Genomic DNA, 57671 nt, shown 5'->3' on the forward strand with positions numbered 1-57671 from the left:
GGCACCATTTCCAAAACAAATTCCAAATATCATTTTTTAATACATAACTTGCTTAGTTAAAAGCAAGCCGTAGGCGTGCTGGTTTTGGAGGCGTCAATTGCCACGATGGCAAATTGATGCCGAACAAATTCGAGGGGTCAGGAGACCCCGAAGAACAAGTCCAGTTCTAGGCACCACTTGTCAAGCTATTCGAACCATTAGAATAGTTTTTAAAAAAGCCAGACTTTGAGTCTGGCTTTTTTATTTTAAGGCCTAAATTTCTCTTATCCACGTTGTAATGAACTACAACAGAATCAACTCCGACCTCAATCTTATGAATTAATCTTTGAATGATCTTAGATTTAGTCGCTGATTTGGCATTAAGCCACAGCTCTCTTAAATCACTTATAAAGCTTTGATAATCATTAAGATTGACCAAAAAATCCATTTCTGGCACATCTGAGAGTCTATCAAGTAACTCTACAGCATCACTTTTTCTTTTTTCAAGATTTCCCATCTGTTTATAAATCGGAGTTGCAGAAACTTCTTTGGGAAGTTCTGAAAGTCTTTCAGCCAAGGCATCTATCTGAGAGTTAAATCCATAGATTTGGGCTTTTAAGGAATTAACTTCACTTACAGATGAACTTTCCTTAACTTTTGCTTTCAGTTTTTCAAAAAGTGCTCTAACAAACTTGTCTTGAAAAAGAATCGCTTCCACTTTCTCAGTTATAAGTGGCTCTAGCTTTTTGGCCAAAACTCGTTTTGGCTCACAATTAAAAATCTTTTTCGTAAGAGTAGAATTTCTTTTTGTAGCCCAAGAATGCTCATAATAACCAATTTTCCCACCATTTCCATGTGCTGATTTGCCACACATAGCATCCCCACAGGTTTTGCAAAAAGTAATACCTGAAAGTAGATAAGGGTATCTTTTCTTTGAGTGTGGTTTCTTTTTACTAAGATTCTTCTTTAATTTAACCTGCACTCGATTGAAAATGTCCTCATCAACTATTGGCTGCCAAACGGCATCAGTTTCACTATGAGTATCACCATCTTTAAAAACCTTAATTCCAATATAGGCCTTATTCACAAGAATTTTATGTAAGTTATCCACGCTAAAATGACCGAGGCGTTTAAACTTACCACCACCTTGTTTCCACCTGCGAATGGTATGACCTTGGTCGTTGAGATACTTTGCAGATTGAGATAGGCTCTCTTTTTCAAGGTAGGTCGAAAAGCAAAGCTTCACGAGTTCGGCCATTTCATGGTCTAGTTCAAGATAGCCTTTCTTTTCACCAAGCTTAAACCCTAAGGGGACACTACCGCCGTTATAAAGCCCGCGTTTAGCACGGGCCTTAATGTTAGCTGAAACTCTTTCACTCACTTGTCTACGCTCAAATTGAGCAATATTAGCAATAGTATAAAGAACCATTTCACCAGCAGCAGTAGTCGTATCAAAGTTTTCTCGTAGGGAATAAAAGCCACAGCTATGCTTTTTCATCAGCTCCCAAATTTCAGAAAAGTCCTTCATATTTCTTGAAATACGAGAGATTTCGCTGACCATAACCAGATCAATTTTTCCCTGACTAATTTCAAAAAGCATCTTTTGAAGTTCAGGTCTATTGGTATCTTTTCCAGATTTAGCTCGATCAATGTAAATTGAAATGACCTCGCCAAAATTTCCTGATAAGTTTTTAAACTTCACAGCTTCAAGCAAACGTTCCTTTTGATTCTTGATGGAACCTTCTAAATTTTTTGCCTGTTCTTCGGTTGATACACGAATATAAAAACATATCTTATGCGACATGATTTCCTCCTTCATTACAGTCGGAGGAATAGAGATCGTTTGGAGACGACTTTATATTGACTAAGTCATCATAAATAATGCTGACTACTTCATCAAGTATTAATTGGTATTCCTCTTGTTTTATTAGGTGTTCTTTTAAATATACTTCGGTGCCTTCCCATTTTTTCCTTCCTGTAACTCTCTTAGACAGAGAAATTATCCCTTATTTTAAAAATCATCTATACCCCACTTTTAACTCAATTTGTTGGCTATCAATTACTATATTTTCAGATACTTGTAGAAAAATGCCCCATCTACGAGAGATAGCTGAGTGGTTAGGCAATTTTCTTTCTTTTAAGCTCAAGTTCATAACCTCCTCTGTCCTTTAAGGTTAAATTTTCAAGATCAATTTTGTCCGAATTGAGTTTAAAAAAGAAAAATTTAGGATTTTTGTTTGGATATTCTTTCTCTTCCTCTTCGATAATAGTTTTTTTGATCCAGTCCTTTTGATAAAAGAAAAAAACAGCGTTTATATAATCTGGGTAATAATAATTATGAACAAGCTCTCTGTATTTATTCTTTGATGCCGCAGAATTTTCGTATTCTATGACAACATTAAATCTTTGGTCGCCTAGCTTCAATTTTAGAAAAGCATCAGAGTTATTTTCAATTACATCAGGGAGGCCAAAATTATCACCAAAGATGCACTGAAGTTCATTTTCGGGATAATAAAAAAGACAGTTTTTAGTCCTCTTCAGACATTCTCCAATTTCAACAAGAACTAGGTCATGGATTACTGAATTACTTTCAAGTTGCTTTCTATGTAACTCAAGACCTTCATTCTCCTGCAAAATGGTCAAAGCCTTCTTTGTAATCGAGAAATATCTTTGTACTTTTTTCTGAAAAACTATGGCCTGAACTTTAACAAGACCTTCGCTTTGAAATTTTCTAAGACGCTTTCTTACGTTGCCAATATCGGTCTCTTCTTTAAATGGATAACGCCATATTTGCTCAACCGTCATAACTTTGTAATTTAATAAATAGCGAAATGTGAGCATATCTCTGGCTGTTAACAATAATTTGGGTGGCCATTTCATAAATCTCCTTTGGTTAATGGTTGGAGATAGGTATTTCATATTGTATACCAACTTGCTTCTCTTCCCTCAGAATGATAATTCAGTTAGTTAAAGCCATTTTGCTAAAAATAAATATTGCATAAAATATCGCAGAAAAAGAAAAATATTGCATTGTTGCGATATTAAATTATTTAACTTGTTGATTTTTTTACATTTAAAAAACTCTTGAGTCTGGACTATACTCTATGGTTTATAATGAATTATGGAGTTAGTGATGAAGAATCTACTTAAAATTGGTGAACTATCTAAGGAGTCAGGAGTTTCTATAGACACAATACGTTTCTATGAAGAGAAAGGCTTGGTCAATCCGACTAATAGAAGTGAAAAAGGTTATCGTTATTATGATTCATATACTTCAAGTGTATTGCAGTTCATAGTAACCTCAAAGGAGCTTGGTTTTACGTTAAATGAAATTAAAGACCTTATTAATATTAAAATAAATAAAAATGGGAAATGCTCACTCGCATTGAATAAAATTAAAGAAAAAGAACTTGATATTGATAGAAAAATTACTGAGTTAAAGAAAATTAAGAGTGCATTGAAAAAGGTTTCTAAAAAGTGTGAATCTTCTAAGAATGATTCAATTTGTCACTTCTTAGAGCTATTAGGATGAATGGTTTATGGAAAACAAGGCTCAAAAAGCAACATTGATTAGTGGTATATTTACATCAATTGCAGCGGTTTCTTGCTGTATTGGCCCAGTTCTTTTTGCTGTATTGGGAGTCTCAAGTGCTGGCGCTTTGTCAAAAATGGAGCCCTATCGTCCATACTTAACAATTATAACAATCATTTTACTCGGGGCTGCTTTTTATTTTACTTATCGAAAGAAAAATACCGAAGAATGTGATTCAGATTCTTATTGTGCGAATCCAAAAGCAGATAAGTGGAATAAAATTATTCTGTGGAGTGCCACAGCCTTAATCTTGGGATTTTTAACGTTTCCATATTGGAGCATATATTTAATTTAGGATTCTTATGAAGAAAATAATATTATTACTTACTTTTTTGATTTCAGTCTCAATTCAAGCTGATAATACCGTTACCAAAGACTACTATGTTAAAGGAATGACTTGTGGTGGTTGTATTTTGGGCGTTAAAGTTGCCTTAAAGAAAGCTGAGGGAGTTCAGTTCTTAGATCAAAATGTATCTGTGGGTATTGCTCGTATTAAGTTTAATGAAAAGCAATACAACGGAGAGGAAACTGACTGCAACGCAAGCAGGGCAATCGAAAAATATACCGAATACAAAGTGTTTCTCGATAAGGCTCATAAAAAATTAGCCTGTAATCAATTGTAGAGGTTTTAATGGGGTGTTGTGACAAAAAACAAAAAATTAACAATGAAATCAATGGTGGTTTAGATGGATTGATTTGTTATTGCTTCAAACACTCGAAACAGTCTCTGTATGATGCTATTCAGTCCAATAATGAGCAAGAAATTGTTAATGACATTAAAAAGAAAATGAAAGACCCAGGTTGCTTTTGTGAAACATCAAATCCATCAGGAAAATGTTGTATGGCCGATGTCATAGGCTTTATAAAGTATCATAAGGGAGGTTCATTATGAGAAGTATCAAATTTATATATTTTGATGGTTGCCCAAATGCTCAGAAAATTATGAATATTCTCTCAGAGCTAAACATTGATTTTGAAAAAATTGAGCAAACATCACTGACAGATGGAAACCAATTTAAAAATTATTCTTCTCCAACTGTCATTGTTGATGAGGAGATTATTTTTGGTTCTCAAGCAGATGGCGGAGGCTGTTCTTTAAATTTGCCTACAACTGAATTCTTTAAGAGCAAATTACTTGGTTAATTCTTGTGTGAATTTCTCAAGTGATGGCAATCCCTTATAAACCTTCAATATTGCCGTCTTTTTCACAACGTAAGCAAATTCATCTCCAAATCCAAAGAAAAATATAGCCGAGATCAAAATAGCGATAACTTTAGTCATAATCGTCCCTCCTTTTTAAGCCTGCCTAAATACCAAGTGATAGTGTTGGCGGGCCTTGAAAAGTGCTCAGAAAGTTGTTTTCTGTTGTAATTTTGCACTGTTTTTAAGTATACAAGCTCATTGAGGTCAATTTGAGGTCGTCTCCAAACAATCTCGTATTCCTCTGATATTGCGCTTGGTTCGACCATTGTCGTATGGAGGGCACCATTTCCAAAACAAATTCCAATTATCATTTTTTAATACATAACTTGCTTAGTTAAAAGCAAGCCGTAGGCGTGCTGGTTTTGGAGGCGTCAATTGCCACGATGGCAAATTGATGCCGAACAAATTCGAGGGGTCAGGAGACCCCGAAGAACAAGTCCAGTTCTAGGCACCATTTCCAAAACAAATTCCAATTATCATTTTTTAATACATAACTTGCTTAGTTAAAAGCAAGCCGTAGGCGTGCTGGTTTTGGAGGCGTCAATTGCCACGATGGCAAATTGATGCCGAACAAATTCGAGTCAGCAGGAGCTGACGAAGAACAAGTCCAGTGCATACCACGAAGTGAGTTACGAGGCAGGAGCCGAGAGCCGGCCAAGTCCTGCGCGTACCTATCAACTAACCGAAAGCCGCACCTTCTTCTATTTAAACTTTTCTTTTAGCAGTCCCAATATCATCAAGATAGAACTTAAGTCTTTGCTCAATTTCTTCAAGGGCCGCAAGGCGAATTTCGATGGCCGTATTACATGAGCGGCGAGTTTTGATTGATTCGATTCCCTCTTTAGAAGGGATATTCATAACTGGTCTTTTTTCTTTTTCTTGTTCTAAGGCCACCTGTTCTTCAAATTCTTCAATAAGCTTATTTAGAGGTGTCGGTGCCTTAGCAGTACGATCTTCTACAGGAAAATGCTTTGATGCTGGAAACATCACTAGAACATCGTTTTCTGATTTTGTGTTTGATTCAATTTGTTTCATTAATTTCAATTCCTCATAATAAGCTTTTATAGCGTTCAATTGTCGTCGCTATTTATAAAGCATAACCTAGGCCAAGATTTTTTGGGATAACCCATGTAAATTTGGAAGGTTACAAAAGTTGAACGTCAATTATTTGGTCAGGCAAGCTGTTCATTAGACAAATTTTTCTCGCAATATCAAACACTTAGTCACATTTTATTTAGTTCCTAACTTGCGAGATATCATGAGCGTGGTACAATATTGGAGTGAAAAGAATCAACTGTATGCAATGCAAATATTATTTTAGTACTTGGGACAAGGATGCTCCTCGCGGATGTCGTAAATTTAATATGAAATCCACAAATATGCCTTACATCCTCGTTCGCCAATCAAGTGGTTCGGATTGCAGCTTCTTTGAACAAAAAGAACACTTAAAGAAGAAAAAGAGTAAATTAGACGATCTTAATGACCCGAGCCTGTGGTAATCGATATATATCAAATTAGTATAAGAACTATTCCATAATACTATTTCTAATATAAATAAAAACATCATATATAAGCCTCATCAATCAAGTATGTGAGGTGCAAAATGAAAAAAGAGATCCTATTAACGTCATTAATTATGATGAACCCTGTAGCAAACCTACAAGCAAAAGAGATTACTGAAGTCAGAACACAAATGCTTTCAAGTTATGAAACCCTGGCCAATTTATCATTTGAATCTAATAGGTCTTTCGATGGCCACTATTGGACATATAATGATGAACTAAATGATGCCACTAAACACTATCGTAAATTCAAATGGGCAATCGAGATTAGAGACAATAGTGATGAAACGATGACTCATACTGATAATGAATTAAAAATGGAGTATTTCTTGGTTCTTCATAAAGTATTTGAAGATGGATATATTGTGAGTTCTGAAAGTGAATTCCGTGTTGATCGTTTAACAAGTAAAAGGTTCAAGCTATATAACTGTGATTCATCACTTAATTGCCAAAGTGATTACGCCAATACAGAAATGATTCTTGAGAATATCGGAGATGAGAAAGTTCTTCTCATTAAGAATCTTAAGTATGTATTTTCACAAGATGATTATGAAGATGTTTTCTTCATTCAAACTAAGAAATAGAAAGAAATTTGTGAATTCAAAAGAAGTTCTAGAATATTTGTTAACTCCCCTTGATCAATCTCAAGGGGATGTTTTTAAAGAAGTAATTCGTGAGATCGAGCAATTAGAGATTCGTTTAATAGCATCGACGAGTCCTAATTGGGCCAAGCTTGCTAAATCTCGCCTGCTCTCTTCTAACACTGCTTCAAGAGCAATTGATGATAGCTTAGCAAGATGGGATGAGGCCAATCGTTACATCAGCGAATGTATACAAGATGAAAAGAAGCTTAGCTTTGAGATCATCACGAAAATTAACTCCATCTACAATGCTAAGAATTCGAAAATCAGAGAAACTCCTATCTACGGGGGTGGTATTGAGTTCATAAGGCCACAATATCTAGAGGAAGCAAAAGTGCTCCTTATAGATAAACTCTTAAGTGATGTCGATATGTGCTTTTATGAGAAGGCCTTTCACCTGTATCAATGGATCGTAAGTCTTCATTTCTTTGATAATGGAAATGGCCGAACTTCAAGATTATGCGCTGATTATATTCTCATGCAAAACGGAAAACTTCCTATATGCTTCCAGTCGAGCGTACGTTCTCATGTGGCGCAAATGCTTGAGGATAGAATGGTGAACAAAGAAGATAAATATCTTAGTTTCTTAAAAGCAATAAAGCGAAGCTATGAAATTGTCTTAGAGATTTGAGTCTGGCAGCTCAATACCTTGTTCATAATAAGTTGGCCCAGCTTCTTTAATCATTCCACCGCCAAGACACACTTCCTCACCTTCTATATTAGTATAGAAGACAATCGATTGGCGTTTTGCAATAGCACGCTGAGGAGTATCAAAGTCAACTCTTACAAAGTCTTCAGAAACTTCAGTGATTGTGCACTCTTGATCTTTTTGACGATAGCGAATCTTGGCCTTTAGCTTCATTCCCACTTGTGGCCTAAATTCTTCATCAACCCATGAGAGATCAGTGGCCGTTAGGTAGTCAGCGTATAAAGCACCATGTTTTTCGCCGCGCTCAACGATAACAACATTACGTTCAGTATCTTTACCAACAACAAACCAAGGCTCACCTGGGCCTCCAAGGCCTAGGCCCTTTCTTTGGCCAATCGTATAGAAGGCACTACCGCTATGGCGGCCAACTTTGGTACCATCAAGAAGTTCGAAATCCCCTTCTTTGATATGAATATAATTTGATAGGAAGTTTTTGAAATTTCTCTCACCAATAAAACAGATTCCAGTTGAGTCCTTCTTATCGTGAGTAATTAGATCATACTTCTTTGCAATCTCTCTTACTTGCGGCTTTTCAATGGCACCGACAGGAAAGAGAACTTTATCAAGAACTTTTGATTTGATTGTATATAGGAAGTAAGTTTGATCCTTATTATTATCAAGGCCTTTGATAAGCTTTGATTTTCCATCAATTTTTTTTGTCTGGCAGTAGTGTCCTGTTGCAAGATAATCTGCACCAAGTTCCATGGCCTTATTAAAGAAGACCTTAAATTTGATTTCACGATTACAAAGAATGTCTGGATTAGGAGTAAAACCTTGTTCGTATTCTTCAAGGAAATTTGCAAAGACGTTATCACGGTACTCTTTAACAAAGTCCACAGAATAGTATGGGATATCAAGCTTTTCACATACGGCCACAACATCTTCAAATTCAAGCGATGCCTTACAATTTCCGTTTTCGTCTTGTTCTTCCCAATTTTTCATGAACATGCCAATGACGTTATAGCCCTGCTCTTTTAATAGAGCAGCACACACAGAAGAATCCACTCCTCCGCTCATTCCGACAATGACTGTTTTTCCGTTACCTACATTTTCCATGAGCCTTATTTAGCACATTTACGTACTAGAGGTCTAGTGCCCATGAAGCAATGGACATGGCAATATTATTGGTGGCGTGATGTAAAGTCTTAATATTGAGTGAGTTCACATGGTCCGCAGGAGTGTGGATGCGAGCTGCATTTGAATCACTCTCCCAATTCTGAGTAAAGACAACACTTGGGATATTAAACTTTTGAAATGACGTATTATCGCCATAGACAAAATCATAAGGACTTACCTTGAATTCCACTCGAAATGTTCCCTCTGATGACTTCGCGTAAAATCGTTGTGCGATAGATTTTTCGGCCTTATGAAGGCCAGAGCTTGCAGGAGAATAGTAGAGCTTCATATTTCCAAGCTGCTGCTCCTTATCTTGAGTCATTGTATCGTAACCAAGCATAACGAGTTCAACATAAGAATAGACGCGAATTCCATTTTCTAGATTAAGGTTCTTTACATAATCATATGAACCTAAGAAACCATTTTCACCATAATCAAAAAAGACCACGCGAACAGTTTTTTCAAGATCAAGTTCTGCAAGGATATTAATTAAGCTTAAGGCGGCAACAACCCCTGAGGCATTATTGTCTGCACCAGGTTGGCGTCCTTTATTGACGACCTTAAAATTCTTTAAGTCATAAGCTGCGGTATCGTAATGAGCACCGACAACGATGACCTCATTTGGATTCTTTATCCCCTTCTTTTCCCAGACGATATTGTAACCATTTGTGGACTTGAGTCCATCGACTAGTTGAATCCTCTCATTAGTAAGCCTTTGCCACTTCTTTAAATTGGCAGCACTCAATTTATCTTTTGATGCGGCCAAGTCCTTCCTAAAAAGTTCTTTTGCATATTCAATATCTGGAACGAATTTAACAGTTTTAAGAGAAGTATTATTTTTTCGTACATTACTTTCGATATAGCTAACAATATAATCCTGTGCCGTTTTGTGTCCACTTGTGCCCACGAAACGATTAGGCCTTGTTTCCTTAACAAAGCTATTGATAAGGGCCCCTATATCTTTTTCAGAATTCTTTGAAACAGCATAATAAAGAGAGCGTAACTTCTTTGGCGATCTCTTACTTTTAGAAAGTTTATATGTGTCTTTAAAATTTTTAAATTCTTTAGCTGTCACAGAAAGTGACATTGATAATGCGATAATTAAATACTTCATTTAAAACCCTAGTTCTCTTTTCTTTGGACGAGATTGTGCTTCTTCGTTTTCTTCTTTTTGTTTCTTATTTAGTGGTAGACGGTAGAATTCACCTTCGATGAATTGCCCTGTTTGAAAAATTTTGGCATGGCCAATGACTTTAGCACTCGGCCCATTCTTTGTTAGGAAGACGAAATGATCACCTCTAAAGTGGACCCCAGAGGCCTTGTCATCAAGATCGAAATAGATATTGCCATTATTTAAAAGATAAAGATTTCCCTTATAAGCATCACCTGTTGAACTAATACGACAGTAACACTCTACCGGCTTTGAAGTGTCCACAACTTCGTAATTGACAAAGTGATTTCCAACAATTCGCTCAAATGTTAATTCTTTTGCCTTTGCGACGTAGATAAAACCGCGAGACATATTAATTGACACAATTTTGCTATCAGGAACCTTCGGTTTGTTATCGAAAGTCTTATACTGCATTTGCCCCAAATAATATTGGTGCTGGCCTTTATGCTCACCGACAACACTGTCATCGTCATGAAGATAGATTGTATTTTCCTTGATAAAGCCTGGTGCAATATAGCGATCAGTTAATTCTATGATTTCTTCGCTTGCATAGGCCTGGGCCCTTAGGCTCGCCTTCTTATCATGTTCGGCCCGACTAATCGTTTTAGAATCAACAAGCTGTCCGATTTTATCAACTTCAGAAGTTTTTAAATCGGCCAAGGGTAGAATTAGATGTGACATTATTTCATCATTCGCTTGAATCAATAAGTGACAGTCGTTTTTAATCGGATCATTTGGTGCACTTAAAACAAAGCGGTTTTGAACAGGGATAACCTTACAGTAATGGCCCGTTGCAATCTTTGTGGCCTTTAAAACAGCAAGCTTTGAATAGAGGGTTTCCAGAACAAGCGTTGCCTTATCAATTGTTGGGTTGGCCCAGACACCTGCAACACGACTTTCAAGTAATTTTGAAATAACTCTTTCCTCAAAAGCGCTAGAAGCACTTGTCACGTAGAAAGGAATGCCGATTAAGCGACAAATATCGCGAATTTTCTCTTCTGATTCACTGGCCCATGGTGCAAAAATATTATTTATTTTTTTTAGCCACGTGATCTTTTCAAAATGCCTATAGGCTTCAAGTTGTTCTTCATCACCACGAAGTTCTTCAGGTAGTTGCCCTTCAGGAGTTAATTTCGCTTTAAATTGCTCCACTAGTGATTCGTCTTCACTCGTTATACGCTCAAAAAATGAGATATTTACGCCAATACATTCGTGTCCCTGCTTCTTTAAAAGCAGTGCAGTAACGGCCGAGTCAATACCGCCATCTATACCGACGATAATCCTCTCTTTCTTCATTTCTTTCTTAGCGAATTGCATAATTAAATTATAAGTGATTTTGAAAATTTAAACAGGGTAAATTTAATTTTATCGATAACTTTATCCCACTAAAAGCCTCATATATTCATTGACATAACTCAACGCAAAATCAGATAATATTCATTCACGACGCAATAACACACGAGGACACAACACAGATTATGAAAACGAGTAAGGGTAATAGTAAAAGAAGCAAGAAGCTAAAATTTATTGATATCTTTTCAGGCGCAGGGGGATTCTCTTGTGGACTTGAGATGGCAGGCTTTGAATGTGTCATGGGAATTGACTTTAACAAGCATGCGATGGATACATTTGCACTTAATCACAAAAAAGCTTTCCCATATTGTGGTGATATCTCAAAGCTTACGAATAAGAAAATTAAAGAAGTCCTTGGTGATACTGAAGTTAACCTAGTTGTTGGAGGCCCTCCATGCCAAGGTTTTTCAACAGTAGGTCCAGGAAACCCTGATGATATTAGAAATAAGTTATTCCTTGAGTTCGTAAGAGTCGTTAAGCTTACAAACCCTGAGTTTGTCGTTATTGAAAACGTAACAGGTCTTCTTGCAAAGAAGAACGAGGCCACTCTTAAGGCAATCTTTAAGAAATTCAACTCTCTAGGTTACAACCTTGATGTAAAGGTCATGAGCTCACAAAATTATGGTGTACCAGAAAAGAGACGCCGTACAATTTTCATTGGTAGCCGCATTAATGAGAAAGTTGAATTTCCAAAAATTACACACGATACAATTATTGCAAAAACTTTTCGTCCACCAGTAACTGTTGGTGAGGCCCTAAGTGATATTGAAACAAAGAAAGGTGAAATTTTAAATCACGATCTTGATAGTGCAAAAATTAAGTCTAAACTAGATCTAAAACGTATTAAGCGTATTCCAGAAGGAAAAGGCATTCGTTACGAAAAAGATGAGAAGATGTACCTTACGCCATCTTTAAAACTAGGCGTCGACTGGAAGACAATGCGAGAAGGTCGCTTTAGACAAACAAAGTATCAGAGACTTGATTCAAAGAGTGTATCTCCGACAATCATGACTCACCGTCATAGCTACTACCACCCTACAGAGCATCGCTACCTTACTCAAAGAGAAGCAGCAAAGATTCAAAGTTTTCCAAATCACTTTGAATTCTGTGGGCCAATCTCTGCTCAGTGGAGACAAATTGGTAATGCCGTTCCACCACTTATGGGGAAGGCCATTGGTAGCGCAATTAAGAAAATGCACAATGCCTACCTAAAAACAGCAGTAGACGGTAAGGTAAAAAAGAAAACAAAAGTTAAGTCAATAATTGATGATGTCCGAGGAGGAGCATTTGTCTATCGCTAGAATCTCGACATTATTTTTACTTCTACTAAGCCTTTCTTGTGCAAGTCATACAGAGTCAGTAAAACTTGAAACAACAAGTTGTCACACAAAGAGAGCGGCCATCGATCTAGGCTCAGGTTCGACTAAGTTAGTTGTCGGACTGGTTGATACATGTCGCGGTATGGTTGAGGGAATTCTTTTTGAGGCGCAAAGAGCTGTTCCTCTTAAAGATCAATTACAAGCTTCAGATGACAATGAATTTAATGAAGAAATGCAAAATCGTCTTAGAGATGTTTTTGACGAATTCAAATACCTAGCAAAGAACGAAGGTGCAAATGATATTAGAGCTGTGGCCACATCTGCATTTCGTACGGCAGATAATGGTGGTGACGTAGCTGATCTATTAAAAGAGCAAACGGGAGTTGACCTTGAAATTATCTCTCAAGAGCAAGAGGCCAAGTTTGCATATTCGGCAGCACTTTCAAAACTTAAGTCAATGAATGTTTCTCAAAAACCACCTATTGCAATTTGGGATATCGGTGGTGGAAGTATGCAAATAACTAAGCCAGTTGATGCAAAAGGTGAAAAGACACAAGTTGCGCTTTTAAAAGTAGCATCAGTTACTTTTAAAAACCTTGTACTTAAAGAGTTTTATCCAAAAGGAACGAAGACACCAAATCCACTAAAAGAAGAACGTGCCCTTAAGGCGATGGACCTTGCAAGAATTACGGCAAAAGACCAACTTAGCGAATTTGGAAATTTAAAAGATTATCAAGTTTACGGCGTTGGTGGTGTTCACTACTTCAGTATTGGTGGACAATTTAAAAAAGCAAATCGCGTCTACAACCAATCAACACTACTAGCAAAGCTTCTTGAAAGAGCAAAGCTTACTGACAAAGAAATTAATAGTAAGTATGCATCAACTGATGTGACAAATATGGCCCTTGTTCTAGGCTTCATGCAAACACTTAAGGTTGATGAAGTTAAGCCTATCAAAGTAAATATGGCCCACGGGCTTCTGATCAATCCAGCTTTCTGGAACTAGATTAATTAGTTTTAAAGATACAAAGGTTACCTTCATCGACAACAGTCGGTGAGGGCCAGCCATTTTCCTCGGCCATGCTACTTAGCCAAATATTCGCGTTTCCCTTTGTCACAATAGTCACTTCTTTATGACGACTTATCTCTAGGATTTGCTCTAAAATATATCCATATGTTTCTTTAGAGAATGGATCATAAAGATAGTAAATATCAGCAATAGGAATTGAAAAAGACTTAAGTGAAAGGTCTTGAACTTTAAAAACTAAATTATCTTCTAAGCCTAACTCCTCACAAGCATTATTAGAAACTTCAACACGGTGAGGAACATATTCATATCCGACAAAGTCAAGATCTGGCCTCATAAGAGAGCAAACTAGGCCTACGCGTCCATAACCAGAGCCAAGGTCTACAATAGAGCTGCCCTTAGCGGCGTCAATTTGATCAAGGGCCAGTAATATCGTGGAATAACCTGACTGAACACCAATGCCGGCCCTTTGATAGAGTCGCTCTTTTGTTTCATGGTCATATTCCATTTCTTGATCCAGTTTATAATTGAGATCGAAAATATCATCCAGATTATCAAAAGTTCGATAAAGATTTGGCCCTTGGTGGCCCATCTCCTGATTACGCCCCTCTTGATCTTTTTCTTCTTTGATAAAGAAATCACTCATTGTATTTAAAGAGTGAATAAGAAATTCTTTCTGATCTGATCCAGCTTTATCAATGATTGACTCTAAGATCTTAGCTTCAATATTTTTAGAGCGCTTCTTTATATCTTTTAATTTACTTGGCCCACTTTCAACAAGGAATTCACTAAGGAATGAGACGGCCTCTAATTCATCATCAAAAAGTGGCGTTATGAAATTCTTATAAGAAGTCACTTGCCCATTTTTCTTATCTTCTTGTTTTTGCAACCAGAGCTCATCTTTAAGAAAGTCCATAACTGTCACTAAGAAAGCAGAGTTTGTGTAGAGAGATGCAAGTTGTATAGGTGAAAACTCAGTCGTGTCACCTTTCTTACCTTCTAGTAAATTTAAGAACATTAATTCAGATATACTCATCTCGCCTCCATGGTGTTTAACTAAAACGATCATGGTTGCAAAGCATGAGCCTCTTAAAGTATTTAGATCATAGCTTTATAATGGCCCTAAGTAAAATTAGAGGCCATTATTAGAATTAGTCGCTTGTGTGAGGTTATAGAAGATCCCCTTTTGAAGCATTAGATTATCTGGAGTATCGAATTCGGCCAGCCTACCATCTTTAAAAACTAGAATTCTATCACACTCTTTAATTGTATCGAGTCTGTGAGCAATGAAGAATGATGTCTTTCCTTCCATCACATTATGAATTCCGTCATGAAGAATCTTTTCAAAATATGGATCAACATGTGCTGTGGCCTCGTCCAAGATGAGAATATTAGGATTTTGTAAACATACGCGTGTAAGAGAGATCACTTGTTTCTCCCCCGCAGATAGGTTTGATCCACCATCTTTTAAGACACTGTCTAAGGTAAGCTTTGAATAGCTCATCACCTTACTCATTCCAGTCTTATCACAAATTGAAAGAATATCTTTATCTGTTAAATCAGGATTTACAGAGAGATTTTCTCTGAGTGTTCCATCGAAGATAATAACATCTTGTGAAACAATTCCAATCTGATCACGGTAGTGATCAATATCTAACTCTTTAAGGTTTTGACCATCGATTAAGACCTCACCTTTTTGATAATCATAAAGACGAGAAAGAACAGCAACCGCCGTCGTTTTCCCTGAACCAGTTGGGCCGACAATCCCAATTTTTTCACCCTTGTGAATTTTAAATGAAATATCATTTAAGGCCGTACTGATTTCATTATAGCCCATGATAACGTTCTTAAACTCAATTTCACCATTGATCTTATGATGTCTATTATCATATTGATCAAAGACTTCTCTTTCTGTTTCAACCTCTATGAAGTTTGCGACACGATTAACACTTGTAAAGGCCGTTATGATATTGGCCATTTCTCTAAAAAGAGAAAGCACGGGCCAGAAAAACCTCTCACAATAGCGCATCAGCGCAATGAATAGAGCAAGAGTAAGTGTGCCACCTAAGTACGCATTCCCCCCAAACCAAACGAGAATGAGAAGTGGAAGCCCACATAGGAAAGACAACATTGGCATAGTTAGGGCGTAATATGAATTTGCACTTAATTGTACAACCTGTTGTTCATTAACTGCTGACTTAAAGTTATCATAAGACCAATCTTCTACTCCAAAAGAGCGAATCACATGGATTCCATCAATATACTCCGAAAGTTTAGAGTTAATATTTGATGAGTACTTACTAATGGCCCTATTAAGAGATCCGATTTTATCACGAGTAACAATTAGAAAGATGACCGCAGGAATCATCCCTGAGATAACCATTAATCCAATTTTAAAATCTGTTATAAGCATTGCTGTTGCCGACGAGATAATCATTAGAACAGAAATGGCCAGGCGTCCAAGAGAGCTTGTAAAGAATTTCTCAATTCCTTCCACATCGTGAGTCATACGCGTAACAATACGTCCCTGAGGCCATGAATCGAAGAACTTTAATGGTAAGTGGGATAGCTTTTGAAAAAGACGATCTCTAATCTTTAAGATGACATAACTCGTTTGTACAATTAAGTAACGACGGCCCACGTAGTGAATAAGTACACCACTCAACTCAAGAGCTAGTACATAGATGGCCCATTTCTTGGCGAGTTCCCAATTTGACTTGGCAAGCCCTTCACCAACTAATACCCCAAGAGCATGACCAGATAGCATCGAAAAAACAGTGAATGTTATAAGCATGAGAATCGACACTAAAATTTTTAGACGATACCCTTTGGCAAACTTAAATAAAAAGGCCGTTGTTTTTAAGGCCGAATGCCCTTGCTCCTTATGCTTCGATTCCTCTTGATCATCTTGTGCTAGAAATTGTTTTGCATCACTCATTACTTGGCCCCTGCTTCAATACGATCTAAATTAATCACCTTCTCGCAATACTTGAGAGTTGATTCTCTATGGGCAACCCAAACAAGAGTTGACTCTGGCAGGTATTTATTAATATTTGATAAAATTGTTTCTTCAGTAACAGTATCAACTGCTGATAAACAGTCATCTAAGAGTAAGATCTCTGGTTTTCTCACAAGAGCACGAGCAAGAGTAAGTCTCTGTTTTTGTCCACCAGATAAGTTAACACCCCACTCTCCAAGTTGTGTATCAAGGCCATCATCAAAGCCTTCAATATCGCTCTTAAGGCCTGCTATTTCTAAAACTTGCCATAGAACTTCATCATCAAAATCTTGATCCATTAAGATATTATTTCGAATAGAGTCTGCAAAGAGAAATGACTTCTGGTGAACCATGGTAATATGGGACCTTAAAAATTTATGGCCATACTCATTAAAAGGACGCCCGAAGAACGTTACTTCTCCGCGAATATCTCGTTCAAGTCCACTTAGAATATTTAAGAGAGTCGTTTTTCCAGTACCAATCTGACCGATAATACCGATACGCATACCACGCTTCACTTCGAGATTAATATTTGAAAGAATATCGTTTCCTTCATCATATTTAAAACTTAAGTTCTTGAGATTAAAAACCGTATCACCAGTTAGCTCATGTTCCACTTTCTTATCTAGTAAGTACTCTTCTTTTAAATGAGTATAGATTTCGGCCAGACGTCTTAGAGAAGTAAAAGACTTTCTCCAGTCTGAAATAATATATCCAAGTTCCATAAGTGGATCTTGTAAAAGGAGAACAAGGCCTTGGATAGCAACAAACTCCCCAACAGTAATTTCACCCTTCATAAGAATGCTAAAACCGTAAGTGAATAGAATAATATAGGTTGCAAATGATGCTAGTCCTGAAGAAGGAATATAGAGCATTGACGTGTTATTGGCATCTAGACGCATTTTACGATACTTCTGAGCACCAGCAAATAAGCGCTTGTACCAGAAAAAGGCCGTATTTCCGAGTTTTTGAAGCCTGACTGTTGAGATGGCCTTTGAAGTTTCATCATTAAAATATGAAAGATAATCTTGGGCCACATCGTAGCGCTCCATTTCAATTGTTGAAATATAGCGAACGAGAATTGGAACGATTAATAATGCCAGTACAGAAATAAACGTAATATGCACATTAATCATAAAAAGAGAAATAACAGTAAATAAACCTAAAAAGAGTACATCCGCAGCACCAACAAGTGTGAAGCCAAAAACAAAACGGGCCTGTCCAACATCACTATTGGCGGCACTCATAAGAATCCCCTTAGGATATTTATTAACGAGAGTGTCCATCGAAAAGTATTGAGCATTTTGCCAGATGTCGTCTTTTAAGAAGCCACCAGCATGATGAGTTTGTCTTCCTAAAAAGATACGCCAACCAACACGGCCAAAGTAGAGCATAACTCTAGAAAATAAAACTACTGAGAATATATAGAAGAATTTATGCCTTAAATCATCACCAGTAATGAAATAGTCAATTGTCCAAGAAGGCATCGTTTTATTCGTAAAGAAGTCAACGACATCTCCCATGGCACGAGAGTAAAATACCTGACAAATATTACAAACTACTATTGATATAATCCCTAAGAAGTAAGCTGATTTTTTGCGGCGTAAGTAATTCAACCAAATTTTATAGTGCATAGTCATTGCAAAATATTATATGATTTAAAAATGAGATTTCATATTCTTTTATTGTTAATATTTTCTGTCACATCACCAATCCACGCCGAGCTTGCAGAGTTTGACTCAGGTCCAGGTAACGCAAAAATATTTAGGATTGATGCTCTTGAAAATTACGTCAAGAAAATCAGAGAAGAAATAAGTCGCGTCGAAACAGGTATGGATGACAAAATGGGCAAAGAGCTTAAGACTCTAAAGTCCCAACTTGAAGAACTTAAGAATAAAGAAACTAATATGGACGGCCTCAAGGTTATCGAAGATCGCCTAAATAAGCTGGAATTAAAACATGCTGATGATGTAAAGAAGATGCAGGCCGACTTTAGAAACCTTCAACAAAATATCGATCAATCACTATTGGACTTATCAAATAAGATCCTACAGCGAATACAGGTTTTCGAAAAGTATCTTCAAAAGCCCTAGTGTGAACAGTGTCGATATTCATTTTCGACTACTTTTAACTTCTTAGCGATCGTTGGCTGAGTTAAATATATTGAAGTTAATCTTCTCTCATTTGAGACGTAAGAAGAGCCCTTTCTTAGCTCTTTATCTAAACAAAGCTCACTTCGTAAATTATCAACAGCAATGCCACTGTGTGCGACGACTTCAGCACTAAACCAGTCTGCAAAGACTTCATCGAGTTGATCTCTTTGCTTTCCAGGAAGTGGATAGAGCGAACGATTACATGTAGGGTTTGCTAAGAGGTTATCTCCAACTTCTTTAGTTAGTACTTTATTTTGAACTAAGAACTTTAGTTGTGAATCATCTCTATACTTGGCACCAGCACTAGTTGAATTCCTTAAACATTTTTGAATGGATTCAAAAGGATTCTTGCTCTTATAATAACCAGAGTAACGACAGCTATCAAAAGAGTGAGCAATCTCGTGTGCCATTAGACTTACTAGAGTTGCACGATACTTGGCAAAAGCAAAATTTAACCCTTCAAGTCCGATATTAATTTCATTAGTCTTAGGATCATAAGCAAGGCCCCATTCTAAAAAGTCACGGGGTGCCTCGGCCACCTTAGTTCCTTTAACTTTCATTGGTATGAAAACTTTTATGGCCTTAACCTTATTTTCGATTTCATTATATGCCTTAGACTTACCAAGCTGAATCTTTAAAACAGAAAGGGCACTTTTCTTGGCCAATTTTAAACTATTTTCTAATAAGGCAATCTTCTTCTTTGTATAAAGCTCAGAAAAAATCTCACTTAACTCTTTATCAAGTAAGTCCTGAATAACTTTCGGACGGTCTTTAAATGTCCCAGAAGAAAGAACGATATTTTCGATATAGTAGAGTCGCCACTGCTTGGCCACATTGACGGGATCGTTAACATCAAGTTTTCGACGCTTAATCCAACTCGTCACAACAGGGCTTTTCTTAGCAATTAAGCTTCCAAGTGCCTCGTCTGCAACAGCGGCAATAGGCTTTGAGTTGGCAAGATCGACCTTAAGCTTTGCAATTTCGTTGTATATCGCCTCATCTTTTTCAAAGCTGACTTTCTTACAATATGAGTTGTAGGTAGGGTTAGCAAAGAGACCTATTGAAATAAAAAAGGGGAATAAAAACTTCATTCCCCTATTATAGCTTAAAAAAATTAAATGGATTGTGTGGACTTATTTACCGGAAACAACCGCTTGATCAAAGTGGTTAGAACGCATTCCACAGTCCACCAAAATCCCCGCAGCATTAACACCACTAGAAGCATTAGATAATAAGAACGCTACCGTATTGGCCACTTCTTGTGTTTTAAGTGCTTCTTTTCTCATCGTAAGCTTTTCAGCAAAGATATAGTTATCAATATAACCAGGGATTCCTGCAGAGGCCGAAGTCTTTAATGGCCCTGAACAAACACTATTAAAACGCACGCGAGAGAACTCACTGAAGCTTTTTGCCAAGTAAGAACAAGTTGTTTCAAGCATTGACTTAATAGGGCCCATATAACCATAAGAAGTTGCCTTTGTATCAGAAATTGAAATCGTCACAACTGATGCATCTTGATTAAAAAGAGATGATAATTCATTTGAAAGCTGCACTAGAGAGAAAGAAGAAATCTGAGTCGCTTGTGCAAAGTCTTCCCAAGAAGTCTCATGAAAAGGTTTTGGATTAGCTAGGTTTGCAAAGGCAATTGAATGAAGCATTCCATCCAATTTTACTTCATCATTTTTCAAATTAACGGCAAGTGCCTTAATTTGATCGGCACTGGTTACATCAACAAGGTAGCTCTTTGACTCTGGAAAGAGCTTTGAAAGTTTGGCCTGGTGATCTTCACTTTGAACAGTGAATATACACTTACCACCATTGTCGATGATTGTTTTTGCACTGAAGTAAGCAACACTTTTCTTATTTGCAACACCAGTGATTAGAAATAACTTATTTTCAAAATTTAAAAAACTCACTTTATACCTTTATACTTTTGCACATGTAAATTCGATAGAAAGAACGGCCTTACCTGCAACCTTTGTTTTCCCTTTGAAGTAGAAAGCATTAGAGATTTGCTCAGTAAGTTCAACTTCCATCACTAGCTCATCACCAGGACGAACCATATTTTTGAATTTTGCATTTGATACTTTTGCAACGACACCTAGTCCACCATCAGCTCCAGCGGCCATCAGACACGCACCAGATTGAAAAAGTGCTTCTTGTAGAAGAACACCAGGCATAATTGGGTTACCAGGAAAGTGACCTTTAAAAAAGTCCTCATCACCAGTAACTTGATAGCTAGTTACAATTTTATTTCCCTCACGCTCAACAATTTTATCAACAAATAAAAAAGGCTCGCGTTGTGGAATTAGATCTTTAACATTTAGTTCGCTCATTACAGTCCACCAGTTACTTCAAGTGATGCACCTGTAATATAGGCAGCTTCTTTAGATGCTAGAAATTGAACAGCATGAGCAACTTCAGAAACCTTTCCAAATCTCTTTAGAGGAACTTGCTTCTTGTATTCCTTAACTTGCTCAGCAGGAAGATCAGCAATTAGTTCAGTTTCAATGAAGCCAGGGCATACATTATTAATCGTAATCCCTTTCTTACCAACTTCTTTAGAAATTGATTTACTCATAGCAATTTGACCTGCTTTAGAAGCAGCATAATTTGCTTGTCCCGGAAGGCCTAGGCTTCCACCAACAGAGCTCATATTAATGATTCGGCCATATCTCTTTGAAAGAAAGTGATTCACTGCTCTCTTTGTCATTAAGAATGTACCAGTTAAGTTGATATCAAGAACACGTGCCCAATCTTCATCTGGCATAATAGGAGATAAATTATCCTTTCTGATACCTGAGTTGTTCACAAGAATATGAATCTGCTCAAACTGCTCATTCATACGATTCCAAAAAGCTTCAACTTCAGAAGCATTTGATACATCAAAGGCCTCAAGAAAGAGATTTTCTCCCAACTCACCTAATTGCGCCTTAAACGCATTGGCCGCATCATGATTTCCAGCATAAGTAGCAACAACGCGTGCACCACTCTTTAAGAAAGCTTCAGTGATTCCACGTCCAATCCCGCGAGTACCACCAGTAACAATTGCAACCTGATCTTTAAAATCAAACATATTTATTCCTTTTATTTTTTATTTTTCGCTAGATTTATCTAAGTAAGTATTTAAGTCATGCCCTACGATAACACCGTAGTTTGCGGCCCCAAGCCAACCAGACATGATAATCCCAACAGAGCCGGCATGAAATAGGCCCTTTACTTCATTTGGAAGATCTTTAGAAACAGCAAGTCCTTCAAACTTTGTTCCAAATGAAGACCCGAAGTGGTGATGTGTATACTTCTCTACAGTACGAGGTGAAGAAACATTCACATGCTCAACCTTGTCCTTGAAACCAGGAACAAGCGTCTCCATCGTATTAAGAGCATTTTGTGCAAGATACTCTTTGCGTTCTTTATACTCTTCATCACTTAAGTGCATCCAATCTTCATAGCGTGCATTGATACTTGAAACAACTGCATATTTTTGCTTCATATGCTTTCTCATATCAGGATAGTAGATTGAGAATGTCTGAGAGTATGCTTTTGGTGATAGAAGAAGGTCTGTATCAAATTTATCTGAGCTTGAGTAAAAGATTAGCTCACCGATATTTGGAATCGACTCTCCTTCTTTAAGGCCCATAAAAACCTGACATGAAGAAGAATTTACTCTTACGGCCTTTGCTTCTTTAGCAAATTTTTCAGAATAATTCGCATTAGGAGTCATCTTAAAGATCGTATTATAAAGGGCAGAGTTAGAAAGTACTGATTTTGATAAAACCCTTTCTTCTCCAATACGCACACCTTTTGCGACATTATCTTCAACTAAGATTTCATCTACTTTTGCATGAAGTTTAATATCCACTCCATTGGCAAGTAGTTCATCTTTCATCATCCCAATAAGCTTATCCGTTCCACCTCTAAAGATATAAGCACCTTTATTCATGAAGTTAGAAAAAACAATTCCGAATGTAATGGCCTCATCTTCTAGAGTTGAACCATTAGCATAAGCGATTGGTTCAAGTAAGAAGCGAACCACATCATTTCGGCCTGGAAAGTATTTTTCAAATAATTGGCCATTAGTCATGGCCTCATCATCATAGAAATTCATGGCACGAAGTTCATTGAAGAACCCCACAACGTATTCACGTTCAAGATTAAATTTCTCCACCATGATATTAATATAGTCTTCTTTGGTGAAATCTGTATCAATCTCAAACTGAGGATTAATAAAACGAATCTTATCAACACGCTCAATGCAGTCAGCGATATCTTTTGACCAATATCGACGACAAGTTTTAATCATCCCAACAGGAAAGCCGTGAAGAGAGATATCAAAAATATGTCTTTCACCTTCATTTGTTGGACGTCTAAACCATGTAGCGAAGCCACCTAATTTATTATGGGCCTCAAGAAGAAGGACGCTTCTTCCATCTTTGGCCAGTTTGTTAGCTGCCGTCATACCTGCAAGCCCTGAGCCTACGATAATAACGTCATAAAATTTAGTAATTGGGTCTTTCTTTTTCAGTAATGTCATTTTTAACTTTTCTTTTTAAATCAAATTATTTTTTTAATACCATTGTTGATAATTTTTGTGTTTTTGGATTAATTACATAAACAATGAATGCAACAGTACCGTTATCATTGATACGTGGAGCATGAACAAATGGAGATGTAGTTGCGTCTACAACTTCATAGTCTACACCATTGATCGAAAGAGCGTCTCCTTCTCCAATAAGCTTTGACCACTGTCCATTAATATATGTAAAGATTGCCGCTACACCGGCCTTATCATAACCGCGAATAATGATGTCCCCATTTGCATTCATTGAAGGAGCAAAACCATCAAATTTAGAAATCTCTTCTCCTAAAGTTAAAATTGGCCTAACAATCCCATTACTTGAAGCAAAGAGTTTCACACCATCACTTGTTTGTGCCCAAACAGCAATGTCACCTTTTTTATTAACAGTGTATTGATTTTGGATCGCTTTAATTTTTGAAGACGGTTGTCCATCTCTATCCTGCATAACAATTTGACGACTCCCCTTTTTAATATTGTAAAGGTAGAGACGATCTGGTTGAGACTCAGCAGTAGACTTCCCCATTCTCACTTTTGTTAGAACATAATTACCGGCCGTTACTGGAGAGAAGATATATCCCATCTCTTTTGTAAAACTTGTGAAAACATCTTTTTGTCCATCAAGATTCTTGATCACAACCTTTGCTTTGCTTGTTCCAAAAGAGTGACGGTAAATTAAAGTGTCTTCACTATTCATGGCCACACCAGAAACACCAGTAAACATCCCTTCAAAGTTTTCATGTTCTAAGCGCTTACCAGTCTCAAGATTAATCGTATAAATACCAGTGTGTTCGTAACCATTATTAGGTGCGAAAACAACGTGATCTTGTCCCGTCGCTCCATCATTGAAAAGATAGAACTCACTAATGGCCTCATCACCGTTTCCAGCAAAGAGCTTCACATTATCACCTTGGTTCCCACAAAGTATTCCGTATTTAGAAATTCCGTTGTCTGCTCCACTAAGAGAGAAGCAAACTTTACCTGAATTTTCTAATCTAAGAGATGTACTGATCCAAAATGTTTGATCAGGAAGATTAAGTTTTAATTCACCACTACTTGCTAATAATTCGTAATTTGCTTGTGCATTGAACATTACGATAGCGGCCAATGCTATTTTAAATAAATTCTTCATAATATTTACCCCGAAATAAGTGAAAGTGTGTGTTATTAAAGGCATTATCATACCTAAGAGGCTCCACTTCGGCTAGAAAATGGACGAGAATTTTTTGGGCCAAATGACTAAAAATAGGTTAGATTTGACACATGTCGATCCTTTGTAACTTAAAAAACATCAATCTTGCCTTTGGGCAGAAAGTCATTTTCAATAACGCACAATTCTATATTGAGCACGGGGACAAAATTGGTCTCATTGGCCTAAATGGAATGGGAAAATCTTCGCTACTAAAAATTATTAACGAAGAATTAGCACCAGACTCCTCAACTCCCCCATTTACATTTGAAAAGGCCACGAAGGCACAGGGCCCGACTCTCGAGTTTAATGTTTTCAAAGTCGATCAAAATTTTACAATACCTAATGACGACATCACGATTGCTGAATATTTTTATTTTCAATATCGTGATTTAAAAAAACTCAATGATGATTTACTAACTCTAGACTTATCAACAGATAAGGGGCTTGAGAAACAAAATGAAATCATGGAAGAGCTTGAGCACAGAAATTACTGGGAGCTCAAAAATAATTACGAAAGTTACATCAAGGCCTTTGGCCTAACTGATCTTCATGTTAAGGTAAAAGGTCTCTCAGGTGGAGAACAGAAAAAGATTCAATTAAGTCTTGGATTAACGGCAAAGCAAAACCTTATCCTATGGGATGAGCCAACAAACCACTTAGACTTTGAAACAATTGAACAATTTGAAGATGAGATCATGAAGTCTAATAAGACTCACGTTATCATCTCCCACGATAGATACTTACTTTCAAAAGTTACGACGAAAATCTTTCACATTCATGCGGGTATTGTATCTCCTTTTAAAGGAACATACGCCGAGTACCTTGAGTTTACAGCTGCCCAGGAAGAACTCAGGTTAAACTCTTTAACAAAACTAAAGAACTCGCTTAGGCGTGAAACGGCCTGGATGCGCCAAGGGATTAAGGCCCGTGGAACTCGCTCCAAAAAGCGTGTCGAAAACTTTAACGACTTATCAAAAGCTGTCCAAAAGTTAAAGGATCAGGCACGCAGTCAACTTGATCTGGCCATGAATGATAGTAATCGAAAAACAAAACAACTTGTCCAATTCAAAGACGTTTCTTTTGGTTTTGAAAATAAAGCTCCGCTATTTAAAGGGCTAAACCTTTCAGTTTTTAAAGGAGACAAGATTGGTGTCTTGGGTGAAAACGGAGTTGGTAAATCAACTCTAATGAAACTAGTCGCAGATCGCTTAACTAATATCAGTGGTACAATCAAAAGAGCAGATGACTTGAAGGTTTGTCTTTTTTCACAAAAGAGAGATGAGTTTGATTTATCAAAGTCACCATATGATCTTCTAGGTGAAGGTGAAGACTTTATTCATTTTAAAAATGGCCGCTCAATTCACGTCGCTAGTTATTTTCAAAATTTCCTCTTTGATCGCGGCGAGCTCTATCGTCCTCTATCTAGCTTTTCAGGTGGAGAGCTAAATCGACTTCAACTTGCACTTAACTTAAAGAATGAAGCTGATATTTGGATCTTTGATGAGCCAACAAATGACCTTGATATTGAGTCGATTGAAATTTTAGAACAGAAACTTTCTGAGTTCCAAGGAACTGTTATTATCATCTCTCACGACAGATCATTCTTAGAAAATATCACAAATCGTGTCTGGTTAATTGAAAATCAATCCGTCACAAAGTTCTCAAGTGGATTTACTTTTGTTCGTCCATACCTTGAGGCCCGTGAGATTGAAAAAAATCTAGAAAACCAACAACAAGAAGACGTTGGCCCTCAAGTTATTGAAGAAGTTAAAGTCGAGATAAAACCAAAAGTAGATACCGATAAAGTTGAAGCTGAAATCATGGATATTGAAGAACAAATTACAAAAATTGATGAACTTCTATCTCGTTTTGATTATTCAAATATGGACGATGAAAAGAATCAATTGATCGCAGGACTAAATCAAAAAAAGAGTGTTCTCAATGAAAAGATTGAAGAGCTTTTTGAGCTGTTATCTTAAATAGTTAGCAACTGCCAAAGAAGAATGGCTATTTCTTATAGGAAATGGCCAAGTTCCCCACCTAAACTACTGAATTCTTTAATATAATAGAAATCTGTTACTATCAAAAAGTACTTAAAAAGTATGTGAATTTACCGATATGAACTTGACGATTATTAGTGGTACGTAAACAGGATAGGAACAAGTTTGAAATTAAAGGCAATATCGGCCCTCGTCATACTCACGCTGGCCCTACTATTGACGAATAGAAATTCGAATGACGATAGTCTAGTTGCTTCAAACACCACAAACTCAATAAATCAAATTGTTGTCGATGACGAAAACAATCAAAAACGTAAACCAGCTTCCAATTCAGCAAATTCAATAAGTTCAGTAAAGAAAAGATTCATTGCAAAGAAGACGACTCCAACTAAAGATTCGGGAGAAAACGTCAACTCGTCACCGGCATATCTTAATAATAATTATCAGAATGATTCTGTTGTCTCGACAGGAGAAATTAGCTCAGGTGAAAGTAGTTATACAGAAACAAGTAACGCAACTCCTGCTTATTCAAATAATCGTGATATGGCCTCTTCTAGCTACTCGCCAACAGAAAGCAACAAGAGTGAAGATAAGAAAATAGCGGGAGCGTCAGGATCATCCGGATCATCTGGAACAAGCTTTTATTACCAACCAACAGTACAATCACAGGAAGAGTCAAATACATCATCAAGCTCGAATTCAAAGAGCTCATCTTCATCTTCATCTTCATCGTCTGATCCATATATCCCTCCGACACCAAGGCTACAGGGTTTAGTACCCCCACTTAACGGAGTGATCACGCATACAAATTTTTTCTCACGCCAGTTCAGCGCGTATGCAGCGACGACTTGCCCTGATCCAAAGGTTGCAATCTTTGATACGGTTACGATGTCTATTCTCGAAGACAATCCAATTGATTTAGAGACGATTGCAACGTCCACTCAATTTGAATTTAATATTAATGAGCTTGATTTAGACCTAACAGCACCAGCACGCTACAAGATCAAGCTTCTAGGTTGCGATATCGAACTAGAAAAAATCGTCACAAGTTTCTATAAGAACCAGAATATTACAGCAGCTTCAACAATACTTGCCCAACTACCCTCAACTAGTATTGATTACTCAACAGATGCAAGCTTCACAAAGAAATTAGAGGAAGCAGAAGAGGCCCTATCAAAAACTCTTGATGAAAATCTGACTAATCTTGAAGATGCCTATACACAAATTGAAAGTGATAACGAAATACAAAACACTTTTAACGAGTTAACAGATGGTGAAAACCTTGAAGTCCTAAAAAGCTCAAAGCCTAAGATTAAAACAATTCTAACAGCAACCTTTATGGATGAAGGGGTTTCGGCTTCGTATTCTGCACTTGCAGATCACTGGGACTCAACTTACCAAGTTGCCTATGAATGGTTTGTTGATGGTGTCTCAACGGGAACAGGGAATGCTTGGAACTACACTCCTCCGTCTAATACTCTTCCAAAGGCAACGATCACACTTAAGGTAGGAAAGAAGCAAAGTGGGAATGATCGTGTCGATACAAATTTTCCTTTCCACGAAAAAAGCTATGAAATCGATATTAATCAAGTAAATGACGCTCCTACTTTGGCCACTCCACAAACAATTAGTGCTACGGAAGACTCAAATTTAGATTTTAGTTTAACACAAGGAGTAGACCCAGATTCATTCTCATTAACTTATTCAATTGAAACACAACCGTCGAATGGAACTCTGACTTGTAGCGCTGGCACGACAGCTTGTACATATACACCTAACCTCAACTTCACAGGTAGCGATAGCTTTACATATAAGGCAAACGACTCAGAGCTGGATTCAAATATTGCGATCGTTAATATTAATGTTGCAAACGTGAATGATAGGCCTACAATCGCAGCAAATGAGACTTTTATTGCAACAGAAGACAATGTTTTAAACTTCACTCTTACTGATTCATCAGACATAGACAATACTAGTGCTGAATTAAGCTATAAGTTAATCACGCCACCTTTAAATGGAACGTTATCAAATTGTTTTACAACAGGTGGTTATACTTCGGATCTAAGTTGTACTTACACACCTAATGCAGACCATAACGGCTCAGACACATTTACCTATATTGTTAACGATGGCCAATACGACTCAATTGGCCAGGCAACAGTTACAATAAATACAACGGCCGTAAATGATGCTCCGATACTTTCTTCAACTCAGACACTAACAACAGCAGAAGATACACTTCTTGCTTTCACGCTAAATACAGGAAGTGATATTGAAGCCGATACTCTAGACTATATTATCGTATCAACGACTTCTAATGGTGTTTTAACTTGTACGGGGGGGACTTCAAGAGATTGTCAGTATATGCCTTCAGCAAACTTCAACGGAGTTGATACTTTTACATATAAAGTTAATGATGGAAATCTTGATTCAAATACTGCAACAGCAACAATCACAATCTCATCAGAAAACGATGCGCCTCTAATTGGTAGTGACCAAAGTGAATCAACAAATGAAGACACTCTTGTAAGTTTCACACTTAATAGTGCGACTGATATTGATGTACCGGCACAAACACTTCAGTACAAGCTTATTACAGCTCCTACGAATGGGACACTATCAAATTGTATTACAAGTGGAAGCTACTCAACTGACGTTACTTGTGACTACACACCGAATTTAAATTTTAACGGGACTGATTCATTTACATATCGAGCTAATGACACGTTAGCGGACTCTCCTACACAGGCAACAGTTACAATTAATATTGCCGCTGTAAACGACGCTCCCGTCCTAACAGCAACACAAAGTGTTTTAACAACAGAAGACAATTCAGTAAGCTTTGACTTAAATGCAGCTTCAGATATTGAAAACGATGCTCTGACTTACACTATCGTTTCGACAACTTCTAGCGGTACTCTTGTCTGTGACGAGGGAAATTCAAGGGCCTGTACTTATACGCCAAATGCTAATTTCAATGGCCAAGATACATTCACTTATAAAGCTAGTGATGCAAGCTTAGACTCGAATACAGCAACTGTAACAATAGATGTGACAGCAATTAATGATGCTCCAGTGATGGCATTGGATCAAAGTTTCTCAACAGATGACAACACTCCACTAAGTATTACTCTATCAAATGCAACAGATGTTGATGGAGATAGCTTAGCTTATAAAATAACATCGATGCCAACAAACGGCTCTCTTACAAATTGTATTACAACAGGAAGTTACGGCACAGACCTTACCTGTACTTATACTTCAAATATAAACTTCAATGGTGTTGATACATTCTCATTTATTGCCAATGACACAACTACAGATGCCCTTAGTTCAGCGACTGTCACAATTACAGTAGCAGACAAGACTCCTTCAGCACCACCGACTATTGCACTTAGCTCTGCTCTTTATACGAATTCAACGAATACTAATCTTACAGTTAGCTCATGTAGTGACATAAGCTTTGTCCTAATTAATGAAGGAACTCAACCTACTCCTGCAGATAGCTCTTGGCAGTCTTGTTCAACAACAGCATCGGCCATTACATATACCTTGGCCAATACAAATCAAGGACTCCATACTCTTAAGGCATGGTCTAAGGATGTAAATGGTAACGTATCGCTAACATCAACAGATATCTCTGTTTACTATGATACGATAGCCCCTACAATCTCGATTGCCACCGTTGCTAATCAAGCAGGATCAAATGGAGTTACACTTTCATGGGATATTACGGAAGATAATATTTCAGCTGCTCAAACACATACAATTGACTATTGGAATGGGAGTGCTTGGGTAAATATCACTTCATCACTAAATGCAAGTGTTGGCCCATTATCAAATACGACTTTTACACAAGCATGGACAGTTCCAGCACTAGATATTGAAGACGCAAAAGTAAGGGTCTCACTTAGTGACCTTGCTGGAAATACTAACACAGTTGAATCGAATACATTCTGGATCGACTCGACAGCGCCACAACTTGCTCACGATACATTTACATCATATGGGCAAAGCACAACAAAGACATTTTCGTGGACACTAACAGAGAAACATATTGATGCTGGTGCAAATGATTTCGCTTTAAGATTCTTTGATGGAAGCTCTTGGCAAAATCTAACGGCAGTAGCAGCTGTTACAAGTGAGAATATTTCAAAGAGCTACTCGACTGATATCACACTAGGAAGTGAAGTTAATAATGCCGTCTTTGAAGTAAGCTTTACAGATGCAGCAGGACATAGCACGACGGTGCAGAAGACTTTTGTCATTGATGGAACAGCACCGACAATTTCTTCAATCTCATTAAATGGTGGTGCAACAACAACTGGAAATAATAATGTTCAAGTTGATCTGACTGCAGCGGACTCTGCTTCAGATATTACGTATATTTGTCTCAAGTATGATGATACAACAGCGCCTTCAAGTATTAATGATGAATGCTTCACAACACTTCCAGAGGCAAAAAGAACGAAGAATTTAACAATCACAAGTGCAGACAATCTCTATGTAAGAATTGGTTTTGTCACTAATAGCTATAGTGTTTATGCATGGGCCGCCGATGCTGCTGGAAATATTTCAACTAATACTCAAGTAGTTGGTGTAGATAAAGAGTCGATTAATTATATGCCAGGAACACCTCCTGAAATTTTTAACATTAGTGCAACGAATACAAATACACCAAGCTCACCGGCCACGCTTGCACAACTTCAGGCCCCTCAAAACAGTGATATCTACGTTAAATGGAAGGCCATTGATAATGAGGGATTAGCAACCAATCCAATTAGTATTTACTATTCTTATATGGATGGCACAGAAGAGAAATATGAGCTTCTAATGGATAGTGTTGCCAATATTCAAGGAAGCGGTTGTACGATTTCTGCCCAAGAAACAGGCTGTATCAAACTAACAGCACTTTCACCTACTAATGCTGTTTATAAGATCAGAGTAGTGGCACTTGATAGCGACGGAAGTGAAACCTTTATGACTTCGGCACCTCTTAATGAATCTAACTTTAGAATTATTGCAGGAAGTACTGAAAAAGGAATTGGCGGAAGTGGACGTTCAGTTATTTTCAAAGACGGAAATTCAACATATGAAATTGACCTATTCTCAACGGTAGTTACTGATCGTGGAGATATATTCTATCGTGACCTAGATGCTGGTCTCTTATGGGTAGATCCTGCCACAGGAATTATTAAAGAATTACTACCAACAACAGGTACACCAAGTGGAGATGGCGGATCAATTGAGAATGCCACAATTGGCTTTGCAAATGCCATTACTCTTGACTACAACAATGGGCTTCTTATTGTTGATAAGGGAAGTATTAGACGTATTGATATGAATACGACTCCTTGGCAAATATCGACTCTAGTCGGTGGAGGTTCGAACTCTAATCCAGGAACAAGTTTCGCACCAAGTGCAATCGACATTGCAAGCTTTCACCGCTTTCATGGTACGCTTATCCCTCTACCAAACGGCGACCTCTACTTTAGAAGTACTTCAAGTAATACTGATCGCAATTGGTTTCACTTTGATGCAAGCGAGAATATAGTCAATCGTATTCAAATCGATGGTGTCGGTATCTACAATGAAGACACTTATAGTTGGTCTGGAAGAAGTGTTACAAATATGGCCATCGCCTATAATGCGGTTAACTCAACGCTTGAGCATATGCATGTATCAGTTCATAAGCCTGTCACAGGAAATACTCATTACCGTGTCGCTAGACTAGACTATGCATCAGGAACACCGACAACAACTTACAATGCTATAGCTCCTTATGATATCTACACAGGTTATCGTTCAATATATAAAACAGGATTAGATGGTAAGATCTACTTTGATTATAATCACGGCAGAAACCTTATGCACTATGACCATGTCACTAATACGTACACAAGAGTTCTAGGTACAGACTCGACTTCAAGTACGCCATGTGCAGATGGGACTGCGGCAACGTCATGCCCTATTGATCTTCAAGGTTATTTTGTTAACCAACAAGGTAAAATCTATTTTAATGACCATGGCCTTATTAGAACATTAGATGATAGTGGTAATGTCGTAACTCTAGCAGGACAATTCTCTTCTTCAGGAGATGGAGAAAGTGCACTATCTGCTCGTATCTCGGCCTCTTGGCAAATTGATTGGGGTAAAGATAACGGCCAAGACAACACAATCGTTGTCGGAGATTACGTTTCAGGAACATACAGAGAATTTACAATTGGTGGAACCATTGAAACTATTGTTGGTGGTTACTCAGCGAGATCATATAGCTTTTCCGTTGATCGAACGACAGGAGATATTTTTGATGATGTTGGTTCAGGTGTAAATCGCTACAGCAGAACAACATTAACGAATACACGTGTTATTGGAAGTGGTGCCACTTGGTACTTTGATGCTGCATCCGATGGACTCGTCGGAACAGATATTAAATTTGACTGGTATAACGAGCAAATCCTTGGGGTGGCAAATGGCGAGCTCATGCTTCACAAGTCACGTTATAACGGATCAACGACTTCTGATGCATTTATTAAACTATATGATATGAGCGATAGCTACCGTCAGTCACACTTTGCGGGGATGCCTGATACAGAAAGAGGAAGTTTCTATAGTGCTGGAACGCCTTTAGCAACATCTCGTGTACCAACTTATGGTGGAATGGTTAATGCACACTACGACTCAACACTAGGCTGGATGTTTAAACAGACAAGCTCTGCGCGAGTTATGGTAAAAGGCGGCGATGGAAATATTGTTGATTACACAATGCTACCAAGAACGACTAACGGCTTCACTCACGTACGCCATAATTCGAAAGAGTATTATTACTATTGTTCAAGTAATAAGCTTTGGCAGTATAATTTTACAGATGATATCGAGACTGAATTAAGTTGGGATGCACAGGTTAGTTGTTATTCATCACAGAGAAAAATTCTCTACAACCCAACTAATCATTCTGTTCACTTCTTAGTTATTCAAAATGGATTATTTGCAGTTGCAGAGTATTTTCTTTAGATATTTTTTTCTTTACGAATCATGGCCATGGCAACTTTAACACCATCAACAGCAGCAGATGTAATTCCACCTGCATAGCCCGCACCTTCTCCACAAGGATATAGGCCTTTGTGAGAATCAGACTCAAATGTTGCCCGACTTCTTTTAATTGTCACAGGTGCAGAAGTACGAGTTTCAGGCGCTAATAAAAGAGCATCATTATTAACAAAGCCCTTCATTTTCTTATCAAAAGACTCTAAACCTTCACGTAAACCTTGTGCAATAAATTCAGGTAAGATCGTTGTTAAGTTATGAGAGAAAATCCCTGAAGGACAAGATGTCTTTGGAAGATCTTTTGAAACTCGTCCATCAAGAAAGTCTTGAACTCTTTGAGAAGGAATCTCTTTTCCTGTAGCATTTGCAACAGAAGCCTCATAGGCCTTCTTTTCAATATCGCGTTGAAAGTAGTGGCCATTTAAAACATCGTCAAGGCCAAAGTCTTTCCCTGCGTTTACAGAGACAACAAGGGCCGAATTCGACCACGGTGAGTTTCTAGCAAAGTTACTCATTCCGTTTACAACAATACCATCCGCATCTGTTCCAGATGACAGAACGTAACCACCAGGACACATACAAAATGAGTATGTTCCTTTATCAACATTTTTATTATGATAAGTAAGCTTGTAGCGTGCGGCACCAAGATTTTCTTGTACAAAACGCCCATACTGAAGGAAGTCGACTTGCGTACGACGGTGCTCAATACGAACACCTACAGCAAAGTCTTTTGCTTCCATAGCAACTTCTTTATCTTTCAAATGATAGTAAATTTCTTTTGCCGAGTGCCCTGTTGCTAGAACAACATTATTACTCTCCAGAATTCTTCCGTCACTAAGCTTTACACCTGCGACTTTCTTATCTTCTTCAAAAAGAACTTCATCAACTTTTACGTTATAGTGAATCTCACAACCTTTGTCTTTTAAGTGATCCGTGATTTTTTTAATCAGTCCTCGAATCTTATTCGAACCTAAGTGTGGGTTAGAAACGTAGGCCGTCTCAGGAGGTGCACCAAAGTCAACAAAACGATTCATTACGTATTGGACGTAAGGTGACTTAATACGCGTAATCAACTTTCCATCAGAAAACAGCCCAGCGCCACCTTCACCAAAGCATACGTTATTATCATCATCAAATTCATTATAGCGCCAAAAGCGAGCGATATGCTTCATACGATTATGTGCACGATCTCCCCTTTCAATAATCACTGACTTGATTCCATACTCAGCTAAGCGTAGAGCGCAAAAAAGACCAGCAGGTCCTGCACCGATAATAATTGGTGTTTGCGAAAAGTTATCAAGAAAATTAAATTGTTCACGGTAGGCCGAAAACTCTTCTCCTGGATAAATAATTTCTACTTTATAATTATAGATAGGCTTCTTTCCGCGATTTGCACCACGAGCATCAAGGGCCTTATTATGGATTCGATAATCAGCAAAACCTGGAAAGTTCTTATTTAGGTAAAACTCTAGGTCTTGATCGTAGTCTAATTTAAAATTCGTAATTTTACTCATTCGTACTCTTTCTTTCTCTATATGATAAAGTTATGTGATAAAATAATCAGCGTATATTATAACCTATCTTGCCCAAATTAAAGGATTAACATGGCCAAAATTTCCCAAATAATCATTGGTGACGAGCTGCTAAATGCAAAAATTAATGATCTTAACTTGCAAATACTTGCAAAAGAGATCGCTCCCCTTGGATTTGACTTCAAAAAGTGCACAGTCCTAGGAGACAAATTTGATCAAGTAACTCAGGAAATTAAAAAACAGGCCACTGAAAATGACTTTCTTATCATTACAGGAGGGCTAGGGCCAACAAAAGATGACTTAACAAAATCCATTGTTGCAAATGCACTAGGAGTTGAACTTGTTGAGAACCTCGAGGCAGAAAAGGTCGCCATAAGACAATACGAAGCTTTTGGCAGAACATTTTCACGTGAATCAAGTAATTACCACCTACTCCCAAAAGACACCTCTCCCATTTATAATCCTTCAGGACTCGCTCCAGGAATTCATGCAAAACTTGGAAGCTGTGAAATCTTTTGTACCCCAGGTGTACCACGCGAATGCCAAACCATGATTCGAGATAGCATTGTTCCTATGCTTAAGGACCGAGCAGAAAGCTCTCATGAACTCTTTGTTTGCCGTACTCACAGTATCCCAGAAGAAACAATCTTCTTTAAACTTTGCCCTAACCTTTGGGAAGACCTCGAACAATTTGGCAAGGTAAGCTCCCTCCCAATTATCTCAGGTGTGGACATTACAATAAATCTAAAACCAGAGCATCAAAATGAAGACTCACGACAAAAGATCCGTGACATTATTGAGGCAACTGAAATTAAAAATAATATTTGGACATATGGCCTTCGCTCAATCGAAGAAGTCATTGTTGAAGAAGCAAAGGCAAAAGAGCTGACAATTGGCTTTGCAGAAAGCTGTACAGGCGGACTTGCCAGCTCAACAATAACAAATGTCTCAGGCTCATCTTCAGTCTTTCTTGGAGGAGTCGTCAGTTATGCTAACTCCGTGAAAGAAAATATTATTCACGTCAAAGAAGAAACGCTCAAGAACCATGGCGCCGTTAGCATTGAAACAGCAACTGAGATGGCCACTGGTTCTCGCAAGGCCCTAGGTGTTGATATTGCCATTTCTTATACTGGAATTGCGGGCCCAGGTGGTGCGACTCCTGGAAAACCAGTAGGTACTGTTTGCATCGGTGTTGCCACAAGTGAAGGTGTATCGGCGCAAAGATACGAGTTTCGCGGAGATCGTATGCGTTTGAAAAATAAATTCTGCCAACAAGGTTTGATCTTACTTCTTGCGAAGGTACGCGACCTTTAAGGTACGCGCCACCTTTTCAGGATTTCAACATCTTGCGATCATGAGTACTTACACTAAGAGGGATTTTAAAAACACTCCTTTTTAAAGAAGTGCTAATTATATTAGTTAAGTTACTTGAAAATCTTCGTTCATAAAAAGACACCTCATCTGCATACTTAAAATGTGGCCTATAGTTTAACAAGCGAGCTTCAAAGCTTGTGAAGTGTAGAGAACTATATGGATAATCAATGCATCTTTCTACAATATTTACTCTTAGAGGATTTTGATAAATATAACGATATACATTTTGTAAATAGTCCTGATTGGACACAATTGTCCACTTATAGCGATTACTGAATTTATGATTTATTACTCTAGCATTTTGACTGATTAGTTTTGAGAGTTTGAGATTAAAATACATCATAAACCTATCAAGATTCTCATTAGGAGTTGTAATGAGTAAGTGATAATGATTATTCATTAAAACGAAACAATTTATTTCAACATTAACATTTTTCCGAGCATAAGCTAATGCCTGCTTAGCTAAATCCCAAACATGATACATTGGTAGTGGAAAAGGAACTTTATTATTAGTTCGAGAAGTTACGTGATAAGGAAACTCATTTTGTCTAATTAATTTAGGTCTAGGCATTCAGACGTTCTGTCGTATCTGACATGACAAATAAATAAAAACGACATCATTTTATTTTTTAATTCGATTACGAAACATGGTACGCGCCACCTTTTCGAGATTCTAGAAAGTTATCTAACAAAAAGGAGAAATCTTCCTCAGAGAACTCACAAGAATTAAGATTACTAATACAAAAGACTTCATTCCATAATGAATACTAATGAAAAGCAACGAGATAGAAAATTTAGGCTTAAGTATAGAAGAAATTGGAGACTAAGTGATTAAAATCTCGAAAAGGTGGCGCGTACCAAAAAGGGGGGCAGCTCAGTGAACTGCCCCTCCCCCCATCTCAGCGCTAGCTTTAGGCAGCTTTCTTAATTTCTTCCATTTCCATGATTAGGGTTGAAATTCGTTTACCTGCGCCCTGTAAACGTCCGGCCAGTAACCTTGATAGATTGAGTATCAAGAGTGAAAAGATTCGAGGATTGGTTTTGTACAGGCCGAATATGTCCGAGTAGTTCATGACGAGAACATCTGTATAATTATCTGATTGAACGGTTCCGTAGCGAACGTTCTCTTTTAGAAGTACCATCTCTCCAAAGAGGTCTCCTTTCTTACAACGAGCGATTTCTTTATCACTAGCATTGAAAACTTTGGCAGAGCCGTTAAGGATGAGAAATAATTCCTCACCAATGTCACCGTGTTTGAAAACATAGTCACCAGGCTTTAGCGTGAGCACCTTACAGCGCTCACATATAGTCATAATTTCATTGTCGTAAAGGTCAAAAAATAGCGGACAACCTTTAACGATTGATAAAACACTCATCTCTCTTCTCCAGATTTAAAGTCAGCTTTAAGTAATTACTTAATTAAGCAACATTCTTCTTATCAGGGTCCACCTTTTTAATTGGAGCATCTTCACGCATGAATCTTTCGATACTTTGAAGAACTTTAAGTACACCTTGCATTGTACTCTGCTCCTTAGCATTACCTCGTTGAAGGTGATACCAAAGGTTTTGCATAGAAGTTTCAACTTTCTTAAAAATTTTGTAACGCTTTTCCGGCAGAGGGAAAAGAGTGTTTAGGAAAGTTAAAATTAGAGAGAAGAAAATCCCCGCAATCGATGTCTTCATCGAGAAGGCAACGTTGATAACGAAACGAGTAAGGTTATCTGAAGATTTTTCAATATTATTAAAGTCAATGGCCGCAATTTCAGGAAGGGCCATGGCAATACCAATGAACGTTCCGAAAACCCCAAATACAATAAATAGGTTTGGAAGAATATCGATCATACGAGACGCACCATCAATAGGAATATGTCCATAAAGTTTAGTCCAGTTTCTATCATCACTCATGATACGATCAGTAAGCTCTGTATAGTTTGGAGGAACAGTTGATTTAAATACCGAACTCTCCCCGTGAATTGAAGCAATAAGACCATGTTTAGAACCGATATACTGATTCAGAGAAATACTTGAGCCCTCTGAGTTATCGATTTCTTTATCGATCTCTCTTTGTTGCTGTTGCATGACCTCTTTACCGTCATAATGACGATTTTGAATATTGGCATTATTGCTGAAACGAAGAGCATTATCTGGTAGGGCCGCATTTACACGTCCTAAAAGATTAGACATATAAGAATCGATATCATCGATTGGTATATTCTTTTGCTTGTCATCATCGATGGCCGCATCTAGTTCACGTGTAAAACGAGAGTAGTAAGCATCATCATCCTTACTGTGACGATATGCTAAGTAGCGGAATACAAGGGCGCATACTAAAAGCCCCATCATAAATTCGATAAGATATGTACCGAAAAACCCTAAAACAATCTCAATCATACGTACCTCTTTGTTAGGTCTACCAATCCTCGACTATTGGTATTCTATTTCACTTTTGGAGACAGTTGCAGTAACCTCTCCATCGCTTTTGGATCATCTTTTAATGTAAAGCTCAGCTCAACACGTTGTGACTGTGAACAACTATAGTCACCACACTTCATGTCTTCGTTTGCAAGTGGTACTGCAAAACTAGCAGGCTTTCTTTCTTCAACAATAAACCCTTTTGGTTCAATTAGTTCAGCTGCAATCGATTCACGTTGTCTCTCGATTACTGTCTCAAGAGGAATCGGTCTTGAGAAACCATAACCAATCGACTTCGTCACATTTCTCATATAGAACTTATATGGATAATTCATACCATCGCTATAAATATAGTTTGAAATAGCTAGGGCACGACGTGACGATAGGTTTAAGTTATAGTTATACGAGTAAGCTTCTGCCATCATTGGATCAAGTGCCTTACCACCAAATAGTGGAGAGGCGTGACCTTCAACATTGAAGCTATCAAGTTGCTCTCTTACTGTATCATCAGCAAATAAAACTTCAGAGTACAATGGAATAAGCGACTTAAGCTTCTTCTTAGCGTGTCTACTTAGTCTTGAAGAACCTGTTTCAAATAGTAAGTTCTTATCCATTAGAAGTGTTACGTTACCTGTTTTTGGATCAACCGCTGCATCGATATTATTACTTCTAAATTTGTCAGCAAGGTTTCTCGCAATATTTGCACGTAAGTTCTTCTTCTGATCTTCAACTTTTTTCGCAATCTTCTTAACTTGTTTCATGAAATCTTTCTTATCATTAACTTCAGCAAGACAAGAGTTAAGCTTCTTATTCGCACCATCTAGTCCATTACCAAGTTCTGTAACTTTCTGATTCAAGGCACTTGATCCTGTCTCACAAGCATTTAGGTCTTCACCAAGAGATGCGATTTTACGGCCAAGATTACCATTCTCATCATTCTTATTAGCAAGGGCATTTTGTAGGTCACTTACCTCTTTACCAAGTCCTGCAACCTTCCCTTTTAAGTCATTATTTTCGTTATTAAGTCCAGCAAGCTCACCTTTTGCTTTACCAAGGGCCTCTTTAAGTCCACCGTTCTCTTTTCCAAGACCAGCAAGTTTACCTTGTGCCTTACCAAGAGCTTCTTTAAGTCCACCGTTCTCTTTACCAAGACCAGCAAGCTCACCCTTTGCTTTTCCAAGAGCATCTTTTAGTCCACCGATTTCTTTGCCCATTCCGGCAAGTTTACCTTTGGCCTTTCCAAGAGCTTCTTTAAGTCCACCGTTCTCTTTACCAAGACCAGCAAGCTCACCCTTTGCTTTTCCAAGAGCATCTTTTAGTCCACCGATTTCTTTGCCCATTCCGGCAAGTTTACCTTTGGCCTGTCCAAGGGCTTCTTTAAGTCCACCATTTTCTTTACCAAGACCAGCAAGTTCACCTTTAGCTTTTCCTAGAGCATCTTTAAGTCCACCGATCTCTTTACCCATTCCGGCAAGTTTACCTTTGGCCTGTCCAAGTGCTTCTTTAAGTCCACCGTTCTCTTTACCAAGACCAGCAAGTTCCCCCTTTGCTTTTCCTAGAGCATCTTTAAGTCCACCGATCTCTTTACCCATTCCGGCCATCTTACCTTTGGCCTGTCCAAGGGCCTCTTTTAGACCGCCTATTTCTTTACCCATACCAGCAAGCTTACCTTTTGCTTGCCCTAGAGCTTCTTTAAGTCCACCATTTTCTTTACCAAGACCAGCTAGCTCACCCTTAGCTTTTCCAAGAGCGTCTTTAAGTCCACCGATCTCTTTCCCCATACCGGCCATCTTGCCTTTGGCCTGTCCAAGAGCTTCTTTTAGGCCACCGATCTCTTTCCCCATACCGGCCATCTTGCCTTTAGCTTGTCCAAGCGCCTTCTTAAGTCCACCGATTTCTTCACCCATGCCTTTCATCTTACCTTTTGCCTGACCTAGAGCTTTCTTAAGCCCTCCATTTTCTTCAGACATACCAGCAAGCTTTCCTTGGGCCTGGCCAAGTGCTTTCTTAAGTCCACCATTCTCTTCTGACATTCCTTTAAGTTTTCCCTTGGCCTCGCCAAGCGCCTTCTTAAGGCCGCCATTTTCTTCAGACATACCAGCAAGCTTTCCTTGCGCCTGTCCTAGAGCTTTTTTAAGTCCACCATTTTCTTCTGACATTCCTTTAAGCTTTCCTTCAGCTTGCCCGAGAGCATCCTTAAGTCCACCGTTTTGTGCCATTAGAGACTTCTTATCACCTTCAAGTTTTCCAACCATCGCCTTAAGACGATCAACTTCACCTGCAAGACCTTTATTCTTAGCGTCTCCCTGGGCAAGTTTTGATTGAAGGTTTTTGATATCACCTTTAAGGCCTTGATTACTTTGTTGTGAACGTGCAAGATTAGACTTAAGCCCTTTCACATCATCATTTAGACCTGCGATTTTTCCATCACGAGCGGTAACATCAGCATTTAATTTTTTAATTTGAGAATCTTTTTGTGCAGTAAGAGAATCCATGGCCTGAGCATGTTTCCCCTTTAGATCTTTAATTTGGTTATCATAGGCCATTTTTTGATCGGCCTTATTCTTTTCATACTGCTTTGTTAAATCTGTAAGCTCACGTTTGTGATCAGAGTTTAATTTTGCAATTTGCGACTGTGCATCTTTTTTTACACCAGCTAACTGCTTTTCTTTTGTATCAAGTTCTGATTGGTACTTCTTATTTAAGTCAGCAATTTTTGATTCATAGCCTGCTTTTTGCTTTGCTTCTGATTTCTTATGCATTTTTTCTAGATCAGTAATCTTCTTAGCGTGGTCAGAGTTAAGCTTTGCAATAGTTTCTTGTGACTTCTTAATAGTACCTGCTAGTTGAGCTTCTTTCGTATCAAGCTCTGCTTGGTGTTTCTTATTAAGATTTGCAATTTTCGACTCATAACCCATTTTTGTATTTTGTTGCTGTTTTTGATGAGACTTTGTTAAGTCATCAACTTTCTTAGCGTGATCAGAGTTAAGCTTTGCAATTGTTTCTTGTGACGTTTTAATAGTACCTGCTAGTTGAGCTTCCTTTGTATCAAGCTCAGACTGGTGCTTCTTATTAAGATTAGCGATTTGAGTCTCATAACCCATCTTCGTATCTTTTTCTTTTTTCTCATATGACTTTGTGAGATCCGCAACTTTCTTTGCGTGATCTGCATTCATCTTAGCGATTGTTTCTTGAGACTGCTTTTTCTGACCAGCAAGTTGTTGGTCCTTTGAAGTAAGCTCAGACTGAAACTTCTTATTAAGATTGGCTATTTGAGTCTCATAACCCATTTTCGTGTCTTGTTGTTTCTTCTCGTAAGACTTAGTGATCGTATCCACTTTTTTGGCGTGATCAGCATTAAGTTTTGCAATCGTATCCTTAGACTGCTTAATTTGGCCGTCTAATTGTTGTTGCTTAGATGTAAGCTCCGACTGGTGCTTCTTACTAAGATTTGCAATCTGAGTTTCATAACCCATTTGCGTGTCTTTTTGTTTCTTTTCATAAGATTTAGTTAAGTCATCAACCTTCTTTGCATGATCAGTATTAAGTTTGGCAATTGTCTCTTGTGACTGCTTTTTCTGACCAGCTAGTTGTTTTTCTTTTACATCAAGTTCACCTTGATACTTCTTATTAAGATCAGCTATTTGAGTTTCATAACCCATTTTCGTATTTTGTTGCTGCTTCTCATAAGTTTTCGTTAGATCAGATACTTTCTTTTGGTGATCTGAGTTAAGACGAGCAATAGTTTCTTGTGAATCTTTCTTTTGCCCAGCAAGTTGCTTATCTTTTGTATCAAGTTCCGTCTGGAACTTCTTATTCATGTCTGCAACTTGTTTTTCATATCCAGCTTTTTGTTGCTGTTTTTGTTTTTCATAAGTTTTTGTTAGGTCGGCCACCTTATTTTGATGGTCAGCATTTAGCGTCTTAATCTCATGCTCTTTTGTTGAGATGATATTGGCATACTTCTTATTTAGATTATCAACTTTAAGTGTGTGATCTTGATTAAGTTTTTGAACTTCTTGCTCTTGGGCCTTTCTCTGTTCAACAATCTCTTTTTCAAGCTTTTCTTGAGCAATAATACGCCCTTTTATCTCACGATTTGCCTTGGCGATGAGTTCTTCATTCTTACGCTTTACTTGTTGAAGCTCTTGAATTTTCTTTGTGTCTTCAGTTACTTTTTGAAGAGTGTTAGCAAGTTTTGATCTAACCTTCACAATTTCATTATTAACAAGCTTGTTTTCGGCCTGTTGCTCCTGAACTTTCTTTTGCTCTACTTCTAGCTTTGTCTCAAGCTTAGTTTTAACCTGAGTAATCTTTTTGATATCTTGTGTTTGTTTCGTAATTTCCTGCTCTAGCTCTTTAAGTTTCTTTTCTTGTTGAGTTTTTACTTGTTCAACACTTGAGAGAGTTTCTTGAATTTTTTTCTTCTGCTCTTCAACTTGTTTCTTTTTCTTATCAAGTTCACCAACTTTAGAATAAAGAATATTATTCTTATCCTGTGCCTTAGCAAGCATAGAGTCACGTTCTTTAATTTGTTCTTCAAGATCTATTAGTGATTTTTCTTTGAATTCAAGAACAGTTTTAATTCTCTTCTGCTCTTGTTCTTGCTCTTTAATCTTCTCTTTCGTTTGCTCAAGATTCTTAGAAAGTTTATCGTTTTCTTGAGATTTTTGCTTCATCTCTTTTACGATTTGTTGAATTTTCTTTTGAAGTTCTTGTTCTTCTTTCTTTTGTCTCTCCATCATACGTGAAAGCTTATCAAGCTGGGCCTCTTTAGAACGTAGGTCATCTTGATTCTTACGAATCTCTTCAAGACGCTTCTTCATCTCTTTAGCTTTTTCGTTGATTTCTTTCTTTAATTCTGTATTTTCACGAGAGATCTTTTTAGACTTATACTTTTCTTTATCAAGTTGTTGTCCAACTTTTTCAACAATTGATTCTTTCTTTGTTTGGTTCTCAACCATCTCTTCCATGATCTTCTTATTCTTTTCAAGTTTCTCAACAAACTTAGAAAGCTCGACCATTTTCTGGTTAATCACATTCTTATAATCAGTAACCTCAGTGATTGATTGCTCAATCTCATTCTTGGCCTTCATTTCTTTGATTTTTTGCTCTTTGGACACCATTCCTTCAAGCTGTTGCTCGTGCTTCTTCTTCTCCTGCGCTTGCTGAAGTGATTTAACACCAACTTTAATCATGGCAAATACGAACATTACTAGGAATACAACTGCAACGGTTGTAAACATATCTGAGTATGAACTCCAGATTGACCCGTCGTCTTTTCTTTCTTCTCTTTTCATAATCCTACCCTCGAACAGATCATAGGATAGCGATTTCTAGAGTTTATTAAAGGCAATGGGCCCTAGGGCCTTGAATTATCTGAGTAACTTAAATATTTACACGTGCTTAACAGGGCAAGAGAGCATTTCTTGGGCCAAAAACCAACTTGCAAGTTGAACACCAAAAGTGGCAAATATTGTGGCCAACGTAAATAATATTGGCCGTTGCCCAATATCTGAGTCAAAAGATCGGAATCATCTGGGCCAAATTATCTCGTAACCACCTAATAACTCATTTTACTTCGTTTTTACTGCGGCATATTTTAACCTTACTTTATATTAATCTTAAGTAGTTACGTGATTGAGACGATAACTATTTGGGATAGTAAATGAAGAAATACACGGAACAGTTTAAATTCATTCTGACGTTTACGCTATTGCTTATGATGGCAAGTTCATGCGTACCTCAGGCAGCTAATAATCGCTCTACATCTAGCAGTGACAACGATGGTGTGGAATCAGAGATCAACGATCCAAGCTTCGAAGACTCAAGGGCCTATATTCAATATGCAGGAAATGTTTATGATTCTGTATTTGAAATGGATAATTACTTTGATGACAAGCTTACATTAAGAGGTCGTGGGATTCACAATTACGTGAAAGAGAATCTCAATAAAACATACTGTGCAGTTGTCAACTTCCCTAGTATTGAAAGTGGTACTCCACTTGTTGCGGTAGGATTTCCACAGTACACGATCAATGTCTCAGAAAATTCAAAAGAATATTTCTTAAGATTCACTTATCGCACAATTGATAAATCTATCACACAAAGCTATTGTGATAACCTTGATGTTCAATCTTTTATCGTCGCTAAGGCCCTAAATTCAACAAAAGTAAAATACGATATCGATGATATTTGTCCAACATGCTCAAATATCACAACAACATCAGGTTCTCTGCTTCTAACAACAAATGCAGGAGATGACCTTACAACAGCACTTGGAAATAGTTTATCATTTAAGTTGTTCTTCACTTATATCGGAACTCCTGATAATGGAAATCTTTGTTCACAAGACTCACAATGTACAAGTAATGGAAGTGACTACTGCTGTCTAAACGGACAATGTGTTCAAGACTTGTCTGCCAAGACAGAAAATATCCCTAGCACAATCTTAAATGAGATTGATCTGAATCCATCAGCAATCTACAACTATCCTAATTACTATAATATTTGTACAACAGGTTCAGTTCCAGGAACAGATCCTGATGATGAATACACTCCTGATGAAGAAGCAGCGATTCGCTTTAATCGTTTGAAACAACTTTTTCAGTGTACGACTCCATTTGATGGTGAACGCGGTATTTGTACAACAATCTATGAAGGTGCTCGTACAGACCTAGAGGAAAATTACGAAACGAATATTGATGACACAAATTTTGCGACTACATATAAAGGAACAAAACCTTTTGCTAACTCAATCCATGAAGTGCGCTATCAAAATGGTGTTATCTATAAAGAAGGTGCTCCCATTGTTCCAGGAACTGTAAGCATCTCCGGTGAAAATGACAACTTAACAGATACGACTAAGCTAAAAATCACGACACCATATAGTGAAACGAATAAGTACAAAAACCTTGAGATTGATGCCTATACTGATGTTTCATGTAAGCGTATCAATAATTTCCAGGCCCAATGTTATAAAGTCTATAAGCAAGGACAAAATGAAGGGATGGCCACTGACCACTACCCTGGAACACAACGCTTTCAAATTCCTTATTATGCAAACCTAAGCAATAAATTAGTCGTTGAAGTCGATGAAGTGACAAGAACACAAAATACTTCATGGACTCTTTCTGTAGGAGCAATTAATGAAGTTGTCTTTGGAAATAACTACATTGTTCAGGATTCACAAACAGTTAAGATAATCTTCTATGTTAACTTAACAACATATCCAACGATCCTGACATCTAAGGAAGCTGCTCAACAAGAGATCGCTACATATTGTAAGTGTTCACTAACACAGTGTGCGCTTGAAGAAGTTAGGGACACAAATGATGTGGTTGTTAATTACCAATGTTACTTAGTTTCTAATCAACCAGAGGCTCCCCTACAACAATCATTTTACCTTTCGGCCAAAACCGCACCACAGAGGTACTTTGATAGTAATGGTGTCTCTAAGAAAGACTTAACATTAACAGATGTAATTCTTGAACCAAATCTTGCTCAAGAAGGAACAGCATTTGCTTATACGAGTGGAGATAAGTCAAAACCTAATAATTTAAATGATTACGTTGGCTTTAATGAAATCTATGGAAGCTTTGATCTGACAAGTACAGGGGCCAAAGCTGCGAAAGAAATTTCAGTTAATGAAGGGACAACGTATGATATCTTCGTTTCAGGTGGAAATTATTCAAGTTGTTCATCTTGTGGAAATGATTACTACGCTTCAAGCCTAAAGTATCTATCAAACGAGTTCACAAATGGCCCAGCTGGTTACCAACCAGACCTAACGACTTCATCAAGAAAGAAGACAACAAAGTATCGTTCTGATGACTTCCTCTTTGGACGTGCCTGCTTTGTGCCAGCGACGATGCTTGCCTGGACTCACCAACCTTACGAAGACCAACAGGATCAGAGACTTAATCGTATGAAGGCCCAGCACTTTATGGTTGCTAATGGTTATGATCGCGACTGGTATGGATTCAACTACGGATCTGTAATTGGATCATTTGATGGTGTTAAATGGTTTGCAGTTGGCTCAAAAAGAAGAATCAAGGCATCAAGTAATAAGCTCTTTCTGGCCATTAATGCAAAATTCTCTGATCAAACAGTTGAGAATAGTTATTCAGTTACAGTACAAGATTCAGTTATTAACGGAAGTTCAAATATTCCTACAACGGATTTTGCAACAGATGGAGCAACTTGCCAGCAAATTCACTCTTGTAGCACAGATAATGAATGTGTTTCTGCACTAGGTTGGGATTATGCTTGTGAGAATATTTCGACACTCTCATCACCTTTTCCAAATTTTGATGTAAATGGAAACGAGATCCCACAAGAAAGCGATATTGACCGCCTTCTTTCTCTAACAGGAACTTTTTCAGGTGGCGTAAAGAGATGTGTCTATCGAGGACGTGGAGCAGCTTGTTTACCAGAATACAACACTGTAAATAACTCTTCTCAGTCTTACACGACAGTTGGTTCAAAGAGACTACATGGTTGTTCATTTAACAATCACTGTCAGCCACTTGAAGGTGCCAATAATGATAAGTTTAATAATAGAATTTCACGTAAAGCAACTTCTCTAGCATTCCAAAATGGACAGGTTGATACGGATGAGGATCTTGTCTCAACAGTGGGACTAGAAGCACCGGCCCTTGGCCGTCCATTTAGCTATATTGGTAATGAAGCTCCTAATTCAAATGCAAAGAAGAACTTACTGCTAAATAATGTTCAGGGCCTCTGCCTACCAGGGCGTGATGCAAACTTAGAAGATGTAGTAGTTTCGATGGATCGTGAATCAGTTCTTGTTCCAGATTTCATTGGTAATATGGGAAATACTGTTACTGACCTACAAAATAACGTAAACCTTAATACTTTCCTAAGTTGCCCTACTTTTGATACGACTGGTGACTATATTGCCTTTGATCGAATAAATGATGTGACAACAAGAACATCAGATTTACAACTCCTATCAAGATCTCAAAACCTAAGCACATACTTCTTAGAAATTTTTGAAGGACTTACAAATAATGAACTTCTAAAAGACCTTGAAGATGAAGATGCACCATATGTTGACTCACAAGCTCTTCCTGTAAATGCATGCCTTAGAGCTCCAGGTTCAACATGTTTTACAGACCTTGATTGCTCGGCCTCTAAATTTGTGACAGATAATACAAAGGGTGTCTCAATCGATGATCTTATTACGGCAACAAGTCAGTATGAGCTATCTTTCTGGCAAACAGAACAGGTTTGTTCACAACCAGCACGTGTTGGTGATGATGACTATGACATAAGAAATAATCGCTGTTGTACAGAGATGGGAAATATATTTAAAGTCCCTACTCTTGATATCTTTGGAAGACCTATTTCAAATGATTCAACGATCACTAATAGTGACGGTGTTGATTTAACAAGAGTACCTGGTGCGGAAATTGGCGCAAAGACTGCAACACGTTTTTCAGGAAATGTTCTGACAGAGTATGAAAGACAAACTGATGGTATCAACACAATGACAATGGCAACTAAGGATGCCGGGATACCTGAGGCAAGTGCCTACTCTCAGTTTAAGGCCCTTTCAACTTATGGGAAGAAAATGTGCTGTAGCGAGAACTGGGTTCGAAGCTTTAACAAAGAAGTGAATGGTGGTGGACATGAGTGGGGGCCAAGTAAAATGCAAGCTCACGGTCAAGACTCACTAGAAGACTTTAAATGTTACAACTACGCTGATCAGTCAAAACAAAATTGTAGTGCCACTCAAGCTCAAAATACATCAAGCTGTTCACTTGTGGATATACCAGATGCAATTGGAGAAGATATCACAAAGTGGCTGGGATATTATGAGCTAACAGGTATTCCTAATATCGTTATCAAAGACCATATCTCAGGTGTTGTTGATATGGGTGATAATAAGTGTAGCAAACCAATCTATCGTGATGACACGGCAACTGCGGAATATGGTATTGATGGGTTTATGCTTGCAGACACTGCCGACTATGAGCCACTATCAAAAGCAAATGAATTCAAGCCAGTATTTGAAAGTGATGAGTTTGCTTGTTGTATGCCGGCAGGAACACAAATGCAGGCCGGAGATGATGCGAACCTTTGTTGTACTGGTTATATCAACCCGCAAAACAATAAGTGTCAGCTAAAGAATTATGCTAACGTTTCTGCATATACGAATCGTTATGTTTCAAGTGAACTTCAAAATCTTCCAGATTCAGACTTTGAACCTCTGACTGGGCACATGAAAGATCGTGAAAAGCTTGCTATCGTAGCATGTCAGCAAAGTATGTGTGCTGATGGTTATGTTGGTTTTGGTCTAGCTCATGGACAATATGGACTTCCAGAAGAAACACTTGCTGATGCAGATGCTGCAGGAGTTGGAAATGTTAAGCGATTTATGCAAAATACTGATAATGATAATGAGCTAGGTCGCGTTGACTACTTCCTAGAAGGTCTAAAGTGGAATGCTCACGTTTACTGTCTTCCGGCCAATGTTGCCAGTGAGCTTCAAGGCTCAACACCGGCCGTTCAAGTTCTTAACTGTAATTAAATTTAATATCATCAATAATCTTATCGAGGAGTGCCTTGGCCACTCCTCTATTATCCTTTGCAATATAAGGATGAATTTTCATACTAAGACTTAGTTGTCCATTAAACTCCATGGCAACAATACCAACGGGAAAATTCTTTGACCCTGGAGTTGTGGCAAACCACACCTCATCTTTCCCAAGAGACTTATAACTTTCATCTTCAACATTCCAAGCACCGATATTAGAAAATGTCCCAAGCCAGAAATTCTTTGTTGCAGAATTTCTAGAAAGTTTGGCCATATAATTTCTGCCAAATAAAACACCGATGTGGTGAACCCACCAGAGTCCAATATGATTGAGAGTTTTAACTTTTTCAGAAAAGCTATTTCTTATTTCTTTATAGTCAGAATTTGCATTAAGGCGTAGTTGAACAAAAGAGGTGTGATTTTCATAAGGGTTAGACTTATTAACGATTCCTCTAATATTAATAGGAAGTAGCCAAGAGTAGCGCTCATTTTGACATTCATCTTTGATCAGAGAAAAAACATGAAGATTAATAAGTTCTAAGAGCACAACATTTTGAGAAAGCTTATTTTCCTTTAGAAAATTATTAAAGGCCTTTGTCTCATCATGATTAAGTACCCCTATTTCAAATTCATAATTATCTTTAGGTCTAATATCATTACGTTCTTTCCACTGCGGGGCCTTAGCTGGTGAAATATCCGTCGCTTTCAAAGCAAGTTTCACATGTTTCCAAAATGAGATCTTCTTCTTGTAATTGGAATAGATCGGATCTCTTTTAGCGCCAAGTTGAGTAAGGTAATATGGAATGGAAGCACTTCCATCCATCAAAGAATGAGAGTACTCAAAGTATTCTGGAGACAAGAGACTTCCCTCATGCCACTTTGCCCTGCCAATAACACATTGATCGTTTTCTCCCCTTTCCTTTAATAACTCATACCAAACACCAACCCAGTCACGACTGAAGTAACGCTTCGATATGATATTAAAGGGCCAGATCACAGAAGACTTCCTTCAAAACGAAATGATCTCATAGGCCACAGTCCTTGGTTCTCATCACTGTGAATTTCAAACATATGTCCTGTATTCTCCACAACGACCCCATCAATTAATGGAGAGAAATGAATTGCATCCTGCCCCGTATAGAGATTACAAATATGATATTGATTTAATATTTTAGAGTCCTTTAGATATTTTATAACTGCTGAAATAATATCCTTTTTTGTGTCATTACTCATTTGTGACTGAAAACAAAGATATTGGATCTCTAATGTTTTTAGAATTCCGTTATCGACCTTTGGTCTTCCCATCATTTCAACAATATTAGTTAAAAACTTCTTTGCAAATTTTAAGTTATATAATTTATATGAGCGGCCTAGGTCACGATTTGAAATCATAAAAATTGATAAGAGTTTACCACCGTCAAAAACACCATAGTAAGCATTGCCTTCAGTATCATCTATTTCTTCCATCAAATCGAGGTCATGGGCCTCTTGGATATAAAACTTTTTAAAATCAGAAAAAGGAATTTCTCTAACATCATAAAACGTTGGATTAAAAACAGCAGGAATCACAACGGAATATACATGATAATTATTGATATAACGATAGTTATAACCACGGCCACCTTTTGTTAAAGAAGCAATGGCCTTTTCATTGTCTGAGAGAATAGCAGTATAGGCCATCTCACAGCGAAGATCATCTGAAAGCTTAGGCAGGGCCGAGATAACATCGGCAAAGCACTTTCTCCATTGAACCTTTGCTCGACGTCCACCTTGAGGTGAAACTCGTAGGTCACAAAAGTAGGCCACTGGACGATAATCACCGTCAATGTAGCGCAGGTGTCTTACAATTGTTCCAACACCACAAATACTTAAGTCTTCATTTAGAAATAAGAAAGTCCAAAAGTGATTGCCCTTTCTCTCATAAAACTTGAAGAAGTCATTGCCACGATCAAATGACAATGCCTCATCTCCAGTTTCCATATGAATATCTTTGTAAAAATTTAAGATCCCTTCGTTATCTTCTCTAGTCGCCAGCCTTATGTGTGAGTAAGGGGCAACGACCTCTTCCAAGGTCATCATACAAACGCTCCTTGCTAGCGAGACTAGCTATAAGATTTAACTTTCTTGATTGAGCGAGCTTTTAGTAGTCTCTTTAAAAGGAACATAACAATGCGACCAAAAGAAAGGTGTACATTCATCATTGTTCCATACTCAATCACTTCATCATCAGGCTCACTCATACCAGGTAGCATTTTTGTGTAGCCTTTATAAAGTCTAAACGGGCGTATTGTATTATAGATCTCACCAAGTTTTGGCTTGGCACTTGAGTATGCATAAATATAAAAGTTACGTCCCATACGTGATGCTTCAATATACATCATTAGCCAGAAGTAAACTCCTAGAAGTCGACAACGTTGGTAACGTGACATCCAAAGCGCTGTTGCTTCAAATAAATCATTTTCAAAATCAGGAACGTCTTTTTGTAATTTTGCTAAGGCTTCATCAGGTAAACTTTTAACAACACGAGAGTCACTCCCTAGTGCGAAAGTAAAACCACCACACATTAGCCCGTGTTTATTAAACAGAGCAAATGTCTTATTTCTAGCAAGAAAGTCTAAAGGAAACTTAACACCAATCCTTTGGTACGCGAGTTGTTGAAACTCTTGTAATTCGTCAAGTTCGTTAATGCATCTAAGCTCCGAGCGGTAAATACGCTTAACACGACGCCCCGTCCCAACAATAACACCTGGCAATACAGCTAATTGTCTAATCATTACTCTCTCCTGTTAGAGTTTTGCTGGGGACATCTTAGAAATAAGCTTAAGCATCAGTAAAATCTCAAACGATTATTAAAATTTCCCCAATTTCATCCTGCGCACTAATAATACCTATAAAATTGCACCCTTAGAAAGGGCCTAATGGAATCTTATTCAATTTCTAACAACATTTTTGGGAAATTCCGTCAAAAGAATAATATTTACAACAATTATTAGTGCCATTGTGCCACCTTGCGAATATGTCCATCGATGAATAATTTCAATAATTAATGCCAAGTACCATGACTTGCGCAGGCCTCATTGCTATTTTTCTCCATTCACAAAAGGAGCCCAATGAAGACAATAATGTCCCTACTACTATTAAGTTTCATGGCCGTTTCAAGCTATGGAATGCAAATCAACAAATCAGCATTTTCTGGCAAGAATTTCTGGTATATCGATCAAATCGATCGAGTTGAGATTATTACTGACCTATACAAGCAAACAAAAGCTGAATACGCCCTATGGGAAGTGAAGAAGAAGCGTATCGGTGTTGATGGAGATATGATCTTTAAAGAAGCAATTGAAGCAGAACAATCAATTGCAGATGTCGACGACGCCATTTCTCAAGCTAGAAGCAATATGGAATTCTACGATCGTGCAAGAAAACTAATTGCGAGCTTTCAAGATACACACTTTGGACTTAACACTCATATTGCAGCACCTTGGATTGTTTCAGGTTTCAATACGAAGTTAGTTGCAGACAGTGGAAAAGTTATTATCGCTTCAAAATATGCCAAGGTAATTGAGAAGTCAGTTATTGAAACACAAAATTACAATCTTAAAATGATTGAATTAGGTGATGAGCTAATTAGTGTTGATGGTGTTAAAGTTAGTGACGCTATCGAGGCCCTAATGCCATATATCGATGCTTCAAGCCCAGCGTTTGCAAGATCACGTGCAGCGGCCATGCTAATTGAGCGCTACTTCTTATTCCCTACAAAACCATACTTTGATATTGAGTTTAAAAGTGAAAAGACACAGACTGTTTATAAAACACGCCTACCTCTTTATTACTCAGGAAATACTAGCATCGTTAGAAAGAAAGACATTTCATTCTACCTTGAACAAAAAGGCTTCTTAAAACTTAAAGAGCTTCGCTTTAAATGGGATAACCAAAAGAGAACGTTCGTAAAGGATACAAGCCTTAAAGTAGAAACTCTACCAGAAGGTCTACCAACAGGTGCAATTGAGCTAGAGAACTGGACATCGGCAAATGGTGGGGGAAGCCCAATCGTTCGCTCTGCTCTAATCTTAAAAGATGCAAAAGCTTATGCTTATATGCAGGTTAACTCTTTTTCAGTATCAACAGTATACTATAAAGGTGAGCAGCTTTCTTTCATCGAAGCGTTAAGAAAGAATATTAAATTCTTTAAAGCACAGAACCTAAATCTAATTTTAGATATTAGAAATAATGGTGGTGGAAACGGTGGTTACCCTGCTCAACTTCTAGCTATGCTAACAGAGCAAGGTCAATCATACCCTAATGCAACTTGGGCCTCGGCAGTAACTCGTTATATGAGACAACTTATCGAGTACTATGGTGTTGAAGAAATCTTTAAAGACATTGGTGGAAGTGACTGGACAATGCAATCAGATGCATTCTTTGAAGCAGCGGCCGAAGGTAGAACACTTTCACGTGCAACTCAAAACTATGATATTACGGCAGACCCACAAGTTGGTGGATTTGATGGTAAGATCGTTGCCCTAGTCTCACCAAATTGTATTTCAGCATGTGATATTACGAGTATCCTATTACAAGGCTCAAAAAGAGCGAAATTAATCGGAACACATGCAAATGGGACAGGTGCAGGCTACCGCTCAAACGACGTGTATAACACGCAATTTAAGGACCGCTACAACGTATTCTCGACACAGATTCCAAATATGCTATTTGGTTATGGTGTTGAAGGACATCAATTTGGTGATCTTTTAGGAATTGACTCTGCCTATGAGTTAAATTCTGAAAACGTTCCAGTTCAAGCAGATGTAAATTATGTTGAGACTAAGAAAGACTTAACTAACTACATGTCAGGTTGGATTGAAAAAGCAATTGAAGTTTTAAACGCTGAATAAATAAAATACCAAGGCCACGTTACTTACGTGGCCTTATAAACATTCCAATTTCTCTACGGTGTGAAGGAAGATGACAAACAGATACTTCATACTTCTTATCATCAGTAAATACCTTGATCCATTCATCAACTTTTTTAAGATCATTGATAACAGGTGTCTTAATCGTTAAGAAAGCACCTTTAATATTCTCATAAAAATCCATAATACGACGAGATTGATTTGTGTTGAGGTCACCATTTAGGTTTAAGTCTGAAATGAGCCAATCACAGTGCTTTGGTAATTGGGCCCTCGTGACATCAAAGACACTCTTTTTGATATGTGAAAATTGCTCACCAAATTTTGATTCGATAAGTGGTGACATCAGAGCGGGATCAACAGAAACAAGTTTTGCACCTTTTTCAAGAACGTAGTATGAAATCCCACCTGGAGCACTTCCTATTTCAACAACTTGATCATTAGCAGTTATCACCTCATCAAACAGTCTAAAGGCCTGACAGGCCTTATGATAGGCCCTCGCAGGAACTTCCTCTTCACAGATATCACTCTCCTCTAATGAAAATGTATCTATTGGTGTCTTAATCGTCTCAAAATGCCAGAATTGGTTTTCTCCAACAGTAGCATACTCACCTTCAATGGGAGCTTGAATGTATTTATCAATGAATGTGGCCTGTCTGCGAGCAAAGACAACAGGTCGACTGACAAGCTGTGCTTCATAATCTTTAGGGCCTTTCATGCTTACAAATTCTTTATTAGAAAAGCTTAAATGAAGCTCTGGATGCTTTAGCTTAATTTCCTCTAAGAGAAGATCCTTAAGCTTTGGATGGTAGAAGAATAGATAAAATGCGTTCATGGAGAAAATATTAACATGAATAGTTGTGATGGGATACAACAACCAAATTCTTAATAAAATTCTAATAAATAGAGCTAATTTATATTTTGAAAATAATCCAGAAATCTGCCAAAAATATAAGACGCCCTCTCAAAAGGGCGTCTCGATATCTGTATAACTATAATGATGCCGGTGATCTAAGATTTTCTTTAATTTGAAACTGCGTAAAGATATTTTCCTTATTGGCCCCTTCAGAGTAAAAATTTTGATAAGGAATATCCCCGTTAAGATTTGCACTAACACTTCCCTTATTTGGATGAGATCCAAAAAGACGTGTTAGCAGGTAATCATTTTTAATCTGGTTATTCACGTTATAAGCAATATCTTTAAAGCGCCATAGAGGTAGCTCATGCTTATACTTTGCAAATAGTTGTTTAGAACCAATTTCCATACAAGCAGCAATCATTGACCTTCTCTTTGATGGCCTAAAGATATACTTCCAACGATATTTCTTCTCACACTTCTTTTTAATCTCAGAAGTATAATTGCCTGTTGACCATTCTTTTAAGAAATTTGCATAAGACTTATAAAGCTTATGACGACAACTACTAAAGAGTGATCGAAGTCTGACAAAGAAGTTTTTGGACTTACCACCACAGGCCTCTTTAAATACCCCGTAGATCTCATCAGAGTTACGATTTAAGAAATTGGCGATATTTGCATTATCCATAGTGATCGTCGAAGTAAATTCAGCTGGAGCACGAACTTGATAATGATCAAACATCGTTGCAAAATTTCCATAGCTATTTGTACGTTCTCTGACAAGATCCTTCATCTTATCTTCGGTCTTTGATACCGCCCAGCTATAGTCTTTATTAACCTTGCTTTGCTGATCAAAAGTCATAGTGAAGACATTAGTGCTAAAAATATCAAAGTCACGTCTAGCATGAATAAGCTCTTCTTCAGACTGATAGTTTATATTAACTTTCTTTGATTCAACGCGATCATTAGAAACCAATTGATCATAACCAATAAGCTTACCTAAGACGGCCCCAAGAAGTTTTGAAAAGATATTTTGTGTATACGATAATCTTTCATAACGGTGAGAGAAGAATTTATAAACTCGCCCATCCTTAACAACTTCTGTTGATTCAGTTTGTGAGTTCTTTACACCACCAATAATGAAAGCTAGATACTTTGACTCTTTAAGCTCCTTCTTACGATTCTCATAAGAAGTAATATTGTCTGCAAGTGTTGAATAATTAAACTTCCCAAAACGCACAACACCTTTAAGCTCATTTAGCTTATCACTATTTCTAAGGTCATCGACATATAAAGACATATAGGCCTTATATGACTTCTCAAAGCTATAATTAAAGTCATAACGAAATAAAGTTAATCTGATAAGATTTAGGAAGTCTGCCATTAATGTCACATTCGCACCGGCAGAAATTAATTTTGAATCCTCTGCACTTAAGCGAATAATCTCATTGGCCTTAGCATTATCAGCTGGCCCTAGACGTTGGATTTCCACAGTCGACTTTCTTTCATACTTGGCCAGCGCACCAGCAGCAACACCAATTCCACTATATGAAGCTGTCGCAGCTGCACCTGCAGCAAATGTTAGAGCATCTTCTTTCTTGATAAAATCATAATCTCCAAGCTTAGAGAAATTTTCTGGCCTAAGATATTTGTACATAAAGAAGAGACGATCAAATTTTGTCTGAAGTGCATCCTCCACATTATCAGCAAAGTGGTTAAACCTCATTGTTCTCTTTAGTGAAAGATTACTATAGGACTTAAGCACTGATGGAGAAATATTAATGATCCCCTTCGCTTGAAGTGCACCGAGGAAATTTCGAGCAGAGATCTCAATAACCATTTCATCATTTACGAGATAGCGATCTTCATCAAATAAAGATGGGGCCGCACTACGGTTAAAAAGAACCTTAAACCCATGAAAGTCACCAGCGTGTCGCCAACCAACAAGGTTAACACCACCAAAGAAACCATTGGCATCATGACTTAGACGATCGCCGATTGCCTGATAATTGGCCTGGTAATTATCATAGATTTGACGATAGATCGGAGAAATATCGGCAAGGTCAGTATCTGAAAACTCAGATTCTAACCTATGGTTGTCTACTGTGAAATTAGAAAATATAACAGGTTCAACGACATCCTCTTGAGCGAAGACATTCGTTGCTCTTGCTTGAAATAGAAATGTAAAAATTAAGAGAATAAGTGTTTTCTTCACTCTTTCCTCTGTATTACTTATTAAGTTCACCACGTCCCCCTTTAGTGATCACCCAATACCCAAGGCTCACTAGCGGAAAAGAAACGGGAACGAACGTGCAATACAGATTCTTTTAGCCTAAAAGGGATTCTACGTTCATTATTCGACACGATGCAAGATTTTCTTATTATTTATTG

The 57671-nt window shown here is 37.7% G+C and carries 42 protein-coding genes; 16 read left to right on the forward strand and 26 right to left on the reverse strand.

Going from position 1 to position 57671, the window contains the following annotated elements; genetic code table 11:
• Positions 1–166: 166 nt before the first annotated feature.
• Together ABMA78_RS00005 and ABMA78_RS00010 are read right to left on the reverse strand one after the other, a co-directional pair.
• Positions 167–1798 carry a recombinase family protein gene (locus ABMA78_RS00005; RefSeq protein ID WP_392855777.1) on the reverse strand — a complete coding sequence of 544 codons (1632 nt, stop codon included), beginning with the start codon at positions 1796–1798 and terminating at the stop codon, positions 167–169.
• A gap of 299 nt (positions 1799–2097) precedes the next feature.
• A complete protein-coding gene (locus tag ABMA78_RS00010) occupies positions 2098–2898 on the reverse strand; it encodes a hypothetical protein (RefSeq protein ID WP_392855780.1) in 801 nt (266 codons plus the stop codon).
• Between the two features lie 214 nt (positions 2899–3112).
• Between ABMA78_RS00010 and ABMA78_RS00015 the strand changes: the two genes are divergently transcribed.
• Genes ABMA78_RS00015 through ABMA78_RS00035 form a run of 5 tightly spaced genes read left to right on the forward strand, consistent with a single transcriptional unit; the run spans position 3113 to position 4714 of the window.
• Positions 3113–3511, forward strand: coding sequence for a MerR family transcriptional regulator (locus tag ABMA78_RS00015; RefSeq protein WP_392855783.1), 399 nt, complete (start codon positions 3113–3115; stop codon positions 3509–3511).
• Positions 3512–3518: 7 nt separating this feature from the next.
• Positions 3519–3866 (forward strand): mercuric transporter MerT family protein, encoded by a 348-nt coding sequence (locus tag ABMA78_RS00020; RefSeq protein WP_392855786.1) that lies wholly within the window; start codon positions 3519–3521, stop codon positions 3864–3866.
• A gap of 7 nt (positions 3867–3873) precedes the next feature.
• Positions 3874–4194 (forward strand): heavy-metal-associated domain-containing protein, encoded by a 321-nt coding sequence (locus tag ABMA78_RS00025; protein WP_392855788.1) that lies wholly within the window; start codon positions 3874–3876, stop codon positions 4192–4194.
• A gap of 8 nt (positions 4195–4202) precedes the next feature.
• A complete protein-coding gene (locus tag ABMA78_RS00030; protein ID WP_392855791.1) occupies positions 4203–4463 on the forward strand; it encodes a hypothetical protein in 261 nt (86 codons plus the stop codon).
• Positions 4460–4714 (forward strand): glutathione S-transferase N-terminal domain-containing protein, encoded by a 255-nt coding sequence (locus ABMA78_RS00035; protein WP_392855793.1) that lies wholly within the window; start codon positions 4460–4462, stop codon positions 4712–4714. The genes ABMA78_RS00030 and ABMA78_RS00035 overlap by 4 nt, the downstream gene beginning before the upstream one ends.
• Here ABMA78_RS00035 and ABMA78_RS00040 read toward each other — a convergent pair.
• Together ABMA78_RS00040 and ABMA78_RS00045 are read right to left on the reverse strand one after the other, a co-directional pair.
• Positions 4703–4852, reverse strand: a complete 150-nt coding sequence (locus ABMA78_RS00040) for a hypothetical protein (protein WP_392855795.1) — start codon at positions 4850–4852, stop codon at positions 4703–4705. The genes ABMA78_RS00035 and ABMA78_RS00040 overlap by 12 nt on opposite strands.
• 627 nt (positions 4853–5479) lie before the next feature.
• On the reverse strand, positions 5480–5809 hold the full coding sequence (locus tag ABMA78_RS00045; RefSeq protein WP_021266608.1) for a hypothetical protein: 330 nt from the start codon (positions 5807–5809) through the stop codon (positions 5480–5482).
• A 245-nt stretch (positions 5810–6054) separates the two neighbouring features.
• On the opposite strand from ABMA78_RS00045, the gene ABMA78_RS00050 reads away from it, so the two are divergent.
• The 3 genes from ABMA78_RS00050 (at position 6055) to ABMA78_RS00060 (ending at position 7608) form a co-directional block, all read left to right on the forward strand.
• Complete coding sequence (locus ABMA78_RS00050; RefSeq protein WP_199177525.1) at positions 6055–6273, forward strand: hypothetical protein; 219 nt, start codon at positions 6055–6057, stop codon at positions 6271–6273.
• Between the two features lie 104 nt (positions 6274–6377).
• The gene (locus ABMA78_RS00055; RefSeq protein WP_392855797.1) at positions 6378–6920 is read left to right on the forward strand and encodes a hypothetical protein; all 543 of its coding nucleotides are present in this window, start codon (positions 6378–6380) and stop codon (positions 6918–6920) included.
• Entirely contained in the window at positions 6886–7608 is a 723-nt protein-coding gene (locus ABMA78_RS00060; protein ID WP_392855798.1) for a Fic family protein, read from the forward strand. The genes ABMA78_RS00055 and ABMA78_RS00060 overlap by 35 nt, the downstream gene beginning before the upstream one ends.
• Here ABMA78_RS00060 and mnmA read toward each other — a convergent pair.
• Genes mnmA through ABMA78_RS00075 form a run of 3 tightly spaced genes read right to left on the reverse strand, consistent with a single transcriptional unit; the run spans position 7597 to position 11290 of the window.
• On the reverse strand, positions 7597–8742 hold the full coding sequence (gene mnmA / locus ABMA78_RS00065) for a tRNA 2-thiouridine(34) synthase MnmA (RefSeq protein WP_392855801.1): 1146 nt from the start codon (positions 8740–8742) through the stop codon (positions 7597–7599). The genes ABMA78_RS00060 and mnmA overlap by 12 nt on opposite strands.
• Before the next feature lie 25 nt (positions 8743–8767).
• Positions 8768–9916 (reverse strand): M28 family metallopeptidase, encoded by a 1149-nt coding sequence (locus ABMA78_RS00070; RefSeq protein WP_392855802.1) that lies wholly within the window; start codon positions 9914–9916, stop codon positions 8768–8770.
• The gene (locus ABMA78_RS00075) at positions 9917–11290 is read right to left on the reverse strand and encodes a hypothetical protein (protein ID WP_392855803.1); all 1374 of its coding nucleotides are present in this window, start codon (positions 11288–11290) and stop codon (positions 9917–9919) included. It lies immediately after the preceding gene.
• Positions 11291–11451: 161 nt separating this feature from the next.
• Here ABMA78_RS00075 and ABMA78_RS00080 point away from each other — a divergent pair, with 161 nt between their 5' ends.
• Complete coding sequence (locus ABMA78_RS00080; RefSeq protein ID WP_392855804.1) at positions 11452–12627, forward strand: DNA cytosine methyltransferase; 1176 nt, start codon at positions 11452–11454, stop codon at positions 12625–12627.
• The gene (locus ABMA78_RS00085) at positions 12614–13651 is read left to right on the forward strand and encodes a Ppx/GppA phosphatase family protein (RefSeq protein WP_392855807.1); all 1038 of its coding nucleotides are present in this window, start codon (positions 12614–12616) and stop codon (positions 13649–13651) included. Before ABMA78_RS00080 ends, ABMA78_RS00085 begins: the two co-directional genes overlap by 14 nt.
• A 1-nt stretch (position 13652) precedes the next feature.
• Here ABMA78_RS00085 and ABMA78_RS00090 read toward each other — a convergent pair whose 3' ends face one another.
• From ABMA78_RS00090 to ABMA78_RS00100, 3 genes are all read right to left on the reverse strand, one after another.
• Positions 13653–14708 carry a methyltransferase domain-containing protein gene (locus ABMA78_RS00090; RefSeq protein WP_392855808.1) on the reverse strand — a complete coding sequence of 352 codons (1056 nt, stop codon included), beginning with the start codon at positions 14706–14708 and terminating at the stop codon, positions 13653–13655.
• 96 nt (positions 14709–14804) lie between these two features.
• Positions 14805–16610: an ABC transporter ATP-binding protein gene (locus tag ABMA78_RS00095; RefSeq protein WP_392855809.1), complete on the reverse strand. Its 1806-nt coding sequence runs from the start codon at positions 16608–16610 to the stop codon at positions 14805–14807.
• Positions 16610–18286 carry an ABC transporter ATP-binding protein gene (locus ABMA78_RS00100; RefSeq protein ID WP_392855810.1) on the reverse strand — a complete coding sequence of 559 codons (1677 nt, stop codon included), beginning with the start codon at positions 18284–18286 and terminating at the stop codon, positions 16610–16612. The genes ABMA78_RS00095 and ABMA78_RS00100 overlap by 1 nt, the downstream gene beginning before the upstream one ends.
• Before the next feature lie 48 nt (positions 18287–18334).
• Here ABMA78_RS00100 and ABMA78_RS00105 point away from each other — a divergent pair, with 48 nt between their 5' ends.
• On the forward strand, positions 18335–18763 hold the full coding sequence (locus tag ABMA78_RS00105; RefSeq protein WP_392855813.1) for a hypothetical protein: 429 nt from the start codon (positions 18335–18337) through the stop codon (positions 18761–18763).
• On the opposite strand, the gene ABMA78_RS00110 is transcribed toward ABMA78_RS00105, so the two are convergent.
• From ABMA78_RS00110 to ABMA78_RS00135, 6 genes are read right to left on the reverse strand one after another with little or no spacing between them, the layout of a single operon-like run.
• Complete coding sequence (locus ABMA78_RS00110) at positions 18760–19914, reverse strand: hypothetical protein (protein WP_392855815.1); 1155 nt, start codon at positions 19912–19914, stop codon at positions 18760–18762. The genes ABMA78_RS00105 and ABMA78_RS00110 overlap by 4 nt on opposite strands.
• 42 nt (positions 19915–19956) lie before the next feature.
• Complete coding sequence (locus tag ABMA78_RS00115) at positions 19957–20739, reverse strand: enoyl-ACP reductase (protein WP_392855816.1); 783 nt, start codon at positions 20737–20739, stop codon at positions 19957–19959.
• 9 nt (positions 20740–20748) lie between these two features.
• Positions 20749–21159 (reverse strand): 3-hydroxyacyl-ACP dehydratase FabZ, encoded by a 411-nt coding sequence (gene fabZ / locus ABMA78_RS00120; protein WP_392855817.1) that lies wholly within the window; start codon positions 21157–21159, stop codon positions 20749–20751.
• The gene (locus tag ABMA78_RS00125) at positions 21159–21899 is read right to left on the reverse strand and encodes an SDR family oxidoreductase (RefSeq protein ID WP_392855820.1); all 741 of its coding nucleotides are present in this window, start codon (positions 21897–21899) and stop codon (positions 21159–21161) included. Before ABMA78_RS00125 ends, fabZ begins: the two co-directional genes overlap by 1 nt.
• 18 nt (positions 21900–21917) lie before the next feature.
• Positions 21918–23357, reverse strand: a complete 1440-nt coding sequence (locus tag ABMA78_RS00130; protein WP_392855821.1) for a phytoene desaturase family protein — start codon at positions 23355–23357, stop codon at positions 21918–21920.
• A gap of 25 nt (positions 23358–23382) precedes the next feature.
• Complete coding sequence (locus ABMA78_RS00135; protein ID WP_392855823.1) at positions 23383–24531, reverse strand: hypothetical protein; 1149 nt, start codon at positions 24529–24531, stop codon at positions 23383–23385.
• A 131-nt stretch (positions 24532–24662) separates the two neighbouring features.
• Here ABMA78_RS00135 and ABMA78_RS00140 point away from each other — a divergent pair, with 131 nt between their 5' ends.
• Together ABMA78_RS00140 and ABMA78_RS00145 are read left to right on the forward strand one after the other, a co-directional pair.
• On the forward strand, positions 24663–26570 hold the full coding sequence (locus ABMA78_RS00140) for an ABC-F family ATP-binding cassette domain-containing protein (RefSeq protein WP_392855825.1): 1908 nt from the start codon (positions 24663–24665) through the stop codon (positions 26568–26570).
• Between the two features lie 186 nt (positions 26571–26756).
• Entirely contained in the window at positions 26757–33605 is a 6849-nt protein-coding gene (locus ABMA78_RS00145) for a tandem-95 repeat protein (protein ID WP_392855827.1), read from the forward strand.
• On the opposite strand, the gene ABMA78_RS00150 is transcribed toward ABMA78_RS00145, so the two are convergent.
• Positions 33602–35152 carry an NAD(P)/FAD-dependent oxidoreductase gene (locus ABMA78_RS00150; protein WP_392855830.1) on the reverse strand — a complete coding sequence of 517 codons (1551 nt, stop codon included), beginning with the start codon at positions 35150–35152 and terminating at the stop codon, positions 33602–33604. The two genes, ABMA78_RS00145 and ABMA78_RS00150, sit on opposite strands and share 4 nt — an antisense overlap.
• A gap of 90 nt (positions 35153–35242) precedes the next feature.
• Here ABMA78_RS00150 and ABMA78_RS00155 point away from each other — a divergent pair, with 90 nt between their 5' ends.
• Positions 35243–36484: a CinA family nicotinamide mononucleotide deamidase-related protein gene (locus ABMA78_RS00155; protein WP_392855832.1), complete on the forward strand. Its 1242-nt coding sequence runs from the start codon at positions 35243–35245 to the stop codon at positions 36482–36484.
• A gap of 16 nt (positions 36485–36500) precedes the next feature.
• Here the strand turns inward: ABMA78_RS00155 and ABMA78_RS00160 are convergent, their stop codons facing one another.
• From ABMA78_RS00160 to ABMA78_RS00175, 4 genes are all read right to left on the reverse strand, one after another.
• Positions 36501–37115: a transposase gene (locus ABMA78_RS00160; protein ID WP_392855833.1), complete on the reverse strand. Its 615-nt coding sequence runs from the start codon at positions 37113–37115 to the stop codon at positions 36501–36503.
• Positions 37116–37455: 340 nt separating this feature from the next.
• Positions 37456–37920, reverse strand: a complete 465-nt coding sequence (locus ABMA78_RS00165; protein ID WP_392855835.1) for a cyclic nucleotide-binding domain-containing protein — start codon at positions 37918–37920, stop codon at positions 37456–37458.
• 43 nt (positions 37921–37963) lie between these two features.
• On the reverse strand, positions 37964–38935 hold the full coding sequence (locus ABMA78_RS00170; RefSeq protein WP_392855837.1) for a hypothetical protein: 972 nt from the start codon (positions 38933–38935) through the stop codon (positions 37964–37966).
• 44 nt (positions 38936–38979) lie between these two features.
• Positions 38980–44256, reverse strand: coding sequence for a hypothetical protein (locus ABMA78_RS00175; RefSeq protein WP_392855839.1), 5277 nt, complete (start codon positions 44254–44256; stop codon positions 38980–38982).
• A 368-nt stretch (positions 44257–44624) separates the two neighbouring features.
• Here ABMA78_RS00175 and ABMA78_RS00180 point away from each other — a divergent pair, with 368 nt between their 5' ends.
• Positions 44625–49511, forward strand: coding sequence for a hypothetical protein (locus ABMA78_RS00180; RefSeq protein ID WP_392855842.1), 4887 nt, complete (start codon positions 44625–44627; stop codon positions 49509–49511).
• Here ABMA78_RS00180 and ABMA78_RS00185 read toward each other — a convergent pair.
• Genes ABMA78_RS00185 through ABMA78_RS00195 form a run of 3 tightly spaced genes read right to left on the reverse strand, consistent with a single transcriptional unit; the run spans position 49498 to position 52291 of the window.
• A complete protein-coding gene (locus tag ABMA78_RS00185) occupies positions 49498–50514 on the reverse strand; it encodes a hypothetical protein (RefSeq protein ID WP_392855844.1) in 1017 nt (338 codons plus the stop codon). The genes ABMA78_RS00180 and ABMA78_RS00185 overlap by 14 nt on opposite strands.
• Entirely contained in the window at positions 50511–51596 is a 1086-nt protein-coding gene (locus tag ABMA78_RS00190) for a hypothetical protein (RefSeq protein ID WP_392855847.1), read from the reverse strand. The genes ABMA78_RS00185 and ABMA78_RS00190 overlap by 4 nt, the downstream gene beginning before the upstream one ends.
• Before the next feature lie 23 nt (positions 51597–51619).
• Positions 51620–52291, reverse strand: a complete 672-nt coding sequence (locus tag ABMA78_RS00195; RefSeq protein ID WP_392855848.1) for a hypothetical protein — start codon at positions 52289–52291, stop codon at positions 51620–51622.
• A gap of 336 nt (positions 52292–52627) precedes the next feature.
• Here ABMA78_RS00195 and ABMA78_RS00200 point away from each other — a divergent pair, with 336 nt between their 5' ends.
• Positions 52628–54409, forward strand: coding sequence for a S41 family peptidase (locus ABMA78_RS00200; RefSeq protein WP_392855850.1), 1782 nt, complete (start codon positions 52628–52630; stop codon positions 54407–54409).
• Between the two features lie 19 nt (positions 54410–54428).
• Here the strand turns inward: ABMA78_RS00200 and ABMA78_RS00205 are convergent, their stop codons facing one another.
• Complete coding sequence (locus ABMA78_RS00205) at positions 54429–55259, reverse strand: SAM-dependent methyltransferase (RefSeq protein ID WP_392855851.1); 831 nt, start codon at positions 55257–55259, stop codon at positions 54429–54431.
• A 157-nt stretch (positions 55260–55416) separates the two neighbouring features.
• The gene (locus ABMA78_RS00210) at positions 55417–57525 is read right to left on the reverse strand and encodes a hypothetical protein (RefSeq protein ID WP_392855852.1); all 2109 of its coding nucleotides are present in this window, start codon (positions 57523–57525) and stop codon (positions 55417–55419) included.
• Positions 57526–57671 lie beyond the last annotated feature (146 nt).

The sequence above is a fragment of the Halobacteriovorax sp. RZ-2 genome (assembly GCF_043196685.1).
GTDB lineage: Bacteria > Bdellovibrionota > Bacteriovoracia > Bacteriovoracales > Bacteriovoracaceae > Halobacteriovorax_A.

What these genes read in the sequence shown, in the direction of transcription:
- ABMA78_RS00205 (WP_392855851.1), bottom strand. Translation starts at nt 55,259, where the DNA reads ATGAACGCATTTTATCTATTCTTCTACCATCCAAAGCTTAAGGATCTT.
- ABMA78_RS00025 (WP_392855788.1), top strand. Translation starts at nt 3,874, where the DNA reads ATGAAGAAAATAATATTATTACTTACTTTTTTGATTTCAGTCTCAATT.
- ABMA78_RS00140 (WP_392855825.1), top strand. Translation starts at nt 24,663, where the DNA reads ATGTCGATCCTTTGTAACTTAAAAAACATCAATCTTGCCTTTGGGCAG.
- ABMA78_RS00080 (WP_392855804.1), top strand. Translation starts at nt 11,452, where the DNA reads ATGAAAACGAGTAAGGGTAATAGTAAAAGAAGCAAGAAGCTAAAATTT.
- ABMA78_RS00010 (WP_392855780.1), bottom strand. Translation starts at nt 2,898, where the DNA reads ATGAAATACCTATCTCCAACCATTAACCAAAGGAGATTTATGAAATGG.
- ABMA78_RS00175 (WP_392855839.1), bottom strand. Translation starts at nt 44,256, where the DNA reads ATGAAAAGAGAAGAAAGAAAAGACGACGGGTCAATCTGGAGTTCATAC.
- ABMA78_RS00045 (WP_021266608.1), bottom strand. Translation starts at nt 5,809, where the DNA reads ATGAAACAAATTGAATCAAACACAAAATCAGAAAACGATGTTCTAGTG.
- ABMA78_RS00095 (WP_392855809.1), bottom strand. Translation starts at nt 16,610, where the DNA reads ATGAGTGATGCAAAACAATTTCTAGCACAAGATGATCAAGAGGAATCG.
- ABMA78_RS00200 (WP_392855850.1), top strand. Translation starts at nt 52,628, where the DNA reads ATGAAGACAATAATGTCCCTACTACTATTAAGTTTCATGGCCGTTTCA.
- ABMA78_RS00030 (WP_392855791.1), top strand. Translation starts at nt 4,203, where the DNA reads ATGGGGTGTTGTGACAAAAAACAAAAAATTAACAATGAAATCAATGGT.
- ABMA78_RS00160 (WP_392855833.1), bottom strand. Translation starts at nt 37,115, where the DNA reads ATGCCTAGACCTAAATTAATTAGACAAAATGAGTTTCCTTATCACGTA.
- ABMA78_RS00195 (WP_392855848.1), bottom strand. Translation starts at nt 52,291, where the DNA reads ATGATTAGACAATTAGCTGTATTGCCAGGTGTTATTGTTGGGACGGGG.
- fabZ (WP_392855817.1), bottom strand. Translation starts at nt 21,159, where the DNA reads ATGAGCGAACTAAATGTTAAAGATCTAATTCCACAACGCGAGCCTTTT.
- ABMA78_RS00020 (WP_392855786.1), top strand. Translation starts at nt 3,519, where the DNA reads ATGGAAAACAAGGCTCAAAAAGCAACATTGATTAGTGGTATATTTACA.
- ABMA78_RS00015 (WP_392855783.1), top strand. Translation starts at nt 3,113, where the DNA reads ATGAAGAATCTACTTAAAATTGGTGAACTATCTAAGGAGTCAGGAGTT.
- ABMA78_RS00005 (WP_392855777.1), bottom strand. Translation starts at nt 1,798, where the DNA reads ATGAAGGAGGAAATCATGTCGCATAAGATATGTTTTTATATTCGTGTA.
- ABMA78_RS00155 (WP_392855832.1), top strand. Translation starts at nt 35,243, where the DNA reads ATGGCCAAAATTTCCCAAATAATCATTGGTGACGAGCTGCTAAATGCA.
- ABMA78_RS00090 (WP_392855808.1), bottom strand. Translation starts at nt 14,708, where the DNA reads ATGAGTATATCTGAATTAATGTTCTTAAATTTACTAGAAGGTAAGAAA.
- ABMA78_RS00130 (WP_392855821.1), bottom strand. Translation starts at nt 23,357, where the DNA reads ATGACATTACTGAAAAAGAAAGACCCAATTACTAAATTTTATGACGTT.
- ABMA78_RS00135 (WP_392855823.1), bottom strand. Translation starts at nt 24,531, where the DNA reads ATGAAGAATTTATTTAAAATAGCATTGGCCGCTATCGTAATGTTCAAT.
- ABMA78_RS00150 (WP_392855830.1), bottom strand. Translation starts at nt 35,152, where the DNA reads ATGAGTAAAATTACGAATTTTAAATTAGACTACGATCAAGACCTAGAG.
- ABMA78_RS00060 (WP_392855798.1), top strand. Translation starts at nt 6,886, where the DNA reads ATGAAGATGTTTTCTTCATTCAAACTAAGAAATAGAAAGAAATTTGTG.
- ABMA78_RS00180 (WP_392855842.1), top strand. Translation starts at nt 44,625, where the DNA reads ATGAAGAAATACACGGAACAGTTTAAATTCATTCTGACGTTTACGCTA.
- ABMA78_RS00110 (WP_392855815.1), bottom strand. Translation starts at nt 19,914, where the DNA reads ATGAAGTTTTTATTCCCCTTTTTTATTTCAATAGGTCTCTTTGCTAAC.
- ABMA78_RS00070 (WP_392855802.1), bottom strand. Translation starts at nt 9,916, where the DNA reads ATGAAGTATTTAATTATCGCATTATCAATGTCACTTTCTGTGACAGCT.
- ABMA78_RS00035 (WP_392855793.1), top strand. Translation starts at nt 4,460, where the DNA reads ATGAGAAGTATCAAATTTATATATTTTGATGGTTGCCCAAATGCTCAG.
- ABMA78_RS00190 (WP_392855847.1), bottom strand. Translation starts at nt 51,596, where the DNA reads ATGATGACCTTGGAAGAGGTCGTTGCCCCTTACTCACACATAAGGCTG.
- mnmA (WP_392855801.1), bottom strand. Translation starts at nt 8,742, where the DNA reads ATGGAAAATGTAGGTAACGGAAAAACAGTCATTGTCGGAATGAGCGGA.
- ABMA78_RS00075 (WP_392855803.1), bottom strand. Translation starts at nt 11,290, where the DNA reads ATGCAATTCGCTAAGAAAGAAATGAAGAAAGAGAGGATTATCGTCGGT.
- ABMA78_RS00105 (WP_392855813.1), top strand. Translation starts at nt 18,335, where the DNA reads ATGAGATTTCATATTCTTTTATTGTTAATATTTTCTGTCACATCACCA.
- ABMA78_RS00165 (WP_392855835.1), bottom strand. Translation starts at nt 37,920, where the DNA reads ATGAGTGTTTTATCAATCGTTAAAGGTTGTCCGCTATTTTTTGACCTT.
- ABMA78_RS00125 (WP_392855820.1), bottom strand. Translation starts at nt 21,899, where the DNA reads ATGTTTGATTTTAAAGATCAGGTTGCAATTGTTACTGGTGGTACTCGC.
- ABMA78_RS00055 (WP_392855797.1), top strand. Translation starts at nt 6,378, where the DNA reads ATGAAAAAAGAGATCCTATTAACGTCATTAATTATGATGAACCCTGTA.
- ABMA78_RS00170 (WP_392855837.1), bottom strand. Translation starts at nt 38,935, where the DNA reads ATGATTGAGATTGTTTTAGGGTTTTTCGGTACATATCTTATCGAATTT.
- ABMA78_RS00040 (WP_392855795.1), bottom strand. Translation starts at nt 4,852, where the DNA reads ATGACTAAAGTTATCGCTATTTTGATCTCGGCTATATTTTTCTTTGGA.